Here is a 57,671-nt window from a genome sequence, read left to right as displayed (position 1 = left end):
AATGAGAGCCGACCAGATTCTTCAAGAAAAATTGGCAAAGGCGGAAAAGGTGGAAAAGATAATCGGCTTTTCCCCAAAAGAGATTAAGGGGAGAGAAAGGGTGGAGGGGATATTGCTCAGACGAGTGGAAAACGGCGAGGAGATGGAATTAAAAGTAGATGGGGTTTTCGTGGAGATTGGTCTTATCCCTAATACCGATTTCTTAAAGGATATGGTTAAAGTGAATGAGTTAGGGGAGATAATTATAAATTGTAACTGCGAGACTTCGGTAGAGGGGATTTTTGCCTGTGGGGATGTGACAAATGTGGTGGGGAAACAGATAATCATTGCCTGCGGTGATGGGGCTAAAGCCGCCTTATCTGCTTACCATTATTTATTAAGAAAATAGGAGGGGTTATGGGATTAATTTTAACACCCGAAGTAGAAAATGAAGTTAGGGAAGTTTTTAAGGAGTTAAAAGAACCGGTGGAACTGATTGTCTTCACCCAGGAATTGGAATGTCAATTCTGCCGGGAGAATCGCCAGTTAGCCGAGGAAATAACTAACCTTTCCCCTTTATTAAAACTTTCGGTCTATAATTTTATTACCGATAAGGATAAGGCTTTGGAATACTGGGTGGATATGGTGCCGGCGATTGTTGTAAAAGGAGAGAAGGATTACGGATTAAAATTCTATGGTATCCCAGGGGGTTATGAGTTTAACTCGCTAATTGAGACGATAAAGATGGTCTCATTGAGGGATTCAGGACTGAGCGAAAAGACAAAAGAAGTTTTAAGAAGTTTAAATAAGCCAGTAGATATTAAAGTCTTTGTCACACTTACCTGTCCCTATTGCCCTTCCGCCGTGAAATTGGCTCAGCAATTCGCCTTTGAAAGTTCTTTCATTCAGGCTTGCATGATTGATGCGGCGGAGTTTCCCCATTTGGCTCACAAATATGATGTCTATGCAGTTCCCAAGACAGTTCTTAACGACACAATTTCCTTTGAGGGTGCTTTACCCGAAGAGTTATTTTTAGCCGAAATCTTAAAGACTCAGGCATCGGGTTTATAGGAGACGGTCATTTTCTCCCTCCTTTTTTGGAGTTTAATTTTCACCCAGCCTTTGCAAAATCGGCTCTTGATTGCCATTTCATCGGACGGTTTGCACTGGCAGAGGTTAAATCTGATAATGAGTGATTCCGCAGATGTGCCCGATGCCTTAGTCGGTCCGGATAGAAATGTTTATGTTTATTTTCAGGGTCTTTGGACCCACACCCGAGATGGAATTATGGTCGGTATCTCCGCGAATGGGATTGACAATTGGCGGTTTTACCAAGTGGTCATTCCTGGGACCCAAACTTGGCCTGGGCATCCTTGTGACCCGGATATTATTTTCCGTAATGATACCTTTCGCCTCTACTTTACCGGTGACCCAATTGGTGATCGGAATCCAGAGACTTACTCGGCAATCTCTCTTGACGGTTTGAACTTCACCTTGGAAGAAGGGGTTCGCTTTCAAATTCCTGGAAGTCTAGTTTTAGACCCTTCGCTCCTCTGGACTGGTGATACCTTACAATATTTTGCCGGTGGTGCTCCACCGGGTGAGAACTGGCACGCCCATTCTTCTGATGGCTTATTATTTTTCCCAAGGCCAAATTTTTCTATAGAGAGCCTTATGATGGCTAATGGAATTTCTCTCCCCCAGGGTGGTTATCGGTTTTATGGTTTTAATAATAATCCCAATAGTTCTGGCATCCGCTCCATCTTTTCGTTGGATGGGGAAAATTGGGTTTTAGAACCTGGCTATCGTCTGCAGATTGATTCTACCAATGGTTTAGAAAGTCGGTATGTGAAAGACCCCGCGGTTATTTTAAAGGATAGTATTTTTATTATGTATTATGTAACAAGAAAACCGATGGGCGGGATAGAAGGGAGTGGACAATTACCAACTTATTCTTCAATAAAAATTTTTCCCAATCCCGCGAATTCTATTGTGCAATTTTGGGTGCTTTCATTTTTGGTCAAGAAGGTAAATATCTACAATTCAGAAGGGAGATTAATTCGCACCTTTTCGCATAAAAGGGAAATCATTTGGGATGGAAAAGATGAAAATGGGCAGAAGGTAAGATCGGGCCTTTATTGGTTAATCGGACAGAATGATAAAACTATAATAAAGAAAAAGTTTATATTTTTAATAAATTAAATCTTTTTTAGAATGATAAATCCGTTCTCCGGTTTAGCAAAATCTGACCAAGCGTTTTTCAAACTAACATATTCTTCCGGTAGGTAACGCCTTTTGGGAAATTTTATTTCTTTATTCAACTGGAAGGTTGGGATATCTTTCCGGGAAGAAATTGTTAATCCGATTAGGGAATCAGCAAAGGCAAAATCCTTTGGTGAGTAATATATAGCACACCCTTCGGGAATAGTAAGTTGTAAATAGTACTTATAGGAAGTGGGGATTTTGATATCTAATGGGTATTTTCTTTCTGGCAGGGTAAAATAAGAAGAAAGGTTAGGGAAGAAGAGATAGGGGGGAAGGTGGAAATTAATCCTTTTGCCTTCTCGGATGCCGTATCTTTCAGCAGCGAAGCGGAGAGAAATTTGAACCGGCTTTTGAGGTTCGCGCAGATTTTCTATACTCCAATTCAAGAGTTTGGCACCCGTCTTAATTTGTGAGATAATTCCTTTTAAGGCAATCTCTTTTTCCTTTTCCGTTTTATCTTTATAATTCGCCCTTAATTCAATTGCTGAAATTCCATTGAGGGTGGCTTTTATTTCGCCTTCTAAGTTGCCAAGGGAATCAAGGGAAAGGGTATAAAAAAATTCCGAAGTAATCTCTTCGGGTTCGGGATAGGGAATAGAAAGGAAGAAAAAAGTATCGGGTTTAACCCAAAAGACCTCCCGGCCAATTAAATCAGGAAGGATAGGAAATCCTTCATTATAATTGGCAAGGATACTTGGGAAAGAGAGGCTCAAAGAGACTTTTTCCGGAAATGTCGGGTCTAAAAATAGATAACGGTTGCCCATTTCTAAGACTAAAATTAAGTAAAAGAAATAAGTGGGAGATGGGATATCTTTTATTATCTCTTGGGCAACATAACCGGGGTAAGCATCAATTCCCACCGCTTTGAGCATTGAGAGGAGAAGAAGGCATTTGTCTTTATTATCGGCATATTTTTGATTATAAACATCGTAAGCCTTTGTTGGCTTTAATCCGGCATCCTGGATAGTTAGGGGGATATCCCGCCAATTTTTCGTCACATAATTATAAATTTCCCGAAGCGCTTCTATTTTCCCTTTTCCTTCTGCTAATTCCTTGGCTTTTCTCTCTATCTCTCCCTTGATCACCACACTGGGGTAGAAATCCTTTTTCAATAAATCCCATACTTCTTGCCAATCCTTGAGATTTGTCCAATAGACCCGGGGTGAGATTTCACTGATTGCTACCCGGTTTGGTTCAAACTTAACTCGGGGAAGGGATTCGCAAAAGAACTGGTAAAAGAAATAATCGCCCTCCCTTTTTTCTTTTACTTTTACCTCGCCAATCGTTTGATATTTTATCGGGAAGGGGGTTTTTAAGAGAAGTTCGCTGTAAAGTACTGGTTCCTCTTTTTGGAAAATTTTGCTGCCAAAAAATTCCTTCTTCTTTTCTTTATTGATTTTTTCGGAGCGATAAATTAACCGCGCGCTCTCTTCCACCGCGGAGAAAGCGACACTTTTTATTCGACTGTTAGCGTATTTGGGAGCAAGAAACTTCTCAACAGTACTTAAATCACCAATCGCCTTTTCCTCGGGGACGATTTCCTCCCCGGTCTTTTTTTTAGTTTTTGCTTCCAGAATTTTTAGTTCTTCAATTCCTTTGTTATATTTTTCCAAGAGATTGCCAAAGACTTCCCTTCCGCGGTAGGTGAGGATGAAGATGGAAATTTCCTTTTCTTCCTTATGGGAGAAATCTTTTCCCACCTGAAGGTGTGTGATCTCTTTCTCTATTACCGCGGAGGCATCGGTGAGAAAATCGTTACTAATGATGGTGAGGAGAAATAAGAGGTTAATCATTTCTCCTCCAAAATTATCTTTTCCCGGCTGAACTGTTCTAACTCTTCCATCATTTTTTTATTCTCTTTATACCTTTCGGGAGGGATGAGCCGAGAAGTAATCGCCGAAATAGTAGTAGAGGTGATAGTATTTCTTTCTACTTTCAAAGTCATCTTTGCCTCCATATCTTCCGTTCTCTTTTCGTAGTTTTTAGGAAGATATTTCACTTTTAAGTTTTTCGGAAAGGTGATTTTAGTTTTCGCCTCGGAGAGGTTTTTTAAATTAAAGTAGATGGGATATTTTCGCTCCTCAGTGCTAAACGGATTGCCGTCCCAAAATTGAAAACTACTCATTCCCCCACCGATGTGCCATTCCTTATTGATCTTTGTTGCGTATTCCGGAATGGTTAAGAATAGATTTAGAGTGATTGGGCTTTTGTAATCCTCAGGGTCCGATGTCTTTATGGAATCACAATGCGCTTGGGGATAATTTGCCTTAAAAGACTGTAAGAAGACTTCGGAAAGCCTTTCTCGAGGAAGCATTTTGATGAGATTGCGTAATGCCATATCAATTACCCCCCTCCCGACAATTTGGAGAGAAATTCGGCCGGTGCGATCAGAGAGAATGTTAACTTCTGAATTAACCTGGATAAAATTTACCGAACCGGGTCTTTCTGGAGTTTTCTCTAAATCTCTCCCTTCGGGGGTGCAGATAAGAACTTCTCTCTCATCTTCAATCGGGGAAAGGAATTCAACCGACCATTCTACGGTTGGGTCAAAGAAGATAAATTCTTCACCTTCTTTTAAGGCGACAATGGCGTGGTTAAATTGACTGGGGGCGGGAATTTCCTTTTCCACCCGATTGCTGGGATTGGTTAAGACCATATAAGAGTTTTTAAACCCGGCTTCTCTTAATAACCCGACCAGAAGCGCGGCTTTATCCCGACAGACGCCGTAACGAGTTTTATGGGTAAAGGTGATGGGTGCTGGTTCGTAGCCGCCTTTTCTACCGGTCAACCTCGTTTCCACATAACGAATTTCCCTTTTCACAAATTCAAAAAGAAAACGGAGAGAATCTTCTCTTGAGCGAGCATCTTTTAAGAGATTCTTTACCTCCTCTTTTATCTCCTCATCCGGGAGAAGTTTTGGTTCGCAGAGTTGATAATACCAGCGGGAGATTGCTTCCCAGGAGTTGGCCGTAGAGAGAACCAATTTAGTGGCGATATCCTCTAAGGGCGGCATTGCCGGTTCTTCAATAATCCTTGGAACATCGTTGGCAGAGAAGATATATTCAATCTCATTTTTCTTTTCTCTCTTTTCCTCAGTAATTGTGCCATTTTTTACTACCCATTTCGGTTTGAGATTAGTTGGAAAGTGAATTTTTAGCACTTTAATTTTAATCGGCTCAAAACCTTCAAATAGGGTCCAGTAGTCAAAAACTGAATCATAAGGTGGATTGCGGGTTATTCTTTCTAATAAGAATTCAACCGCGCAACCTTCTTCTACTTCGGGGAAGGTAATTTTAACAATCCGCAGGTTCGGGATGAGAAATTTTGAACCAGGCCAAGCGGGCATTGGCAGATCTTCAATATCTTCTTTTCTTACTTTGATTATTTTCCCATCTGGTTTTATGACAACCGCTTTTTTCACCACCACGGTATCATAAAGGGTGATATAAGGGAAAGAGGCAGAAGAGAATTTTTTCGCCCCGGTCGGGGTAAGAATCTTTATTAAACAATGGTTAATTTCTTTGCCAGAAGCATCGGGTTTGAGAAAGATTTCGGTAGAGTCAAAGAGATAAAGGGCATTATCCTCACCTTCCTGAGCCAATGCTCTATTAAAGATAAATAATAATGTGAAAATTAAGAAAAGTTTTTTCATATCTTCTCCTTCACTTAATGGTATAGGTTAAGGTTATTTTTAGGAGTTCTTCGTTATTCTCTTGGGGGATGATTTCTTCTTTCATTCCCACTATTCCTCCTAAACTGATCCCTAATTCTTTTGCCCTTTTTTCTGCTTTTGCTCTCACCTTAGAGATAAGAAGGGAACGGGTTTCTTCCCTTAATTTTTCAATATCTTCCAAGAGAAATTTAACTTCGGAAGTTAAGACTCCCCCTCTTTCTTCAATTTTTTTTATCATTTCCGGAATCTTATTTATCTCCTTAATCTTTACTTCATACTCTTTTGTTATCTGAAATTTTTGCACCCGCATCCCCTGAGCGGTGTCCGGAACCATTGCGATATTATATTTTATCTCTTTAATTTCTTCTTTTGGCAGTTCAAAAAGGGAGAGGGCGTTAAAAATGGTATCCCGTTTTTCTTCATTAATCCTTTGCGCTTCCTCCATTTTTAATCCCCGGCTGATAACGGCAAAGTTGAGAAGGGCAAACTCTGGTTTAGGAATTATCTTTGCCTCTCCGGAAAAGGAAATTTCTCTATTTTCGGTCCGACTTTTTAATGTTTGGAATTGGTAAATGACGGAGAGGAAGAGATAGGTAAGAAGTCCAGCGATAAATATCGCCAAAAGATAAAAGAGGCGATTTCGGATATCAAACCTTTTATCTTCTTCAAACATTTTCCCTCCCTACTTAAAATATTCTTCCAAGATTTCTTCTCGGATTCTTTTCAATTCACTCCTCGGGAAGATTTTTAATAGTTCCCAACCAATCGCGAGACTCTCTTCAATGGCACGGTTTTCCTCTTCGCCTTGGGCAACAAATTTTTCTTCAAACTGATTGGCAAATTCTAGATAAACTTTATCCATTTCCGAAAGCGCTTCCTCTCCCAAGATGGTCTTTATCTCCTCAACCTCTTTGCCTCGGGCATAACAGGCAAAGAGTTGATTGGCTAAGTCCGGATGGTCTTTCCTTGTTTTCCCTTCCCCAATCCCCCGGTCGCGAAGGCGCGAAAGAGAGGGAAGGACATCAATTGGTGGGTAAATCTTTTTTTTCAAAAGGGCCCTTGATAAGATTATCTGCCCCTCGGTAATATAACCCGTTAAATCCGGAATCGGATGGGTCTTATCATCTTCCGGCATAGTTAAAATTGGCATCAAAGTGATGGAACCTTTTCTTCCCTTTATCCGTCCGCATCGCTCATAGATACTCGCCAAATCGGAATAGAGATAACCTGGATATCCGCGCCGACCTGGTATCTCTTTCCGGGCTGCAGAAATTTCCCTTAAGGCCTCGCAATAATTGGTCATATCGGTGAGAATCACCAGGACATGCATTCCGCAATCAAAGGCTAAGTATTCCGCTGCGGTTAAGGCACAGCGGGGAGTAGCTAATCTTTCAATCGCTGGCTCATCCGCCAAGTTTAAGTAAACGACACTTCTCTCTAAAGCACCTTCTTCTTTAAAGGAAGAGAGGAAAAATTCTCCTTCTTCAAATGTAATACCCATTGCCCCGAAGACAATGGCAAATTCCTCTTCTTTACCTAAGACCTTTGCCTGCTTCACGATCTGGGCCGCTAAACGATTATGGGGAAGACCGGAACCAGAGAAAATTGGTAGTTTCTGCCCCCGGACTAAGGTATTTAAAACATCAATGGTGGAGATACCGGTTTGTATGAATTCAATTGGATATTCTCGCGAATAAGGATTGATTGGCGCTCCGTTAATATCCCGGAATTCTTCTGGAATCACTTCTTCTCCTCCGTCCCGGGGTTTACCCAATCCGGTAAAGACCCGGCCGAGAATCTCCCGGGATAGGGGAATGGTTATACCCCGGCCCAAAAATTTAATCTTTGATTGAGCAAGTTCTAACCCCTGGGTTCCTTCAAAGGCTTGAACTAAGGCTTTGTCCTTATCCACTTCCAAAACTTGTCCTTGTCTTTTCTCACCGGTGGGTAAAAGGATTTCTACCAGTTCTAAATATTTTACCCCTTCTACCCCTTCGGCGAGAAGGAGAGGACCTTGGATTTGACTTATTTTCCGATGAGTGACGATTGCCATAAATTTTTCTCCTCCTATTCAGAAAAGATCTGGTTCATCTCCTCTTTCAATTTAGAAAATTCCTCCTCCGAAAAGTAGCGCATCCGGGCAATCTTTTCCCTTAGGGGATGGCGCTCAATCTCTTCTACGGTAATTTTGCCGCTTGCTATCTTAGCCAAGGAGAGACGATAAAAATTGATAATGGTGGAAAGCATCAAGAACTGTTTCCGGAAGGAAGAAAAACTGTCAATAGGGTCAAAGGCGGATTGGTGGAGGAAATCTTCCCGGATCATTCGGGCGATTTCCAAAAGTAAGCGGTCCTCCGGGATGAGGACATCCTTACCAATAAGTCGGACAATCTCCTCCAATTCGGCTTCTTTCTCCAAAATCGCCATCGCTTCTCTTGATAATTCAAAGAATTCGGAAGATACCCCATCAAAAGTATCCCTCACATCATCCAAGTAAAGAGAATAGGAATTTAGCCAGTTAATAGCCGGGAAGTGTCTTTTGAATGCCAATTTATCTTCCAGGCTCCAGAAAACTTTGACCACTCTCAATGTCGCCTGAACCACCGGGTCAGAAAGGTCACCCCCAGGGGGTGAGACAGAACCGATAATCGAAAGGTACCCCAGCCGGTTATCTTTACCCAAGCAGATTACCTTTCCCGCCCTTTCGTAAAATTCCGCGATTTTGGCGGCAAGGTAAGCGGGATAACCCTCTTCCCCTGGCATCTCTTCCAGGCGACCCGAGATTTCCCGCATCGCCTCTGCCCATCTTGATGTGGAATCCGCTTGTAAGGCAACCGAGTATCCCATATCCCGAAAATATTCCCCAATTGCCACTCCGGTATAGACGGATGCTTCTCGGGCGGCAACCGGCATATTGGAAGTATTGGCAATGAGACAGGTTCGCTTCATTAAAGGCTCTCCGGATTTTGGGTCTTTCAGTTCTGGAAATTCTAAAAGTACCGATGCCATCTCATTTCCCCTTTCTCCACAACCGACAAAGATGATAATTTCTGCATCCGCCCATTTAGAAAATTGGTGTTGCATTACTGTTTTGCCTGAGCCGAATGGTCCAGGGATACAGGCGGTTCCTCCCTTAGCGATAGGGAAGAAGGTATCACATATCCTCTGTCCGGTGAGGAGACTTTCTTTTGGTGGCAGTTTTCTCTTTACCGGCCGGGGGATTCGCACCGGCCACCTTTGCATCAGAGTGAGTTTGATCTCTTTTCCTTCCGGATTTTTTAGGAGGCAAACGGTCTCTTCCACATTAAATTCCCCCTCCTTAATCTCAATTACCTTTCCTTTAATCCCCGGGGGAACCATTATTTTATGGAGGACAAGACTTGTTTCCGGAACTTCTCCAATAATATCACCACCTTCTACCTCTTCCCCCTCTCTTACTACTGGTTTGAAATACCACTTTCTTTCCCGATTTAAGGCCGGGACCGAAATTCCCCTTTCAATGAAATCTCCCTTCTTCTCTTTTAAGAGAGAGAGAGGTCTTTGAATCCCATCAAATATGGCTTCAATTAATCCCGGTCCTAACTCAACAGTTAAGGGTTGGTGGGTAGGGAAGACCGGGTCATTCGGTCCTAAGCCGCCGGTTTCTTCGTAGACTTGAATAAAGACAGAATCTCCCCTTAAACCGATAATCTCCCCCACCAATTTGTACTCCCCAACCAGACAGATATCATACATTCGGGCATTTGGGATATCCCGAGCGACCACTAAAGGCCCAGAGACTTTAACAATCTTCCCTACTTCCATAGCAATTTCTCCAATATTCCCTTACCTCTTCTTGGATAAAGGGCGAAGAGGAGAGGGAAGGTTTTTCCTCTTTTTACGATTTCTTCCAGTTCTGGAATCTCCTCATCTAAAATTATAAGTTTCTCTTCACCTTCAATCAGTTCCTGCTTTTCTTCTTTTACCCAGTGAATCGTTTTGAAACCGAAAAGAGAAAAGAAGGCGATCTTATTTCTTTCCCCGATAACTTTAATCATACTATTATCAATTCCTTAAGGATTGTTAAATTGGTGATCTGATAGAAAAAGCGAGAAAGGTAAATGCGACGGAGGTTTTCAATCTCTTGTCTCTTTAAGAGATAATAGGCAGAAAGAACCTCATAACCAAATAAAGATTGACCGGCTGTTCGGAGAAAAGAGAGGAGGAGATGGTAGAGCCTTTTTTCTAAACGCAAAAAACCAAAATCGCCTTCGCTGATAAAGGGGATTGCCTCCTTTAAGATCTCAGAAATTGGAGAGGGGAATCTCTCCGGAAGTTCCCTTAAAGGAAGGGGAGTGAGGGAAGAAAGAAATTTTTCGGTGAAATAACCATGAGGGAGAAATTGAAAGGGAGAGAGTGCGAACCTCATCACCCTTAATAGAGTTAAGAGATTACTCACATCGGCGAGAAGGGAGAGGTATTGAGCCAGAAAGGGAAATTTTTGGGCGAGGGAATAAATTCGGGAAAAGAGTTCCACCTCCAACTGATCGTCGGAGAGGGAGGGATTTTGGGCTAATTGGGCAATCTCTGAAGGGAAATTAGGATAGGAAAAATAACCGAAGGGGGAAGAAAATAAAGAGAGGTCCTTTCTCAATTTTAACCCCTTACGATAGATTTTCAGATTGTGGAGGTCAAAGGGGAAGAGGAGGATTTTTAATAGGTCTAGTGAGTGGGCATATTCCTTCAAGAAGAGGTGATTTTCCCATTCCGCCGCTTGGATTACCCCCAAGGGGTCTTTTCCCTTAAACTGGGCATAAGGGGTATTAGAGAGGAGGGAAAGGAAATCTTTTTCCGAAGTGGCTTGGATGAGCCCTTCGTAATCCCTCTCTCTCAATAAAAATTTCTCCCGAAACCGGATTCTTCCCGAAACAAACCCATAATTCGGGTCTTCTGTTAGAGGTGTCTTTATTTCCCTATAAGTAGTTTCCAACATCATTTCATTATATGCTTAAAAAATCAATCGTCAAGCGTAAGCGTTAAAAGTGATTATGACCACTCTTTGCCAAAATAAACCTATCACCTTCTTCCATTAAAATAAGGATGGTATGAGACCGGAAGGGGATCTTAGGTTAATATAGAACTTTCCGACTTTTGGGGTGGCGACAATATCTGTAAACAAGAGACCTTCCCCAAAAATTCTAAATCACCATTTTCCAAAATAGATAAGTTATTGTGAGTTAAAGACTTATAAAAAGGGAAATTTAGTGTCAGAAAATGGGGGGTATTTCCGTATTTATTATAGAGGGCTATGAAGAAGTTAATTATTAATGGATTTTGCCTTTTTGGGTGTTATAGATAAGAAGGGTTTCTTAAGTTATTGGGTTCTAATCCCAGCCCTTGTATCAAAAAAGAGATTAGGGAGGCATTATCGGGTAATTAGCACTTAACGAAAATGGCATTAAATCGCGAGATTTTTATCAAACAGGAGGGGTTTATCTTTATAAAAAGGGGTGTAGCATACAGGGGATGGTATCGGGGATTTAATGGAAGAGATAATAGAAGTTTTAATAAGAGGCGTAATTTTGGACTCAATCGGAGATTTAATAGATTGTTTAATTGAGAATTTAATAGATAGTCTAACAGAGGTTATAGCCAGAGGTATAATTGAAAGCCTAATTGAGATTTTAATAGAAGGGATAATAAAGGATTTAATCTTGTGTCTAATTAGGGGTTTAATCCGAAGGGAAAATGAGAGCCTAATAAAGGAAGAAGATGGAAGCGTTAATAAGTGATTATGACCACTATTAGAGGAAAGGGAGAGTCATCCCGCCCCAGAGAAATTATCTGACGAAATCATTAGAGGGAAATTACCCTAAACTTTTAATTTTCAATAATTTAAAGCCATTTTGCCGAAAAGATAGGGCCATTTCCTTCTCCGGAATCCCTAAGGAGTAAAAAGGGATATTCCTTAGCCAATCTCACCCTTAATCCTTCTCCTTGACAAATACCATTTTCCAACTAAAATTTAATCAGAAAATGCTTGCGGTAATTAAGAAGATATTCGGTGGCACGAAGAACGAGCGGGAGCTGAAAAGGCTTTGGCCCTTGGTGGAAAAGATAAACGAAGTCTGGGAATCTTTTAAAAATCTGAGAGACGAAGACTTTCCAAAAAAGACTGAGGATTTTATCAAAAGAGTGAAGGATGGGGAAAGCCTTGATGGCTTAATGATTGAAGCCTATGCCTTAGTGAAAGAAGCCTGCCGGCGCCTTTTGGGGAAGAAATGGCTTGTTTGTGATATTGAGATAACTTGGGATATGGTCCCATTTGATTGCCAACTTTTGGGGGCAATCGTTCTCCATGAAGGGAAGATTGCGGAGATGAAGACCGGAGAGGGAAAAACCCTGGTGGCGACAATGCCTCTCTACCTTAATGCCTTAACAAAAAGAGGTGTCCATTTAGTAACGGTTAACGATTATCTGGCGAGAAGGGATAGGGAGTGGATGGGCCCGGTCTACGAGTTTTTAGGAGTTTCTGTCGGTTGTATTCAAATGGGGATGAGCCCTGAGGAGAGAAAGGTTCAATACGGTTGTGACATTACTTATGGGACGAATAACGAATTTGGGTTTGATTATTTAAGGGATAATATGGTTTTGCGCTGGGAGGATAAGGTCCAAAGAGGACATTACTACGCCATCATTGATGAGGTTGATAGTATTCTAATTGATGAAGCCCGGACCCCTTTAATCATCTCCGGTCCGGTGGCGGCTAGTGAGAGGCGTTTTGACAATTTGACCCCGGCGGTGCGGGAATTGTATAATCGCCAGACGGTTTTGGTTAATCGGTTGGTAGAGGAGGCGAAAAGATTATTAAAGGAGGGAAAGGAGAAAGAGGCGGGGATAAAATTTCTCCAGGCAAAGAGAGGTTCCCCAAAGAATACCCAACTATTAAAAGCGGAGCGGGAAACGGAAATTAAAAGGTTAATTGAGAAAACAGAATTGGAATTTCTCCGGGATAAGAAGTTCCCCCTTATTGACGAAGAGTTATATTATGTGACTGACGAAAAGGACCATACGATTCGTTTAACGGAGATTGGGGAGAAATTTATTTGTGAGCGACTTAAAGACCCAAACTTCTTCCTCCTCCCCGATTTGGATACGGAACTGAAAAAAGTTGATCGTAACGAGAAGTTATCCCCACGGGAGAAAATTTTTGAGAAGGAAAAGGTCTTTGAGAATTACGCTAAAAAGAATGAAAAATTAGAAGCCCTCCGGGCTTTATTGAAAGCCTTTGACCACTTCAAGAAAGACGTTGATTATATCGTCCAGGAGGGGAAGGTAGTGATCGTTGACGAGTTTACCGGCCGGTTGATGCCCGGTCGGCGGTTTTCGGATGGTATCCACCAGGCTTTGGAAGCAAAGGAAGGGGTTCGGGTTCAGGAGGAGACCCAAACTTTTGCCACCATCACTTTACAGAACTATTTCCGGATGTATGAGAAATTAGCCGGGATGACCGGAACCGCGATGACCGAAGCCACCGAATTTATGCACATTTATAAGTTAGATGTTATTGAAATTCCCACCAATAAGCCGGTGAGGAGAATTGATTATCCCGATATCATTTATAAAACAAAGAACGAGAAATTTAAGGCAATTATTGACGAGATTGAAAAGTGGCATAAAGTAGGGAGACCGATTTTGGTGGGAACGACTTCGGTTGAGACCTCAGAGGTTTTATCTCGCCTTCTTCGGCGCCGGGGTATTAACCACGAAGTCTTAAATGCTCGTCACCACCAAAGGGAGGCGGAGATTGTTGCCAAAGCGGGGCGGAAGTATGCAGTAACGATTGCCACCAATATGGCGGGTCGGGGTACGGATATCAAATTAGAGCCGGGTGTGGTGAAAGGAGAAAGATGCTATATCAATAGCCCGGAGGGCGGGAAATGTTCTTATTGGGAAGAGGAGCCAGGGAGATGCTTAAAAGAATGTCCTTGCGGTCTTTATATCATCGGCACGGAGAGGCATGAGGCGCGAAGGATTGATAACCAACTCCGGGGTCGGAGTGGCCGCCAGGGTGATCCCGGCTCTTCCCGTTTCTTCCTTTCCTTAGAAGACGACCTAATGCGGCTTTTCGGGTCGGACCGGATGGTCGAGATTATGGAGAGATTTGGCCAGAAGGAGATGGAACCTCTTCAACACCCATTGGTGACGAAGGCAATCGCTAATGCCCAAAAAAGGGTGGAGATGCGGAACTTTGAAATTCGGAAGCACCTCTTAGAGTTTGACGATGTGATGAATAAGCAAAGGGAGGTGATTTATCATCTCCGTGATCAGTATTTAAAAGGGGAGGATTTGAAAAACGCCTTCCTGGAATCAGCCAGTTTTGTGATTGATGAACTTTTGGCCAAATATACTTCGGAAAAAGACCCGACGGAATGGTCTTGGAATGAACTGAGGGGTGAGTTTGGTTTAATCTTCTTTGTTGATTTTTCAATTCCGGAGGAAGAAATTCCGAAGATGAAGAGGGAGATCCTAAAGGAGAAATTACTCCAGATCGCGGAAACGAGGTTTGAGCAGAGGCGAGAAGAGTTGCAAGAGAAGTTTACCGATTTTTTCCGTTTCGTCTTCCTCCGCACCATTGACAACCGTTGGCGCGACCATCTTTACAGCATTGATTTGCTTCGGGAAGGGATCAATTGGGTTGCCTACGGTCAGAAAGACCCGCTTTTGGAATATAAACAGGAGTCCTTCAATCTCTTTCAGGAGACCCTTGCCTCCTTTCACCGAGAGAGTTTAACCCTTTTCTTCCGAGCCGAAATTGAAACGGAAGAAAAGGGAAGACCAAAGGTACCACTTCGGGCTTATAAACCAGTTTTAACTGCCACTCCAGGGGAGCAACCGGTTCCGGAAAAGGTGCCGGTAAAGGTTTCTCCCCGGGTTGGGCGAAATGAACCTTGCCCTTGTGGTTCGGGCAAGAAATATAAAAAATGCTGTGGAAAAAATATATAAAATGAGGAGGAGGAAATGAAGACACGAACCATCGTTTGGACAATCGTTGGCATTTTAGTTGTGGCGACGATCATCTTCACTATTGTCGCCCGCCGTGGTTCCGCGGTATTGGAAGGAAAACGGACAATGACGGAAGAAGACTACCGAAATTACAAAATCCGGGAAGAGAAAAGACTTGCCAAATTTGAGGAGCGCTTCCAAAGGAGATTAGGAGAGATTCCCAATCCCACCGAAGAGCAAAAGGCGAAGATTGACGAGGTGAACGGGAAAATTGCCCAGTTAAAAACCTATTTAGCAGAATATGATGGCTTAACTACTGATGAAGCGAGAAAGGAGTGGTACGCAAAATGTCGCGCCACAGACAAAGAGATGAAGAAGGCTTTTCGGGAAATTTTCCAGATGGGTGAGGAAGAAGGAGAGGAATAGTTTCTTCTCTATTGATCTATTGAGGGAGATATAATAATTCGGGAAGAGATAGGCGATTTAAGTAGTTAAGAATTAAGCGAAAAGGGAAAAATCTTTTCTCTTTAAGAATTTTGGGTTCCTTTTTAATTTGGGCGAGGGCAGAGGCAATTTTGATGGCGGTTTCTAAACCGCCTAAGGTATCAACTAACCCAATCTCTTTCGCTTGTCTTCCGGAGAATATTCGGCCGTCAGCAAACTTTTTAATATCTTTTAGGGAGATTTTTCTCTCTTCGGCGATTTTTTCTAAAAAGTCTTGGTAAACATCATCAACTACTTCTTTTAATAATTCCCTTTCCTCTTTTTTCATCATTCGGAAGGGGGAGCCAATATCTTTATACTCTTCAGACTTTATCGTCTCAAAACTAATTCCTAATTTTTGGAGTAACTTTTCCAGAATAGGAAAATTCATAATCACACCGATAGAACCGGTTATAGTTCCGGGGTTGGCAACAATTTTATCACAAGGCAAAGCGATGTAGAAACCACCGGAGGTAGCGATTGAGCCCATTGAGGCAACTACCTTTTTCCCCTTTCTTTTCGCCTCCTTTATCTCTTCAAAGATCTCTTGGGTTGGGGCTACCAGCCCGCCGGGACTTTCAATCCGAATTATGATTGCCTTCACATTAGGTTCTTTACTAAAATTTTTAATTTCCCTTACCACCTCCCGTGCATCTCGGATTATCCCCGAAACTTCAACAATTGCTACTGTTTCTGATGGAGGGCGAAATCTTCCTGGGATTAAAATACCGATAAGAAAAATTAGAAGGAGGAAGGCGATTACTAAGATTACCGCAGTGATGGTTAAGGGTTTATTCCCCATAGAAAGGAGTATGGGCCTAAGAGGAATCGAACCTCTGACCTTCCCGTTATCAGCGGGATGCTCTGCCAACTGAGCTATAGGCCCTTTATAAGATAATTATAGTAACTTTTTAGAAAAAGTCAACCATAATTTTCTTTTAATGCGAAGAGAATTAGAAAATGAAAGTGAAAGAGAAAAAGAGCGGGATAGGATAAGATTTGAAAAGCCTATATGCCAAGGCAAAATTAATGGCAATGACCCAGCCTTCGTTGTGAATATTTCCGTTGACAAAAATTAGAAAAGGATTTATACTCCATGATGAGAAAGATTAATTGGCGGGAAAGATTGGTGAGTCCAGAAGAAGCGGTTCGGGCAATAAAATCGGGTTACCGGGTTTTTATTGGTTCGGCTTGCGCCACACCCCAGAGTTTGGTACGGGCGCTAGCCCAAGCACCGGCAGAAGATGTGGAGATTGCTCACATCTTGACCTTAGGGGTTGCCCCTTATGCTGAGGAGACATTATCAAGTAAATTTCGTGCGAATGCCTTTTTCATCAGTGGTAATGTGCGAAAGGCGGTTTGGGAGGGGAGGGCGGATTACACACCCATCTTCCTTTCCGAAATTCCTCAACTTTTTCGAAGCGGCCGTCTACCGATTGATTGTGCCTTAGTTCAACTTTCTCCGCCGGATGAGTACGGGTATTGCAGTTTTGGGATTTCGGTTGATATTACCAAGCCCGCGTGTGAAGTGGCGAAGTTAGTAATTGCGGAGATCAATCCCAATATGCCCCGAACTTTGGGTGATTCTTTTATTCATATTGATGATATTGATATATTGGTCTATTCCGAAGAGCCGTTAATCGAATATACGGTAAAAGCGAGCCCAGAGGTTGTAAGGAGGATTGCTAAGAATGTGGCGGATCTGGTAGAAGATGGTTCAACCTTACAGGTCGGTTACGGCGGAGTGCCCAATGTTCTTTTGGAGTTTCTGACAAATAAGAAGGATTTGGGGGTTCACACCGAAGTCTTCTCGGACAGTCTCATTGATTTGATTGAGAGTGGGGTAATTACCAATAAGAAGAAAACCCTCCATCCGGGAAAGGTGATCGCCTCTTTTGCGATGGGCACGAAAAGGCTCTACGATTATCTTCACAATAATCCATTCTTTGAATTCCACCCTGTAGATTATACTAACGACCCGATAATTATCGCTCAGAACGAAAAGATGGTGGCGATAAATTCTGCATTGGAGATTGATTTAACGGGTCAGGTCTGTGCCGATTCCTTGGGTTATCAGTTCTATTCGGGAATTGGTGGACAATTGGATTTCATCCGGGGCGCCGCGCGGGCTAAGGGAGGAAAGCCAATCATCGTTCTTCCTTCAACCCGAAAGGGTGAAACCATTTCCCGGATTGTCCCATCCCTTTCCGAAGGCGCGGGGGTTGTCACAACCCGAGGGGATGTCCATTATGTAGTAACCGAATGGGGGATTGCTTATCTGCACGGTAAAACAATTCGGGAGAGAGCACTTTCTCTGATCGCTATTGCCCATCCTAAATTTCGTTCGGAACTTTTAAGAAAGGCAAAGGAATTAAATTACGTTTATAAGGACCAACCCGAGATTTTAGCGGAAGCCCGCTATCCGGAGGAGTTGGAATTCTGGGCGGAGACGAAAAGGGGAGAGAGGATATTCTTCCGGCCGATAAAACCAACCGATGAACCGTTGATGCGGGAGCTTTTCTATTCCTTCTCCCAAGAGACGATCTATTATCGTTTCTTCTCTTATCTCACGGCTATGCCTCACGAAAAATTGAAAAAATTTGTGAATGTTGATTATGAGGATGAAATGGCGATTGTGGCGGTGCTGAAGAAGCCGGAAGGGGAGAAGATAATCGGTGTGGCGCGGTATAGTAAGGATAAAGCCACTGGATTTGCGGAATTTGCAGTAGTCATTGCTGATGAATGGCAGAATAAAGGAATCGGAAGAGAGTTATTTCATTATTTGATTAAAGTCGCCAAGATGAAAGGAATAAAGGGATTCATCGGGTATGTGTTGGATACCAATGTTCGGGCTTATCGGCTTTTTTCCAAAAACCCGATGAATTATCCCGTGCGGACGCAGTGGGAAGATGGGGTTTATACCCTAATGATGGAGTTCACAGAAAAGAAATAGAGATTGACTTTTTCTCTTTGCTTATTAAAATTAAAGTTTTATATCTTCAAAAAAGAAAAAATAAGGGGGATTAAAATATGGCCGAAGAGAAGAAATTCTACTATCCACCGAAGGAGATAGTAGAGAATAGCAATATCAAAAAGTTTATGGACCGTTTCGGAATAAGGGACCTTGACGAACTCCTGAAACGCGCGGAAGATCAAGAATGGTATTGGGGCGAAATGGCAAAGGAATTGGAATGGTTTAAACCTTGGGAGCGAGTTCTGGAATGGAATCTGCCATTTGCCAAATGGTTCGTGGGAGGAAAGATAAATATCGCTCATAATGCTTTGGATCGCCACATTAAGACCGAGCGGAAGGATAAGGTCGCTTACATTTTTGAGGGGGAACCCGGAGAGGTAGAAAGGTGGACCTATCTTGACCTTTATAAAGAAGTTAACCGGCTGGCTAATACCTTAAAAAGATTTGGTGTGAAAAAGGGTGACCGGGTGACAATCTATTTACCGATGATTCCCCAATTACCGATTGCGATGCTGGCTTGTGCTAAAATCGGTGCTATCCACTCGGTTGTCTTTTCCGGATTTTCTGCTACTTCCCTAAAGGATAGGATTATTGACTCCGAGTCAAAGGTTTTGATCACCGCGGATGGTGGTTTCCGGAGAGGAAAATTTGTCCCCTTAAAGGAGAATGCGGATGAGGCATTGAAAGATTGTCCATCCGTAGAAAAGGTTATTGTCTTTGAGCGGGCGAAGAGAAAAGTGCCGATGCATTCCGGTAGGGATGTCTTCTGGTCAGAAGTTGTCGCTTCGGAATCGGATGAGTGCCCAACAGAGGTGATGGACTCAGAGGATATTCTTTATCTCCTTTACACCTCAGGCACAACGGGTAAACCTAAGGGTGTGGTTCATGTCCATGGTGGTTATGCGGTTGGCACCTATACCACTTTAAAATATGTCTTTGATATAAAAGATTCCGATATTTGGTGGTGCGCTGCAGATATCGGCTGGGTCACCGGTCATAGTTATATTGTGTATGCGCCACTAATGCTTGGCGCTACCTCCATTTTGTACGAAGGTGCTCCCGACTATCCGGATCCGGGAAGATGGTGGAAAATGATTGAAAGGGAAAAGGTGACAATTCTTTATACCTCGCCCACCGCGATAAGAATGCATATGCGCTATGGAGAGGAATGGGCAAAGAAATATAATTTATCAAGTTTAAGACTTTTAGGTTCGGTTGGTGAACCGATCAATCCGGAAGCCTGGCGTTGGTATTATAAGAATATCGGTAATGAGCGCTGTCCAATTATGGATACCTGGTGGCAAACTGAGACTGGGACCTTTGTTATCTCCCCATTACCAATTACCCCATTAAAACCGGGCTCGGCAACAAAGCCCCTGCCGGGATTTGGGGCAACCGTTTATAATTCAGAAGGCAAACCGATAAAACCAAATGAGAACGGTTTGGCGGTTTTGACCAAACCCTGGCCCGCAATGCTCAGAACCCTTTATAAAGACCCGGAAAGGTATAAACAGGTTTATTGGTCTCGTTTTCCCAATGTCTATCTCACCGGTGATTCTGCCACAATTGATGAGGATGGGTATTTCTGGTTCCGGGGACGAGCGGATGAGGTCTTAAATGTCGCTGGCCATCGCTTGGGAACCGCAGAGGTGGAAAGTGCCCTAGTGGCTCATCCCGCGGTCGCGGAGGCTGCGGTGATTGGGATTCCTCACGAAGTGAAGGGGGATGTGCCCAAGGCTTATGTCGTATTAAAGGTCGGTTTTACCCCTTCTGAAGAATTGAGTAAAGAGTTAAAGGAATGGGTGGCAAAAGAGATCGGACCAATCGCCCGTCCAGAAGAGATTGAATTTCGCGATAAACTGCCAAAAACTCGTTCCGGCAAGATAATGCGCCGCCTCCTAAAAGCGCAAGCGTTGGGTTTGCCGATTGGCGATACCTCAACTTTGGAGGAGTAAGAGACGCAGAGGTTAGAGAAGGAGATAGGAGGGATGACAAGCAGAAGTTATCCTTTCTATCTCCTTTTTATTTTTAAGGAGGGAAGATGAGCAATAAAGGGTTTAACCGCTGGTTGATAATGGTTGGGGCAATTATCATCCAACTCTGCCTCGGGGCAATTTATGCTTGGTCGGTATTTAGAAAACCGTTACAGGGCGAACCTTTGAAATTAACACCAACCCAAGCCACTTTACCTTTCGCCTTAGTTCTAATTTCTTTTGCCATTGCCACCATCATCGGCGGAAGATGGCAGGATAAGAAAGGACCGAGATTGGTAGCGACAGTTGGTGGCATCCTTTTGGGTTTAGGGCTTATTCTCTCCGGTCTTCTGAAAACCTTTCCCGGAATTGTTGTCTCCTACGGCATAATCTCTGGTATCGGTATTGGCCTCGCTTATGTCTGCCCAATTTCCACCGGTGTGAAATGGTTTCCGGATATGCGCGGTTTAATTACCGGCATTTCCGTGGCTGGATTTGGTGCTGGGGCTTTAATCGTTGCCCCAGTTGCCCGGGCTTTAATTGATAGCGTCAATGTTTTTAATACCTTCGTAATTTTAGGGATTATTTTCCTTATTTTAGTAATAATTGGTGCCCAGATTTTAAGGAATCCCCCAGAAGGTTATAAACCAGAGGGTTGGACTCCTCCACCATCTTCCACCGCCACTGCTTATGGCTATACCCCAGGGGAGATGCTTGCCACTGGCTCTTTCTATCTAATTTGGCTCATTTATTTCTTTGGCTGTGCTACTGGTCTAATGATAATTGGACAGACTTCACCAATCGGGCAGGAACTGGCAAAGGTTTCCAAAGAGACTGCTGCCTTAGCGGTGAGCACATTAGCGATCTTCAATGCCTTAGGAAGGATCCTGTGGGGGAAAATCTCTGATAGTTTGGGCCGGATGAAAACCTTACTTCTCATCTTTCTCATCTGTGGGGTTGCGGTCTTATTATACAACATAATTCCTCTCTTTCCCTCCTACTACTGGATTGGCATCTCTTTGGTCGGTCTCTGCTTTGGTGGTTATCTGGCAGTCTTTCCGGCGGTCACTGCGGATTTCTACGGAACAAAAAATGTGGGAGTGAACTACGGTTTAGTATTTACTGCCTACGGGATTGGTGGGCTTTTGGGAAATATCTTTGCCCCCCAGGTCTTGGAAAAGACCAAGAGTTATAATTTAGCCTTTTGGGTCGCCGGTCTTCTCTGTTTAATCGGAATGGTACTCACCTTGATAATTAAACAACCAAAAAGTAAGGAGGGAAGATGAAAAAGATAAAAAAGAAAAAGGCGGTTAGGGCTTTAAAGACAAAAAAGAAGATAGTGAGAAAACGAAAAGAAGAGAAGCCCTTAACCAAGGAAGAACTTTTAGCCAAGGCGAAGAAGCCCGGGGAAGATGCCTTGCGGCTCCATCCCTTTTACAAGGGGAAAGTTAAAATCACTGCCAAATGCGCCATAAGGAATTTTGATGATTTTGCCATCTGGTATACCCCAGGGGTTGCCGAACCCTGTAAAGATATTTTCAAAAACCCGGAGAAGGTTTGGGAACATACCAATCGGGCTAATCTGATTGCGGTCTTAACTGATGGCACAAGGGTATTGGGTTTGGGAGATATTGGACCGGAAGCATCTTTACCGGTAATGGAAGGAAAGTCTTTACTCTTTAAGTATCTCGGGGGAGTTGATGCGGTACCAATTGCGGTAAGGACCAAAGATCCGGATAAGTTTATTGAGGTGGCTAAACTTTTAGAACCTTCTTTTGGCGGCTATAACTTAGAGGATATTGCCCAGCCCAAGTGTTTCTATATCTTAGATACTCTACGAAAGGAATGCGATATTCCAGTTTGGCACGATGACCAACAGGGGACAGCAGCGGTCACTCTGGCGGGACTAATCAATGCCTTAAAGATTGTCGGTAAGGATGTGAAAAAGGTTAGGGTGGGAATGATCGGGGCTGGTGCCGCAGGAATCGCCTGCCTACGAGTGATGGTTGCCTATGGTTTTGACCCAGCAAAGATTGTGATGTGCGATGTTTACGGCATTGTTCATAAGGACCGACCGGATTTTGATAAACAATTTGCATATACTAAGGATTTAATCCTAAAAACTAATGCCGAAGGGAGAAAGTCCGAAAAGATTGAAGATGCCATTCCAATGACAATGGAAGGGATGGATATTGTTATCGGTTACTCCAAACCTGGTCCGGATACCATAAAGAAGGAATGGATTCAAAGAATGGCAAAAGACCCGATCCTTTTTGTCTGTGCCAATCCCATTCCGGAAATCTGGCCCTGGGAAGCAAAAGAAGCGGGAGCAAAGATTGTGGCTACCGGGAGAAGCGATTTTCCCAATCAGGTGAATAATTCTCTTGGTTTCCCGGGAATTTTCCGTGGAACTCTGGATGTCAATGCCAAGACAATTACCGATGAGATGTGCATTGCCGCGGCATTAGAACTGGCAAAGGTAGCCGAAGACCGGGGATTAAGAGAAGATTATCTAATTCCGACAATGGACGATTGGGAAGTATTTCCTCGGGAGGCTTGCGCGGTTGGGATGAAGGCGATTGAACAGGGGGTAGCGAGGAAGATTATGAGTCGGGATGAGTTATATAAGAAAGCAGAGGCAACAATTAAAGAGGCAAGAGAAGAGATTCAGTTTTTAATGAAGAAGGGCTTTATCCCGAAACCGAAAGAATAAATTTTACCTAATAGAGAGATAGAGAGATAGAGAGATAGGATTTTAGTACCCCACCTCTTTAGAATCTTTACGAGACCGAGAAGGGGATAAAAAGGGGCTCTTTTTCTTGTGAGAGGTAGGGAAGAGAGGAGAGGGGATTTTAGAAGAGAAAAGAGGAGAAGAAAAAGGGATAGGAAGGTGGGAGAGGTAAAGATTAAGAAAAAAGGAGAGGAAATTAGGGGGAAAAAGGGTATTTTTATCCCCTAAGGATACCGTAGGGGGAACTGACCCCCTATCTTTTTTGAAAAATTGCTCTAAGTTATTGGAGATGAAAAACTTAAAATAATTTTGCCCTTCATGAAAAGTTATCTCATCAGATATTTTTTCATCTCCGGAAAACGCTTTATCCCCAAAATTTTTGCCGGCATTTATATTTTCAACTTAATATCTTTTTTCACTTGACTATTGCTAATTTTCTAGTAAGTTTATTCTATGAATTTTTTCCCTTGTCTTTTATTATTTTGCGGTTTAGAATTTGGTGGCTATTTGGGTGAATTGACACCTTTTGGTTCTCTGGCAAATAACCACGCCCCTTCACCTTATATCTCTCTTTACCTCTCTTACCCAAAACCTCCTTCTCTTGAAATATCTTTCTCTTTTTCTCGCATCTCAGGTAAATTCTCTTCTTCCTATTTCTTAAAGGAAAAGGGAGGAAGGTTACTCCTTTTTCTCCCGGTTTTTTATCGGAGGGAGATGCGTGATGTTGGTTTAATTCCCGGAGCCGGAATTCTTCTTTTGGAGAGAAGACTTTCTTTTAGTAAGGAAAGCCGCTATTATCCCGATTTTTATTTGGGGGTTGGTTATCGGGAGAAGATGGGGAAAATGCGTTTTCGGATAAATCTTTTACCGAATTTGATTTTAGAAACTGGAAAAAAGAATAATCGGACTTTAACTAACCTCTACCTTTTCTTCAAGGCGGAATTGGGGGTGGGCTATGAGATATAAAATTTTATCCTATCTCTTAATATTTCTATTTTTCCTCTCCTGTTCTGATGATTTCCTCCTCCAGCGGGCTGGTTCCGATTATTTTCCCTTGGAGAAAGGGATGTTATGGACCTACGGTGTAAACGGGGAATCAATCTATGTGGAAGTTTTTGGCGACAGTAATGTCTATGGTTATTTTGCCACAGTGGTGAATCGGAATTTTACTGAGGAATACTGGATTAAAGGGAAGGATGAGGTGAAAAAATTTATCGCCTTTTGCGATACTTTAATCTATTTTACCGGAGATACCATTGAGATGGGTTATAAGTTAATCTATAAGTTTCCCTTAGTAAATAATGCGACCTGGGAAGAGAAAGAGATAGATACTGTGGTTGTCGCTGGCGATTCCTTCCAACATCTTTATACCCTAAAAGGAATTTGCTCTTATGTCGGAACAACCAATTCCTATTTTGATTGCTATAAGATAGAATTCTTTGAAGAGAGGGAGTTAATTAATCTTCTTGATACCACGGAAAGGTATTCATTCCCTCGTTGTTGGGTAGAGTTTTTGGCACCGGATATCGGGGTGGTGAAGAAGGAGGAAGGTGAGAGGATAGAACTTCTCGTTTCCTTTAAGAAATAGGAATTATTTGGTATGGATATCTTTAGGAATAAGGAGAGCAAATGAACAAATATACCAAAACCATAATCTACTTTATCTGGGTCCTTTGTCTTACCTTTGTAACCTGCAAAAAAGATGAAGGCACGGGATCCCGGGAGATTAAGTGGCAATTTACTGGCGTCAGTTTCCTGAATTCACCCGCGCTCGGTTCAGACGGAACAATCTATGCCTTCGGTGATAATGATACACTTTATGCATTAAATCCGGATGGCAGTGTAAAATGGCGTTATGGTATTCCTGATACAATCTGGTACCATCCCTCAAATATATTTGTTTCACCGGTGATTGCCCCGGATGGAACTATCTATCTTTTTGCCGTGGATGGAAATCTATATTCATTAGGTAACAATGGGAATTTAAAATGGAAAAAGGCGATCGGAACTTCCTTTCCCACTATTTATGGCACACCGGCATTGAGCGCTACCGGTATAATCTATGTTTATGCCCCTGAATCATTATTAGCTATATCTCCCTTAGGGAGTACGGAGTGGGCGGCGTATGTTGGCGGCGGATCTTGTATTACCTTTCCTGTGGTAGGTAAAGATGGCACGATTTATATTGGGGCAGACTGTGATTTGGTAGCGTTAAACCAAGAGGGAAGTCTCAAATGGTTAGTGGATATGTCACCTGCTATCTATACTGCCGACCGTTTGGCAATAGGAGGAGATAACACAGTCTATGTCTTCGGAACCGGCAATAATGATGCCGGTAACCTTCTTGCCTATGATAAAGACGGAAATTTCCAATGGATGTGCACCCTTATTGATAGCGATTGTGTTAGTATTGGAACGCCGGTCATCGGGACCGATGGAACCATATATGTAGGTGTTGCCACAAGTTCAACGGAAGGATGGTTATGCGCTGTGGGTCCTGGTGGCGAATTGAGATGGAAAAAAGAGAGTGCAGGACTCCTCCAGCAGGCGTACGACCTTGCGATTGACGATAAAGGAATAATTTACACTGTTGATGGTGCGTATAAATCTGACGGTACCCTTGACTGGAGGTATCCCGTTTCACCGGTGCCGATAATCGCAACCGGTTCTCCGGCAATCGGTTCTGACGGAACAATCTACCTCTGTAGTACCACCGGTCTATTTGCCCTTAAAGGAACATCATCGGGACTCGCAAATTCACCTTGGCCCAGGTCCAGACACGACCGTCGCAATTCTGGTAATGCATCTGTATCAGATTAATTTCGCAGGGTAAAAAATATTCTAAAGAGAAAGACGGAAAGAAAGGGAAGTGGGGAACCGCACCCCTCAAGATGCGAAAGCGCATTTATAAGTAGGCTAAAACTTGCCCCTACCATTTTAGAGGTTAACAAAACCTCTCCTTAAAAACAAAAATTGATTTTGGTTGACGAACCTTAAATTTTGAGTATAATTTCGCGATGAAAACCAATAAGGTTGGAGTTCTGGAAAAAACTAAACGAACACTCCTAATTAAAGATATTAGCCAGTTATTGACAATTAGGGGAAAAACCTTAGGAATAATTGAGGATGCCTTTCTTTTGATTAAAGATGGTAAGATATTCTCTTATGGGAGAAAAGAGAAACTTCCCAGAGCCAAAAAGATGAAAACGATCTCCGCGCAAAATTCCGTAGTTCTTCCAGGTTTTGTTGACTGCCACACCCATCTCGTCTTTGCCGGCACCAGGGAGAAAGAATTAGAGGCGAGGTTTTTGGGGAAAAGTTATAAAGAGATTACCGAGAAGAAGGAAGGGGGAATTCTCTACACCGTAGAGAAGACCAGAAGTAGTTCCTCTGCCGAACTTTTGGCAAAAGCAAAAGAGCGGATAAAAGAATGTATCAAATGGGGAACAACCACTGTGGAGATAAAATCCGGCTACGGATTGGATACGGAGAATGAGTTGAAGATTTTAAGATTGATTAAACATTTACAAAAGGAAGAGGATATCACAATTATTCCCACTTTTTTGGGAGCCCATTTTATCCCACCGGAGAAAAAGAAGGAAGATTATATTAAAGAGATCTTAGAAGAGATGCTGCCGAAGGTAGCAAAAGAGAAATTGGCGGTCTTTTGCGATGTCTTTTGTGAGAAGGCAGTCTTTAATCCTCAGGAGGCGGAGAGGATACTGCAGGCGGGAAAGAGATATGGACTTTTACCTAAAATCCATGCCGATGAGTTAGAAAGATCCGGAGGGACCGAAGTTGGGGTGAAAGTGGGTGCGATCTCCTGTGAGCATCTTATTTACCCTTCAAAAAATGGTTTAGAAGGGATGGCAAAAAAGAAGATAGTGGCGGTCTTATTACCAAGCACTTCTTTATTTTTAGGAACAGAGGCGAAACCACCAATCAAAGAGATGAGGAGATTGGGCATTCCTTTGGCTTTGGGAAGTGATTTCAATCCGGGGACCTCGCCCTTGAATAAGATGCCCATCGTTATCGCCTTAGCCACCTTCTTATATCACCTAACGATGGAGGAGGCGATAATCGGCGCGACCTTAAATTCCGCTAAGGCGCTAAAAATGGAAAAAAGGGTTGGCTCCATTGAAAAAGGTAAGGATGGGGATGTTCTGATTCTCAATGTTCCGGATTATCGGTTTTTATTTTATAATTTTGGTGCTAATCCAGTAAAGGTGGTGATAAAAAGGGGTAAGATTATAAATGGGTAAGCGGATTCTCTTTCTCATTTCGGACACCGGTGGTACCCATCGGAGTGCGGCTCAGGCTCTAAGTGAGGTATTTGAAGAAAAGTATGGTTTTGAGTGTCTCCTTCCAGATTTCTTTAAGGAAGGGACAAAACCACCTTTTAGGAAATTCCCGGAATTTTATGCCGATATGACCAAGAAGAATGATTATTTTTACGCCCTTCTCTGGTACGGAATTTATCCCGAATTCTTTTACCGATTTTTGAATCGGATTGTTGAATTTTTTTCGCCGCAGGGATTGCATGATTTTTACGAGAAGTATAGCCCTTTTCACTGCGTCATTTCTTGCCATGCCCTTTTTAATCATTTTCCCTTACTGGCATTAAGGAGATATGATTCTCACATCCCATTCTACATTGTGGTGGTTGATTTACTTTCCTTACATACTGGCTGGTTTGCCAAAGAAGCGGATTTTATCTTCCTTCCCCTTCCGGAATGCGAACCGCTTTTCTTAAAGAGGGGTTTTCCGAGGAATAGGTTGAAGGTTTGTGGTTTTCCCATCCGGAGAGAGTTTCTTCAAACGGTTAACCGGGAAGAGGTGAGGAAAAAATTGAGAATTGGTAAGAGGAAGGTGATTCTAATTATCGGTGGAGGAGAGGGGGTCGGTCGGATTGGTGAGGTTGCCGAGTTTTTGATAAAGAATACTGACTACGAGATTCTCATTGTCACCGGTCGGAATCGGTTTTTATGGGAAAGTTTAAATAAAAGATACGACGGGGAGAGGGTTAAGGTATTCGGTTTTGTTGATAATATGCCGGAGATACTTTCTCTTGCTGACCTCTGCATCACGAAGGCTGGTCCTGCCATAATTATGGAAGCGATCGCCAAAAGGGTTCCTTTAATTTTAATGGACTACACTTATGGTCAGGAGGCGAAGAATATCCAATGGGTAGAAAATAGAGAGATTGGTTTCTACGAGATAAAACCGAAAGATATTCTCAATCGGGCAAAAATGATTTTGGAGACTGAGTTAGGAGAAAGGATAAAAGAAAGGATGGGAAAGATTAAATACTTTAATGGGGCGGAGAGGATCTGCGCTAAAATTAAGGAGTTGCTCGGTTAATGGGAAGAAGATTTGCTAAGGGACAGAGAGAACATTTTGGTCTCTTCTGACAATAGGTCTTACCCAATTTTACTAACAAGGCATGGAATTCGTTATAGATTTTAACCCTTTTTGGTAAATTTTCCTGAAAGAGTTTCTGGATTTCATCGTAAGTCATCTTCTCATTGATTAGGTTGTGGCGGAGAAGGATTCTTTTCGTGTAGGCATCAACCACGAAGAATGGTTTATTCAGGGCATAGAGTAAGATAGAATCCGCGGTCTCCTTGCCAATCCCTTTCACCCTCAGGAGTTCTTCCCTTAAAACCTCTCCTTTCTCTTTTGCCATCTTTTCTAAGTTTCCATTGTACCTTTGACATAAGAATTTAACCAGTTCTTTTAGTCTTTTCGTTTTGAGATTATAATAACCAGCCGGTTTAATCAATTTGCTTAAAAAATTTTCTCTTATTTTATAAAGTTTCTTTATCTCTAAGAGGTTTTTCTTTTTTAGGTTTTTTATCGCCTTCTCCACGTTTTGCCAAGCAGTATTCTGAGTTAAAACCGCCCCCACGACAATTTCCAATTTCGTCTCACCGGGCCACCAGTGCTGCGGTCCGAAGTGGGAGTAAAGGATTTGGTAGATTTTATAAATGGTATGCTCTTTGGTAAGAGACACTCAATGTTTATCGCAGACGGGCGGTTCTTTACCCAAGATAAAATACTCTTCTCTCGTTTCTGGACACCGGGGGTTGGCTAAAAGACCGGTCGCCTCGCAGATCCTTCTTTGGACGATGCTCTCCGGGGGGGTGAATTCTTCTTCGGGATAGTCCTTTAATGCCCTTTTCATAAATTCCGCCCAGATGGGACAGGCAACAACCCCACCCGTTGCTCCTTGGAAAATGGTCTTCTTTTGGTCATAACCAACCCAGACGCCGCAACAGAGTTGGGGGGTAAAGCCGATAAACCAGGCATCAGTGAAGTCATCGGTCGTTCCGGTTTTTCCTGCCGCTTTTCTTTCAAAACCAAACCGGCGGGCAAGATAACCAGTCCCTTCGTCAAGAACGCTTTCCATCATTTTGGTGACAAGAAAGGCGGTCTGCGGAGAGATAACTTCTTGAACGGTTGGTAAATTTTCTTCAATGATCCCCTCATCGGTTTCAATTCTTTTAATCAAAATCGGTTTTACCCTTTTCCCGTAATTGGCGAGGGTGGCAAAACTAAAAGTCATATCCCAAAGAGAAACTTCCGAGGAACCTAAGGCGATAGAGAGGTAAGCCCGGAGTGGACTTTTTATCCCCAAACGGTAGGCGTAATCCCGCACCACTGTTGGTTTTAGCCTCTCGGTTAACTTCACCGCAATCACATTCCGGGAAAGGGCTAATGCCTTTCTTAAACTTATTGGGCCAATATAATTCCGGTCGTAATTTTTCGGCTCGTAGGGTTCTTGGAGACCAGCGATTGGTATGCTAATCGGACCGTCAACTTCAATCTGGGATGGATAATAGCCATTATCAATCGCCGCCGTGAAGACAAATACCTTAAAGGCCGAACCGGCTTGGCGCACCATTTGGGTTACTCGGTTGAATTGGCTATGGCGGAAGTCTCTCCCTCCCACCAATGCCCGGACATAACCAGTTTTCGGCTCCACTGCTAAAAGGGCACCTTGGAGATAAGAGGGCTTTCCTTCGCCGATTTTATAATCCGCCCTTTTTACCTTTAATTTATAATTCTCCTCAATTTCCCTCAATTTCGTCTCTAAGGCGATGTTGGCTTCCCTCTGCATTCTTAAATTTAGGGTGGTGTAGATTTTCGCTCCGCGCCGGTATAGAAAATCTTCACCGTATTTGTCTTCAATATAGAGCCGGATCATCTCCATGGCATAGGGTGCTTCGTTGGCGATTCTCCGTCCGACCAAATCGGAGAGGGGCGAGCTTACCGCTCGGTCGTATTCTTCTTTTTTAATCTTTTTTTGCTTTAATAAAACCTTTAAGAAGAGGTTCCTCCTCTCCAATGCCTTATCCGGATTTTTCAAGGGGGAATAAGTTTCGGGCCTCTTCACTAAGGAAGCTAGAAGTGCCCCTTCACTCAAAGTTAACTCCTTTGCCTTCTTCCCGAAATAGAAATTGGCTGCTGCTTCAATGCCGTAGACTCCGTGGCCAAAACAGACCTGGTTGAGATACCTTTCTAAGATCTCTTCCTTCGTTTCTGTGATTTCTAATCTTATAGCCAAGATTGCCTCTTTTATCTTCCTTTTTAGACTCTTTTCCGGGGTTAAGAACATATTCCGGGCTAATTGCTGAGTGATAGTTGATGCCCCCTGGCGAAAGGATAGACTTTTTAGATTGTAAAATAGGGCACCAAAGAGCCGGATTAAATCAATTCCCCAATGGGAGTAAAACCTTTTATCCTCAACCGCGATAAAACATTCCCGGACGATTGGGGGGATCTCTTCTAAGGGGATAAATACCCTCCTCTCTCCGCCGAATTCGTAAATCAATTTTCCCTCCTCATCAAATACCTTGCTCGTAAGAATGGGTTTATACCGTCTAATATCCTCCCCTGTTGGCAGGTCCTTACCTAAGGTGAAAAAGAGGAGGAAGATAGCGGAAAAAGAGAAAAGAAGACCAATAAAAAGTCCCCAAAGGAAGGGGCGTTTCATTTCAAATTTTGGGCGAGGAATTCCGTAATATCCATGACGCCAATTTTTTCTTCCACCCCCTTTACCTTTGCTGCATCCTCTAAGGTAGAGAGGCAGAAGGGGCAGGCAACAAAAATTTTCTCTATCCCAAGACGCAACGCCTCCTCAATTCTCTTTTCCGCCAAACGTTCTTTACTTTCCGATTCTATCCACATCCTCCCGCCACCCCCTTCGCAACAGAGAGAGTTTTCCCTTGCCCGGTCAAATTCCTTCAATTCCTTTAGGATACTTTTTAATAATTGCCGTGGTTGGTCATAAACCTTATTCATCTTTCCTAAGAAACAGGGGTCGTGAAAAAGGCCAATCTCCTCGGTTCTATTTATGCGGTTTTGCCATCTTTCCTTTTCTTGAAGAAGAAGGGTTGTGTAATGGTAGACGGGAAGATTTAACTCATATTCATTTTTTAGGACATTATAGCAATGGGGGGAGATGGTAATAATTCCTTTTACTTTTATCCCTTCTATCGCCTGGGAATTTTTCTCTTTCAATTCCGTAAACAACCCAACCTCACCCATTCTCTTTATCTCACTGCCACAGCAATTCTCTTCCTCTCCTAAAATTCCGAAATCAATTTTTATTCCCGAGAGGATTTTCACTACACTTCTCGCCACTTCCTGCAATCTCGGGTCGTAGGCATTGCTACAGCAGACAAAAAGGAGATAGTCAGCAGTTTCCCCTTTCTGTAAAATTCTTACTGGAGAATCTATCTTTTTTAACCAGTCGGTTCGCTTCTCTTTTGGTTTCCCAAAGGGGTTGCCATGGAGGAGGGTATTTTCTAAGGCTTTAATAACCGAGGCGGAAATCCTCCCTCTTTCTACAAAATTTGCCCGGGCGGATAGGATAATCTCCAGTGGTTCGCAAGATTTGGGGCATCTTTGGTTACAAGTAGAGCAGGTTGTGCATTCCCAAACTCCACTTTTATTTCCGTCGGTTGGTAGGGTATTATTGATTAAAAAGGAGTAGAGGATTTTCCGGACATTTAAGTTTGACTTCATCGCCACCGGGCAACCACCCGAACATCTTCCGCACTGGACACAATTTGATAAGATTTTGGTGTTCATAATACTTTCTTCAACTCCTCGGTTAAGAGGGGAACGATGGTGAATAAATCACCGACGATTCCATAATCACAGACCTTAAAGATATTCGCCTCCGGGTCTTTATTGATGGCAACAATTACTTTTGAGTTTATCATCCCCACCAGATGTTGGATCGCTCCGGAGATACCGCAGGCGATGTAAAGGGTGGGGGAGACGGTTTTCCCAGTTTGACCAACTTGGGCGGAATGGTCACGCCACCCCGCATCAACCGCGGCCCTTGATGCTCCAACTGCTCCTTTTAGAACCTTGGCGAGTTCTTCCAATAAAGCAAAGTTCTCCGGTCCTTTCATTCCCCTGCCGCCGGAGACGATCACCTCAGCTTCGGTTAAATCAATAAGGTCCCTCACCCCAGTTAGAATCTCGCGGACCTTAATCCGAAGGTCTGGTTCGGAATTTGGCATTGTAATAATTTTTGGCTCCGTCCTTGCGCATTCCGTAACCGTAATTGCCTTAGGGCGAATTGAGAAGAATAAAGGGCTTTTATTGGTAATCTCCAAATCTTGATTCACCTTACCGGCAAAGATTGGTTTTTTTGCCAAAATCTTTCCTTCCTTTATCTCCAAGGAGACGATGTCCGTAAGGCAGGGTGATAAATACCGGGCGGCAAGATAAGGAGCCAAATCCCAACCTTGGGAACTATGGGAAAAGAGAATGAGGAAAGGTCTTTTCTCGTCAATGAGGGAGGAGAGGATTTTACCGTAAGCGGTTAAAGAATAGTTTGCTAATTCTTCATCTCGGTAGAGATAGATTTCGGAAACACCAAAATTTTTTAAGTGAGAAAAATCTTCCCCCTCTTCGCCGGAAATGATGGAGGCGGCAACTTCTTCTTTCAATTCTTGGCTTAATTGATAGGCTAAACAACTCAATTCGTAGGCACTTTTCTTTAACCTACCTTCTTTTTTCTCGCAAAAGATTAGAATCATTTTCTATTTTAATAAATTTTCGGATGGTGTCAACCTACCGTTTTCCATTCATCTGGCTAAAAGAGATTAGGCAAATTTTCAGAAGAATTTTTAAGGCTTATCACCCGACTATTAGGTTCTCATTTTCCTTTCGGATTAAACCCCTAATTAGGCTCCGAATTAGAATATTCATTATCCCTTCTATTAAACTCTGGATTAGGCTTCTATTTATCCTTCTCTTTATACCCTCTTTTAGACTATTTATTAAATTTTTAATTAAACCCTTTATTAAATCTCCAGTTAAATCCAAAATTAAGCCTTTTCTTAGAACTTCTATTAAATCCCCGATACCATCCCCTGTATGCTACACCCCTTTTTATAAAGATAAAACCCTCCTGTTTGATAAAAATCTCGCGATTTAATGCCATTTTCGTTAAGTGCTAATTACCCGATAATGCCTCCCTAATCTCTCTTCTGATACAAGGGCTGGGATTAGAACCCAATAACTTAAGAAACCCTTCTTATCTATAACACCCAAAAAGGCAAAATCATTAATAATTAACCTCTTCATAGCCCTCTATAATAAATACGGAAATACCCCCCATTTTCTGACACTAAATTTCCCTTTTTATAAGTCTTTAACTCACAATAACTTATCTATTTTGGAAAATGGTGATTTAGAATTTTTGGGGAAGGTCTCTTGCTTACAGATATTGTCGCCACCCCAAAAGTCGGAAAGTTCTATATTAATCCAAGATCCTCCTCCGGTCTCATAGGTGGAAAAAGGCAAAACTCTCTCTTCCATTGGTATTTGATCCGATGGTATTCTCGTCGCACGCGCCTTTTGGCACGAACTAACCCTTCCTTTTTAATATCTTACAGTGGTACTTTCTGGAATTAAGAGACCTTTTTGTCGGGCGTATTGGGGGTCTGTTTTTTGAGGTAAAGATAAGATGGAGAGAGGATGATTGCCATAACTACCTTACTTTAATTTGAGCGAACAACCTTTTCTCTTTCTTAACATAAACTTTAATTGTGTCCATAATGCCTTTATTTTACCCAAAATCTTCTTCCGATTTAACATTATAGCCAAGTGAAAAAAGCATTTGACAATTCCTTTCTTTTTTTGTATTTTTGAAGGTTATGATCGGGCAAAAATCTCGTTGGAGGTTTTATGGAGTTTAAGAATTTAGTTCTGAAAGTAGAAGAGGGAATTGCTCTTCTCCAGATCAATCGTCCCCAAGTTCTTAATGCTTTAAATACCGAAACCTTAAAGGAATTGGAAGCGGCGATTGACGATATTGGAAAAAATCCGGAAATTAAAGTTTTAATCATCACCGGCACCGGTCGGGCATTTGTGGCGGGAGCAGATATCTCAGAGATGGTCAATTTCTCTCCCTTCCAGGCAAAGGAGTTTGCCGAAAGGGGGCATCGGATTTTAGGGAAGTTGGAGAGCCTGCCGAAAGTGGTGATTGCCGCAATTAACGGTTTCGCTCTGGGAGGTGGTTGCGAATTAGCCTTAGCCTGTGACATCCGGATTATGGCGGAAGGGGCAAAAATTGGCCAACCGGAGGTGAATATTGGAATTATGCCCGGCTTCGGCGGTTGCCTGCGTCTGCCGCGGATTGTCGGTAAAGGAATTGCCGCGGAATTGATTTTCACGGGCGATATGATTGAGGCAGCCGAGGCTTTAAGAATTGGTTTGGTAAATCGGGTTGTGCCAGGGGATAAACTCTTAGACACCTGCCAAGAGATGGCTAAAAAGATTGCGGGGAAGGTTTTTGAAACCGTTGGTTTGGCGAAGAGGACGATAAATTTGGGCTTAGAGACAGACCTGGAAACAGCCAAGGAGGTAGAAATCAAAAATTTCTCTTTACTTTTTTCCCTCTCGGAACCAAAAGAGAGGATGAAAGCCTTTTTGCATAAAGGGAAGAAATAGGAGGAGATATGGTCGGTTTAGTTAAAGAATGCGTGATCGTTGGTGCCAAGAGAACACCAGTGGGAAGATATTTGGGTGCTCTCGCTTCTTTACAGGCACCAGATTTGGGTGCCATCGCAATCAAGGGTGCGGTGGAACAGGCAGGAATTGACCCTAAGGAGGTTGAAGGGGTGATCATGGGGCATGTCTGTCCCGCGGGTTTGGGTCAGGCACCAGCCCGACAGGCTCAGATTAAAGCCGGAATTCCCCCTGATGTGCCAGCACTGACGGTGAATAAGGTCTGCGGTTCCGGTCTTATTTCTGTGGTTTTGGCTTGCCAGGCGATTAAGGCGGGCGATTGTAAAATTATGGTGGCCGGGGGACAGGAGTCAATGTCCAATGTTCCTTATTACCTCCATAAACTCCGGCAAGGGGCGAAGATGGGAAATGTGGAATTGGTTGACGGAATGATTTATGACGGCATCTGGTGTGCCTTTGAAAATGTCCATATGGGGGTATTGGGTGAGTTCACCGCTGAGAATTCCAAAATTAGTAGGGAGGAGCAGGACCGCTACGCCCTAAATAGCCATATGAAAGCGGTAAAGGCGATAAGGGAAGGAAAATTTAAGGAAGAGATTGTCCCGGTAAAAATCCCTCAGAAGAAGGGAGAGCCGATAATTGTTGATACCGACGAGGGACCAAGGCCGGATACGACTTATGAAAAATTAGCCTCCCTGCCACCGGCATTTCAAAAAGGGGGAACGATTACCGCAGGTAATGCCTCTTCAATCAATGATGGCGCTTCTGCCTTAGTGGTGATGGAGAAGAAAGAGGCGGCGAGACGTGGTCTAAAACCTCTGGCGGAGATTACAGGTTATGCGACAGGAAGTGTGGAACCAAAGTATCTTTTTTACGCTCCCGTGAAGGCGATTAAGAAACTATTAAGTGCCTTGAATGTTGACCTCTCTTATTTTGACCTGATTGAGATTAATGAGGCATTTTCCGCCCAGGTTTTAGCGGATGGCAAGGAATTGGGTTGGGATTGGGAGCGAGTGAATGTGCATGGAGGGGCGGTTGCCTTAGGACACCCGATTGGTGCCTCCGGGGCAAGGATTCTCACAACTTTGATTTATGCCTTAAAGGACCGAAATTTAAAGAAAGGTTTAGCCGCCATTTGCCTCGGTGGCGGCGAGGCGGTGGCAATGAGTATTAACCTAATATAGAAAATAAAGGGTGAGGATTTTTCACAGCCAAAGTCCGGAGGAGACGGTAAAACTTGGGGAAGAATTGGGAAGGAATTTAAAGGGGAATGAGGTGATTGCCCTTTTTGGTGAATTGGGAGCGGGGAAGACAACGCTCATTAAGGGAATTGTTTCTGGATTCGGAATTAAAAGAGAAGTGCGCAGCCCCAGTTTTGTGATGATTACGGAATACGAGGAAGGGGAAAAGAAGGTTTACCATATTGACCTTTACCGAATCCGAGATACGAAAGAGGCAACGGAGATTGGACTCTTTGATTATTTTTCCTTTTCGGGAGTTAAATTGATTGAATGGGCGGAGAAGGTTGAGGAGAGTCTGCCCAAAGAGACAATAAGGGTTATTCTAAGAATCGTTTCCGAGAGAGAAAGGGAGGTAGTAGTTAATTAGAGAAGATTGATGGTCTGCCAAATTTGTGGAAGGAAAAAAGGGAAGAGAAATTGTTTAGCCCTCGGCGGCTTAATTTGTAATGAGTGCTGCGGAAAGAAGCGAAGAAAATTTATTCCTTGCCCCAGTCATTGCCGGTATCTCCAAAAGAGTCAGGGCTATCTCCAAGAGAAAGAATTGACGGAATTGGAGGTTAAATTAAGGAGGGCATTTCCGGGATTCTTTCACAATTTGGAAGGAAAGATAATTGAATTTCGGAAAAACCGGTTTACCGATTTGACCGATTTTGAGGTGAAAGAGGCTCTGGAACAGAATTTAGCCAATCTCAACTTGCAAAAGAAGGTGATAATCTATGAGTACAAATCGGTTAATCCAAAAGTGCAGATGCTTTCCGATATAATTAGGGAGGTTATCAATTTTTTACAAAAACCACCTTCTGGACCTCGGCAATTAGGGGAGGCAGAGGATAGTTTTTATGATTTAGACACCTTAATCTTTCTTCTGAGAGGGGAGATTGAATTTTTGAAAAGGTTGATGGAAGAAGGGAAAGGGAATACTTACTACCTTGACTTAATAAATACCCTTTATTAAACTAAATCCAAAATCAAGTTTCTATTGACCAAACTTAGGGTCTGATAGTAATGAGTGACATTTCCATCGTCAAGGAGAAGAGGGTTTCTTTTTTAGAGTCTAATCCTGAGAGGATTCGGTTTTTGATGGTAAGGAAAATTTTGGCATTGGTTTAAATTATTGCCATAGAAGATGAAGACGAGAACTTGACGGGAGAAAGGAGGTGAGTATAATTTAGGTTAGATAAAAAGAGGATTTTGGAGGAGTTTATGAATAAGAAAAATCCCTTTCTTTTCATTTTACCAATAGGAGTGGTTTTTGCCTTTTTTCTCGGCTTTTTTCTGGCGGCGAACTTAAATTATGCCCAAAAGACCTCCCCGTCTTTATCAAAGGAGGGAGGTTTTTCCAATCCAATACCCCAAAAGGGGAATTTTCCAATTACTCCCACTGGGGAAAGCCCTTTCGTAAAGGTAGCAGAGATGGTAATCCCTGCCGTCGTTAATATCTCGGCGAAAAAGGAGATAAGGATTAGAAGCCCAGAATTTGATTTCTTCTGGCCCTTTGAGGATTTCTTCAAGGACTTTTTCCGAGATTTTCCTCGTCTACCCCAGAAACAGACGATTCAATCTTTGGGTTCGGGGGTAATAATTTCACCTGATGGTTATGTGGTCACTAATAACCATGTGGTTAGTGGTTACGATGACATCATCATTAAGTTGTCCGACGGTACCGAATACAAGGGAAAGGATGTGAAAATAATTGGTAAGGACCCAAAGACTGATGTCGCCATCTTAAAAATTGAGAAGAAGAGGGAGTTTCCTTACGCCGTTTTAGGAAATTCCGATTCCATCCGGATTGGTGATTGGGTGATGGCGATTGGTAATCCGTTCGGTTTGGAAGGCACAGTAACAGTTGGCGTCATCTCCGCAAAAGGCCGGCACGGAGTTGACCTACCCGGTGGCCCAATTTATCAAAACTTTATTCAGACCGATGCGGCAATCAATCCCGGAAATTCCGGCGGCCCATTAGTCAACTTAAAAGGAGAGGTAATTGGGATAAATACCGCGATCAAGACGACCGCCGGTGGTAATATCGGAATTGGTTTTGCCATCCCTTCTAATATGGTTAAGAATGTGAAAGACCAGTTAATCACAAAAGGGAAGGTGATCCGTGGTTATTTAGGAATTAGACCTCAGGAGATTACGGAAGATATAAAAGAGGCATTGGAGTTAGAGACCAAAGAAGGGGTTCTCTGCGCTGAGGTTTTGGAAAATACACCAGCCGAAAAGGCGGGATTAAAGGAAGGTGATGTGATTATTGAATTTGATGGTAAGAAGTTTAAGGATGTGGAAGAGTTCCGAGAGATTGTTGCCCAAACCCCTCCGGGAAAAAGGGTTTTAATTAAATATATCCGAAAGAAAAAAGTTGAGACGACCTATGCGGTCTTAGAAGAATTTCCGGAAGAAAGTTCGGAGGCGCCGAAAGAAGAAAATAAAATTGGTGTCCAAGTCCGAAATTTGACCGCGGATGAGAAAAGGGAACTGAAAGTAAAAAATGGAGTTTATGTCACCGAAGTTACCCAAGATAGCCCAGCGGAAAGGAGCGGGATTAGAAGAGGGGATGTGATCGTGGGCATTGGGGATAACGAGATAGAAGATGTTAACTCCTTTACAAAAGTTCTGAGGGAGGAGATTAAGAAAGGAAAGAAGAGGATCCTCTTCCGCTTAAAGAGGGAGGGGAGGACAGCTTTTATTACGGTGGAATTGGCAGGATGATTTTAACGGTGAAAGAAGCCGATTATTATGCGGCCACTAATTGAAAAGAGTTTTCTTCCTTATCTCAAGGAAGTGGCGAAGTGGGAAATGCTTACCCCCGAAGAGGAAGAAAAACTTCTAATGAAGGCGAAGGACGGAGACATTAAGGCCCGGGAGAAACTAATTCTTGCCTACCAGAGATTGGTGGTAAGCATCAGTAAGAAATATTTGAGGTCGGATATCAGTTTAGCCGATTTGGTGAACGAGGGGAACATCGCTTTGATGGAGGCGATAAGAGATTTTAATCCGAAGAAGAAGATGAGTTTTTCCCTTTTTGCCCGCTTTCGGATCAACTACCGCCTCCTCCGGGTCTTAGAGGATAGAGGGATTGTTCGGATCCCCCCGATGAAGAAGTTTCAGATAAAAAAGATGCTGAACCTCTTTCCCAAAATTGCGACGAAGTTGGGTCGAACACCAACCCGAGAGGAATTGGCTCAGGCCTTAGGAGTTTCGCCCTTAGAATTGGAGGAGTTACTTGTCCTTTCGGAAAATCCCTTTATCTCCTTAGACCAGAGAGAAGACCGCTCCTCCCAGGAGGGTCGGGAATTGTCGGAAGTTTTATTGAATCCCTCTTTTCCTTCGCCCGAAGAAATTTTCTGGAAAAAAGAAATTCGGGAAGAACTCCAATCCGCCTTAAATACCCTTCAGCCGCGGGAGAGGGAAGTGATTGAGAGATACTTTGGTCTTTTGGATTGCAAAACTCAGAGTTTACAAAAGATCGGCAAAGATTTAGGACTTTCTCGGGAATCAGTCCGTCAGATTAAAAAACGCGCCTTAAAGAAGTTACGAGAGAAGATCAGAAGTGAAGATATCCGTTTGATCTTGGGATTGGTATAAAGAGATGCGATCCCAAGGAGAAGTTTCAGTTCTTAGGCATTTCTTTATTGATATTTTAATCGCTTCCGGTGAAAGAAGGCGATGAGATTTTTATTATTTCTTTCTTTTCTTCCTTTTGCCCTTTGGGCCAAAGGTGATGTCTACATCTTAACTTTGAAAGGAGCAATTGGACCGGCAAGTAGAGATTATATTGGTCGTGCCCTCAAAGAGGCAAAAGAGGATTCGGCTTCTCTCCTCCTTTTGAAATTGGATACCCCGGGAGGATTGGATTTGGCGATGCGGGAAATTTGCCAGGGGATCCTCCAATCCCCGGTTCCTTTTTTAACTTTTGTCTATCCACCCGGGGCGAGAGCCGCTTCCGCGGGCACATTTATTGTGATGGCGAGTCACTTTGCGGCGATGGCTAAAGGAACTTCAATCGGTGCTGCCCATCCCGTAGCGATTGGGGGAAAGGAGATTTCGGAAGAGATGAAAGAAAAAGTAGAAAACGATGCGGTCGCTTATCTCATCTCCTTAGCCAAAGTGAGAGGGCGTGATACGACTTTTGCCGAGCAGGCGGTACGGAAGAGCGTTACTTTAACCGCTGAACAAGCCTTAGAGAAAGGGGTGATTGACTTTTTAGCAAATTCCGAAGAAGAACTTTTAGAAAAGGTAAAAACTAAAGGGATGGTAATTGAAAGAAAAAAGAATTTTCCGATGAATCCGCGCGAGACCTTCCTCCATTACTTGACAGACCCCAATTTAGCCTATATTTTATTAGTTTTAGGTATGTACGGCATAATCTTTGAACTACAATCACCTGGGGCAATTTTCCCCGGAGTGTTAGGAGGGTTCCTTTTAATTTTGGCGCTTTATTCCTTCCAGATTATTCCTGTCAACTATGCGGGTTTGGCTTTGATTGCCCTCTCTTTCATCTTACTCATTTTAGAAATAAAAATTACTTCCTACGGTCTTCTCACTATTGGGGCGGCACTCTCTTTTCTTTTAGGTTCTTTTCTCCTTTTTCCGAAGGCTAATTTTCCCCTTTCGCCACCCCTGGTGGTAATCGTTAGTATTTTTACCATTTTCTTTTTCATTTTAGTAATATCTTTGGGAATTAAAGCCCACCGGCAAAAAGTAGTTACTGGGAGGGAAGGGATGGTTAATCTCATTGGTGAGGCGGCAGAAGATTTTTCGGAGCGGGGGCGAGTCTTTGTGCGAGGGGAATATTGGGATAGTATTTCTTTATCCGGTTTTCTAAAGAGAGGGGAGAAAGTGAGGATAGTAGATGTTACGGGTATGGTCTTAAAGGTGGAGAGATTAAAAGAAGCAAATAACGGTTGAATGAGGAGGATTATGGCAACTTAATGTTTGATGTCCGCGGAATTACTTGATGGCCGAGTTGTTTCGGAAAGAATAAGGGAAGATTTAATAAAAGAGATCCTTTCCTTAAAGGAAAAGGGAATTTCTCCTTTTCTCAAAGTCCTTTTAGTCGGTTCCTTTCCCCCTTCTCTCATCTATGTTAGGAATAAAGAGAATGCCTGCGCCCGGGTGGGAATTAGAACTTATACCGAGAGACTACCGGCGGATGTGCCCGAGGAGAAGGTTTTGGCACTAATTAGGGAGTGGAATCAGGAAGAAAAGACCTCCGGAATTTTAATCCAACTTCCTTTACCGGAAGGAATAAGAAAACGTGAGGTTTTTGCCATTCTTGACCCCAAAAAGGATGTGGACGGTCTTACGCCCACCAATTTGGGTCTTTTGCTTTCTGGTGAGCCGTACTTCTTCCCTTGCACCCCTTTAGGTGTCTTAGAACTTCTCCAGTATTATGGAGTAGAAATAAAAGGAAAGAATGTGGTGATTGTGGGAAGAGGAGAATTGGTGGGGAAACCCTTAGCCAATCTCCTTTTACGAAAAGGGATTGATGCCACAGTAACAGTTTGTCACACTCTAACGCCGGACATAACCTCTTACACCTCTCGTGCGGATATCGTCATTTTAGGGATGGGTAAGGCAAAATTTTTAAAAGGGGAGATGATTAAAGAAGGGGCGGTGGTTGTTGATTGTGGTATTTCTAAGGTGAAAGAGAAAGGTGAAGAGAAGATAGTTGGTGATTGTGATTTTGAGAGTTGTGCCGAAAAGGCAAGATTCATTTCGCCGGTTCCCGGTGGGGTTGGTCCGATGACGGTGACGATGCTTTTGAAAAATACAGTACTGGCGGCAAAAAGGCAGGGAGGATTATTAGATGAAGATTGAGCGCTGCCGGTCAATGTTTGAATCTTATTTAAGGGGGGTAATTAAAAACTTAAAGAATTGCCCTAAGGAATTGCAACGGGGCGTAGAATATGCTCTCTTTCCGGGTGGTAAACGGCTCCGACCGGTACTCTGTCTTCTTTCCTATTTTGCTGCTGGTGGTAAATCAACGAGGAAAATTTTACCTTTCGCTGCTGCCTTGGAGATGATACATTCCTTCTCACTTGTTCATGATGACCTACCGGCGATTGATGACGATGAGATGCGAAGAGGTAAACCAACTCTCCATCGCGTATTTGGGGAAGGGGTAGCGATTTTAGTAGGTGATTATCTATTAACTTTGGCTTTTGAACTTCTCTTTCGCTCCCTAAAGACAAAGGGAGAGAAAAATTGGCAGAAGGCGATTGAGGAGATCTTAAAAGCCTGCGGGGCTGAGGGGATGGTTGCTGGACAAATTATGGAGTTGGTAACTCCACCCACTCCGAATGGTGGAGCCGCTTTCCGCTACTATCAGAAGGTGTGCGAAAGGAAGACCGCGGCTTTAATTACCGCCTCGCTTATGGTAGGAGCGATCCTGGGGGGATTGAAAAGAGAGAGGCTCCGTTTTTTGAGAGAGGGGGCTTCTGCCTTTGGGTTCGCTTTTCAACTGGCGGATGATTTGAAGGATAATGACGGTCTGGTGCGGATTTGGGGAAGGGGGAAGACAGCCCAATTAAAAGAGCGGTATCGTCAGAAGGCGATTTCTTCTTTTAAGAAGTTAGGAAAGAAATTTGCTCCCGTCTTAAAAATTGTCAACGAGATGTTGGAAAATGGATAAAATTCTTCCTCGGATTAATTCGGTCGCCGATTTGAAAAAACTTTCGTTAAAAGAACTTACTAGTTTAGCGGAAGAAATTAGGGAAGAGATTATCCAAGTGGTCTCTCAAAATGGGGGCCATTTAGCTCCTAACTTAGGGGTTGTGGAATTGACTTTGGCTTTACACTATGTTTTTAATGCTCCGGAGGATAAGATAATTTGGGATGTTGGACATCAGTGCTACACCCATAAAATAGTTACTGGCCGAAGGCCTCTTTTCCCAACCTTGCGTCGCTATCAGGGGCTTTCCGGTTTTCCGAAGAGGAAAGAAAGTCCTTTTGATATTTTTGACAGCGGTCATTCGGGGGATGCGATTGCGGTCGGTTTAGGGATTGCTACGGCATTGGAGAAGAAGGGTCTGGCTAATAAACAGAGAGTGATTGTTGTTATTGGGGATGGCTCTCTCTCTTCGGGGGTCGGGTTTGAGGGTTTGAATCTTTCTGGCTCCCTGAAAAAGGATATCATTATTGTTTTGAACGATAACGAAATGTCAATCGCCAAAAGTGATGGGGCACTGGCTACCTATCTCAATCGGGTAATAACCGGGCAGGTTTACAATCGACTAAAAAGCGATGTCTGGAACCTTTTGGGGCATTTGCCCAAGAACCTCACCACCCGGGCAAGGAAGTGGGCGAAGAAATTGGAGGAGGGTTTGAAAAATCTATTTGTCCCCTCATTAATCTTTGAAGAATTAGGTTTTCGCTATTTTGGTCCTTTGGATGGTCATAATCTTAAAATTTTGATTGATGCTTTTAGCCGAATTAAAAATTTTTCGGGCCCAATTTTAGTCCATGTCGTGACAAAAAAAGGCAAAGGATTTCCGCCAGCGGAAAGAAACCCGGAATTTTTTCACGGGGTTGGTCCGTTAAAGGAGATAAAAAAAATAGATTTTGGAAACTTAAACCCAAAGGGTTTTTCGGAAATTTTGGGCAAGACCCTTTTGACATTAGCGGAAAAGGATGAGAAATTGGTGGTCATCACTCCCGGAATGTGCTTAGGCAGTGGCCTTATGGAATTTCGGGAGAAATTTCCGGAGCGTTTTTTTGACTGTGGAATTTGCGAGCAATTTTCCTTAAATTTCGCGAGCGGTCTCGCCCTTTCTGGTTTAAAGCCGGTTGTGGCAATCTATTCCCCTTTTTTACCCCGGGCGTATGATCAATTGATTTATAATATTTGCCTCCAAAACCTTCCGGTTCTTTTTGCTATTGACCGAGGAGGGATTGTTGGGGAAGATGGTGAAACCCACCAAGGAATATTTGATTTCTCTTATCTCCGTTTTCTTCCGAACCTTGTCGTTATGGCACCGAAGGATGAGACCGAGATGAGATTGATGTTAATCTGGGCGGTAGAGAACCTTTCTTTCCCAATTGCCTTGCGCTATCCAAAGGGAGGAGGAAAAAATACTCTTCATCATAATTTTCCTCCTCCGGTGGAGTTGGGCAAAGGGGTAATAGAGAAGGAAGGTTCAGATTTTGCTCTCATCGGGATTGGTTATGCGGTAAATATTGCGGAGATGGTTTCGCAGAGATTGGCTGAGGAAGGATTGTCAATAGGTGTGATTAATGCCCGATTTGTGAAGCCTTTAGCCGAAGATTTTTTTGGCCATTTGGCAAGGAAATATAAAAAACTTTTTACATTAGAGGAAAATGTGCTTCCCGGTGGATTTGGCTCGGCACTTTTAGAGTTCTATCAAGAACGGGGTTATCGGATAGAAATTACTCGTTTTGGGCTCCCTCCATTATTCATAGAACACGGCGAGCGAGAAATTCTCCTTAAAAAATTTGGCTTAGGGGTAGAAGAATTGGTCAAGGAGATAAGAAAGCACTTATTCTTATGAAGGGTTTGAAATTCTTTTTACTTTTTCTTCTCTTTATAACTTTCTTTTACTTCCTCGGGAAAATCTTTCTTAGAAAGCCAAAACCAACTCCTTCGGCGAAAGAAAGGACAAGATTAGAGTCGGTACCGAAAATAGAAAAACCACTATTGGAAACTATTGTCCCAACCCCGGAGACCGAGAAGTTCGCCCCGAGAAAGGAGTCAATAGTCTATCCGGAGATAGGATTGGCACCCAAACAGGAAGAATCTGGGCGAGGGGCAAAAACTTTTCCTTCAGAAAAGAAGCCGGAGATAATTTCCAAGGAAGAATCAAAATTAGACACTATCCCTTTTAAGGCAGAAAGGGAAAGTAGGGAGAATATCCTCTTGGAGGAAGTTCCCAGTACTTTTTCTGAGACCCTATTTCCATTCCCTTGGGAACTTCGGAAAAGGGAGACGATTTTGGAAAGAGTTGATTATAATTTGGGTTGGGTATTTTTTGACCGTTACTTAGATACTATCTATTTGGGAACGGTGAAGGTGATGACCATTTCTGAATATCTGGCATATAAAATGACGAAAGATCTCCGGAGTGGTCTGATGCAGGAGGGTGAGACAAAGAGAATTCAAGAGAGGGGGAGGGTTGGCGTCGCGGGTTTAATTCCGGAGATTGAGATTCCTAAAGTTCCATTAATTGGCGAATCCCGAATTAATATCTCGGGTGACAACCGAATTACTATTGGGGGGCGGTCCACTGTTTTAAGCGGGGCGACAGAAACGGGTCGCAGAACGCCCCTCTTTCCGGAGTTGAAAATGGAGCAGATTTTGAACTTAAATCTTCAAGGGAGTATTGGGGAAAGGACGAAGATTTTTATTGACCACAGTTCGCAAAGAGAATTAGAAGCCAAAAATAAGGTGAAATTGGAGTATACCGGAGGAGAAGATGATATTATCCAGAAGGTGGAATTAGGAGAGACGCAACTTTCCATTCCCCGAACTGCCTTTACCGGCGATATTCCAACGCGCAAGGGTCTTTTTGGTGTTTCTAGCCAGGCAAAAGTCGGAGGGATTGACCTATGGGCTATTGCCTCTCGGGAACAATCTCAACCTCAGACCAAAGAGTTTAAGGGGAAGGCATCTTTTTACGCTGATACCATTTATGATTATGATTTTGTTAAGGGCCGCTTCTTTCTTTTAGGTGATAGTGTAGGAATTAAAGAGTTATATCTTTATTACGATGACAATCAGCCTTACGGAACGGGGAAAATTCGGGCGATTGCCACGATCAACCCAGAGAATCCTGAGGATACTCTACCCAATCCCGATTTCCGGAACGATTATCGAAAAGGAAGTTTCACCCTTTTGGAGGGTAATAAGGATTACCGTTTACACACTTTTCGGGAAGGAGAAGTCATTTTAGAAATGCTCCGAGATGTGAGCGGTGGATGGTTAGCCTGTACTTACATCACTGGAAATGATGATACGGTTGGTGGGTATAGATTTCAAGATTCCCTAATTGTCTTAAAACTTTTGAAGGCGTTTCGTTATACCCCTCAGAGCAAAACTTGGGATTTAACTTTAAGAAATATCTATCAATTAAGGGAGAGTAAAGTAAAGTTAGAGGAGGTGAAGATATTCCGTGATGAGCCCGATATTGATATTGAAGGAGAACCGAGAACGGGAAAGACCTTTCTCCAGATTACTGGTTTAGATCCGGATGGTGACGGGCAAATTGGTTATCCCCAATTTTTACCAACTCTTGGACTTTTAGTCTTTCCATATCCAAAACCTTTTGCCCTTTCAGAACTTTCGGTTCGCGATACAGTGATTTACACCACTGATGTCTTACAGCCGGGTCAGGGTGGTAAATATTACATTTTGGTAAAATATACAACCCTGACGAAGACAATTTCTATCGGTCCGGATGTAGAGGAGGGAACAGTAAAAGTTTATGTGAACGGGACGGAACAAGAGCCGGGCGTGGATTATCGGGTTGATTACGAGAAAGGGGAAATTACTTTTTTGAAACCATTACCTCCCGATGCGGAAATAAAGGTGACTTATGAGTATTTGCCGTTATTTATGGCGGTCTCCCGTTCGGTACTTGGCCTGCGGGCAGAAGGAAAGTTTTTGGAGAACGGCAAGATTGGTACGAGCCTTTTTTATCGCTCGGAGATGAGTCCCCAGGAGAGACCAACATTAGGTTCCGAACCTTTCCAAAGGATGATTTGGGAGGGGGATTTGAGTTACAGTTATAAAAATGAAGGTTTTACCGATTTCCTTAACCGACTTCCCTTAGTCCGCGCCCAAGCACCAACTGAGGTTTCTTTCTCTGGGGAAATTGCGACATCACTTCCTAACCCTAATACCTTTGGTGTGGCTTATGTTGATGATTTTGAAGGGGTAGTAATTTCAGAAAAGATTGACTTAAATGCGGTAAATTGGTTTTTCGCTTCAGTTCCCGTGGATATGGATACCGCAAAATTTGCTAAAAACCCCCTCCTTTGGACGAATCGTAGGATCCGGAAGGATTCCATCTTTGGTCCGAGGGTAAAAGAAGAAAGAGAGGAGATGGTTGACTTTTTAAGAGTTATCTTTCAACCTGACAACTCTTCTTCTTGGGCGGGGTTTATGACCGGAATTCGGGGTGGAGTTGATATCCGAAATTTGGAATACTTGGAAGGAATCTTCCGTTCCTCTTCCGGTTTGGGAAAACTGAAAATTGCAATCGCCACCACTGTGGAAGAGGATATCCCAAGAAGGACAAAGGATGGAAGAATTGTTGGTTACAACAACTACTTTGATACCGAAGACCGAAATCGAAATGGGATTTTAGATGTTCTCCTCGGTGAAGATAGTGGACTTGACACTGTTTCCGGAGTTGATGGTCAAGGGATTCCGGGGGATGATGGTAATGATGACTACGATCCAAACTATAACCCCCAAGGGACCGAAGGGAACCGAAGACTTGATTCCGAAGATATTGATGGCAATGGGTATTCCCCCCGCGGCGATAATCATTATTACGAATACGAAATTTCTCTTTCCGATACTATCTATTTCACTAGTCTCGTAAATAATTGGCGCATTTTCCGCATCCCCCTCCGGCAGTGGACAAAGAAGGTAGGCAGTCCCCAAGATCAAGATATTAGGGTTGTTCGGTTGGTTTTTACAGATTTTGCCAAAGGCGAGACGATTGACTTTTACCAATTGGAATTAACCGGGAATAAGTGGCGGGGGTTTAAGATAGAAGGTCCGATTCGGGGTCGCCAACCAAATAATGAAGGTCCGGGTTGGGATACCTTAGGGCCGGAGATCTCTCCGGATACCCAAGAAGTAATTAAGGTTTATCAAATTAGTGTGGAAAATGACACATCTTATAATTCGCCATTTGAATTAAAGAGAGACGCCTTCGGCAAAAAGGAGAAAGAGGCATCCTTGGCTCTATTTTTCCAAAATCTCCGGGTTCAGGGGAGGATTATTGTCCCTCAGGTTTTTTACGCCAAAGAGGATTGGCGGGATTATAAAAAGTTAAAGATTTATTTACATAAAGACCCCAATATTAATCCGGTATTTTTCATTCGGATGGGGCAAGACTCAAATAATTATTATGAATTCCGCTCCTTTATTGACCGTGGGAGGAGAGTACCTGGGACGGATGGTCTCTGGTACGAATTTGAGATTTCCTTTGATACCCTCCAATTGGTGAGGAGCGGGGAAATAAAAGGAGATTATAACTTCTTTGGCAATCCCACTCTGGCAGAGGTTAAATATATCGCCTTAGGAGTAGAAAATCCCTATCCGGAAAGAATTTCTGGGTGTATCTGGTTTGATGATATCCGGCTCGTATCCCCTTATGCCGAAAGAGGTTTAGGATATCAGTCCTATTTCCGGTTTTCCCTTTCCGACCTCGCTAATTTTTCTCTTTCCTTATCCTATCTTGACCCGAACTTTGTTCGCCTCTCAGAGGGGGGAGGGGTGAAAACGGGCAATTATACTTTTAATCAGGGATATTCTTTTAATGCCAATTTGGACCGATTCTTGCCTCCTTCCTGGCAGGTTTCTTTACCCTTAACCTATAGCCGAAATGTTTCTTCTTTAATTCCCAAATTTCATCCGGTCTCTCCGGATCGGCGGCTGACCAAAGAATCACCCGCGGCGGAAAGTGCCAAAGGGAAAGGATTTTCTGAATCCTGGGGCACAAGTATTCGGAAAGGAAAGTCGGGAAACAAGTTTTTGAATTATACCTTAGAAGCCCTTTCTTTTGTCTGGTCAAGGAGTAAAAGTTTTAGTCAGCAAATGCTCTCCACAGATACTTCTTTCCGCACCAGTTCGGGAATTAATTATGCGATAAGTCCTAACCTCACTTTTGAATTGGGGAAGACGGAAATTTCCTTTTTCCCCCAGAATATCTCGTTTGGAATTGGTTACGCCTCTTCTCGCACCAGAAGAGAGACAAAAATTCCTCGCTTAGAAGGAAAGGTTGATACCCTTAGGGATTCAAGTCGGACTAAAAACGGTGCCTTTTCTTTCAGTACCGGTTATTCCCCGATTGAGGATTTAAACTTTGAGTACAGTGAGAATCAGGGTCGCGATTTTTATGGTGTCTCCGAGGAGGGAAAGACAAAACGGTTTGGCTTGGAAACCGACCGGGAAAGAAATTTTGGTGTTTCTTACTCTTTAGAACTCTGGGATATCCTAAACCCCAATTTTGATTATAATGGTGGTTATAATGAATCCCGGATGCGTAAGAGGGATACAATCTTAACAAGACGCACTTTTGATAACGAAGGTGAATTCCGGATTGATACTGACCTAAATCTTTCGGAATTATTTAATAAGTTGCTGGGAGAAGAGGGCAAATCTGGCTCGTCTCGGAGCGAAACCACGGGAAGGGAAAAAGAGGGATTTTTTAGAAAGTTCGCCTCTTTCTTTAAGCGGCTTGAACCGTTTGACCTATCTTATTCTATCGGTCGCAGCAGTGAATTTCCCAGTGCCTATTCTTCCCCACCGCTCCTTTACCAATTGGGGTTTATTGATCAATTCAAAGCGGGTGAGACTTTAAAAACTCCTCTTAATCGGGAAATTGATAATCGTTTTTCTCTATCATCAAAGTTAAATTTAGGCGATTTGGGAATTAACTATTCTTATGAGAATAGTAGAGAAAGAAGTTATACTAGTGGCACCGGTCAAGGTAGTTACGGAGTAATTTGGCCCTCATTAAGTATCACCTTAAGTAAGGTGGAAAGGTTTTTAAAGAAATGGGCAACCAGTTCCAACTTATCATTTGGCTATCAAAAGAGCCGGGATAAAAGTGGTCAGTTATTGCCTTCGGGCAAACTTTCGGAAAGGGGATTAAGACTTGGAGAAAGAAATAGTTTTTCTCCCTTAATCGGCTGGCAGACAACTTGGAAAAAAAGGATAAATACCAATTTCAACCTGAATTATTCTCTCACCGCGGATAATGTCTATCTCACCGGACCCGAAAATATCAGCCGAACCGAGACCAAAGAAGGCGGTTTTGACTTTTCTATTAGTCATGCCTTTTCCGCTCCGCGCGGGATTAAAATCTTATTTTTACCTAAGATAAAATTGACCCAGGAGATGACCCTTTCTTGGGATGTCCGCTATTCCCGAAGAAAGAGCGAAAAGGTTGAAGTCGGGATACGAACTCCCATCGGCTCGGACGAAAATATCTCCACCCGACTTTCTGCTTCCTATCGGGTCTCTTCAGCCCTTGATGCCGGAGCTAATATCGGTTATTCCTCTTTCCATAATCTCGTGACCCGTCTTCGCTCGCAGAGTGTAGAAATAAACTTTTGGATACTTTTCCGCTTCTAAAATTCTTACGGATTAACCCATTGACAAGTTACTTTTTTTTCATTAGATTGAAAGACAATTTATTTTGGAGGTGGTTATGAAGCGAGTTTTTCTTATCCTCTTTTTTCTTGCCTTCTCCCTCTTCGGTGCCCGGCGGGTGATGGTCTGTGAGGACTTCACCGCTACTTGGTGTACCTATTGTCCGGGCGCGGCTCGGGGTTTAGAGGAATTGGAGAAGGTTGCCTTTGATTCGGTGGTCGTGATTGCCTATCACTCTTCTTCTTCTGACCCGTTTTATAATCAATATTCCGCCGCGAGAATGAGTTATTATGGCGTTAGCGGTTATCCGACCGTCTGTCTTGATGGTAATTATCGGATTGTGGGTGGTCTCCATACGGGAACGATGTATCCGTCATATCGGGTCTATTTTGACAGTAGGCGCAATTACGAAAGTCCCGCTCGTATTTCCCTTGCCCTTAACTATGATTCAACCACGAGGAACGGTAATTTGACAATCAAAATTAAAAATGAGTTATCTTCCTCTCTTTCTGTCCAACTTCAGGTCGCCTTGACCGAGAGTCATATCTATTATCCCTGGCAGGGGATGGATTCTTTACACTCAGTCCTTAGAATGATGCTGCCAGACGCTTCGGGGGAGCCAGTGACAATCCCTGGGATGGATTCTATTACCCGGACCCGAAATTTTACTTTACCCGGAGGGATTGTTGCCCGAAATTGCGAAATTATCGTCTTCCTCCAAGATAATTCTACACGGGAGATTTTAGCTGCTTCCCGGGTTGCTTTAATTGGAAAGGGAAAGATTGAATTTCTCAGTTTTATCCCTTCTTCTATTCCGGAATTGGGCGACACGGTTAATTTGACAATTTCGCTTGGCAACTACGGGAGCAAAGATTTGGCAAATGTAAGCGGTCGGTTATCCTCCTCTACTCCTTACCTTCAAGTTTTAAGAGATGAGTCAAATTTTGGAGTGATACCAATCGGAGAAATTCGCCAATCCGAGAGTCCTTATACGATTACTATTTCGGCTACTGCTCCGGAGACTTTAGTCAACTTAAAACTGAGAATTTCCGGAGAAGATTTTTATACTGATTCCATCCTTTTCCCTTTTCTCATCTCCCGACGTTTAGGTTTTTCTGATGATATTGAATCCGGACAGGGAAGGTGGACCCATTATGGGATAAATGACTATTGGCAGATTACCACCCAGAGGAGTCATTCGCCAACCCACTCCTGGTTTTCTAATTATGTGAACGAATCGGATGGCTATTTGGTTTCCCCCTACTTCATTTTGGGAAGTCCGGAGATAAGTTTCTGGCATTATTACGCGACAGAACCAAGTTATGATTATGTCTTCTTTGATGTGAGCACGGGCAATCGCTGGCAGAATTTGGGATATTGGACCGGTAGTAGCGGTGGTTGGGTCAATCAAATCTATTCCCTTCCCGTATTAATTGGGACAACAATGCGCATCCGCTTCCGGTTTGTTTCGGATTATAGCGTCACGGATGAAGGTTGGTTCGTTGACGATGTTACTTGTGGTTTGACGGGATTAGAGGAAGTAAAGAGGGGGGAGAAATTTTACTCGGAAAACAGAAGAGTAGTCAATTTAGAAAAAGCGGTAGAAATTTTCACTGTGGATGGCAGAAGGATAAACTTTCCAAAAAGAGTTTCTCCAGGAATTTATTTCCTTCGCTTCCCAAAAGATAAGAAGATGAGGAAGGTGGTTGTCTATTAAAATTTAGGCTGAGAGGGAATAGAAACCAAGAGCGAGAAGGGATAATTAGAGTTTAATCAGAGGTTTTGGCACAGATGAAATAAAAAAGGAGGGTGATAATTTTTAGGAAAATGACGATGGTTGACAAAAGGTTATTTAATTCCTATTATATCTAATGATTACGAAAAAGGGAAAACTTCTTCTCTTTTCTCCTCTTCTCTCTCTCTTTTTCTCTTGCTCGGAAGCGCCGAAACTTGAAATTACCCCCTACGAGAGGATAGTGCTCTGTGAATTTTTCACCCATATCCGCTGTACCTATTGCCCCTATGCGGCAAATACTCTTGATAGTTTAGAAAAAGAGTTTCACGATTCTCTAGCCATTATCGCCTATCATCGGCGAAGGTTGGGTGATACTTTAAGTCCAAATTATGTAGAAAACCGCGCTACCTTCTATTATCAGGATAATATTGAACCGACTACCTTTTTTGATGGTGAAGGACCAGTGCGTACCGAAGATCCGGTTCTAAACTATCAGGTCTTTAAGGGGATGGTAGAAAGGAAAAGAGGGATTAAACCAAAGGTGCAACTTTTTCTTGCCGAATCGCTTTTTACCAATATCCTAAAACTGAAGGCAATCTTAATCAGGGTAGATACGACAAGGTTTGATTCCCTGAGGTTCTTTTTTGTTTTCACTGAAGATTCGGTTCGGTGTTATATACCCGGTGGCTCAGATTCCATCTTTAATAAAGTGATGAGGATGATCTGGCCGGATGAGAATGGGATGCCGATTTTTCTAAATCAAGATACAATAAAGGTTGAATATACCATTCCTTGGAAAGAGATTTGGCGGAAGGAGAGAATGCAGATTGTGGCTTTTATTCAGGATAAATTAAGTAAGGAGGTGTTAGTTTGTGTGAAGCGGAGGTTTTTATGAAAAGATATATTTTCTTTCTCTCTTTATTTATTTTTCCCACACTCTTTGCCCAGTACAGTTTTGAGTTAAGGTGTATTGACGACACCTTCCGCTATCTTTTTCCGAACAGTTTTGCTTCCTACCGCTTTCAAATGAAAAATAACGGAACACTGCCCGATTCCTATCGCTTAAAGATTGAGGTGATAGAGAGTGTGCCGGGTTGGGAATACGAGATTTGCGCCCGGGGGAGATGCGTTCCACCAGGAGCGGCTTTGGTCTTTTCCCTTTCCCCAGGAGAAGTTGATACGACAATCGTTGCCCACATCTTCACTAGTAACACCCAAGGTCGGGCAAAAATCACCGTTTCCTGTCGCTCCTTTGGTGACACCACCTTGGAAAGAAGACAAAATCTTTATGCCCAGGTTGGCTCGGCAATTGGTGAGGTTTCCAAAGTAATTTTCTCTTCTTTTTCTTCCTCTCCCAGGTACTATTCCCTTGATGGTCGGATATATTTTAGATCTTCCAAAGGGTGGGGTATCTACTTTTTACCCAAAGAAAGGAGAAAGGTATTGATGATTGGTGAATAAAGATGGATAAAGTCAAAAAAAGGGACGGTCGGGTTGTTGACTACGACCGGACTAAAATTGAGAATGCTATTTATAAGGCATTATTCGCCACCGGTCTTGATAATCGGGAGATTGCCAAAAGACTTTCTTTACAGGTAGAAGAGAACCTCAAAGGGAAGTTTAAGGAACGCATCCCTTCGGTGGAGGAGATTCAGGATATTGTAGAAAAGGTTTTAATTAACGAGGGATTTTCGGATACTGCCAAGGCTTATATCTTATACCGGAAGACGAGAGAGGAGTTGAGAGAGACAAAGTATCTTTTAGGGGTGAAGGATGACTTAAAGTTAAGTCTCAATGCCATTACCGTTTTAAGAAACCGCTACCTTCTTCGTGATGACCAGGGAGAGATTATTGAGACGCCAAAGGATATGTTCAAAAGGGTGGCAAAGGCGATTGCCGAAGGGGATAAGTTCTATCAAGAGGATTGGGAGAAATCCTTTCGAGAGTTTTATGAGATGATGGTCAATTTGGAATTTTTGCCCAATTCCCCAACTTTGATGAATGCCGCCACCCCAATCGGTCAACTTTCCGCCTGTTTCGTGCTACCAGTTCCGGATTCTATCCCCGGAATTTTTGATACCCTAAAATATACCGCTCTAATCCACCAATCGGGTGGGGGAACCGGTTTTTCCTTTTCCCAAATTAGACCCGAAGGGGATATTGTGAAATCAACCAAGGGGATTGCCTCCGGTCCAGTCTCTTTTATGCGCATCTATGATATGGCGACCGAAGTGGTGAAGCAGGGTGGGAGGAGAAGAGGTGCGAATATGGGGATTTTACACGTGACGCATCCGGATATTTTAGAGTTTATCACCGCCAAGAGCAAAAAGGGAATTCTTAACAATTTTAATATCTCAGTCGCGGTAACCGATGATTTTATGGCGAAAGTGGAAAAAGGTGAGGATTACGAATTGGTGAATCCCAGAAACGGGAAGGTTGTGAGGAAGATGAATGCCAAAGAGGTCTTTGACCTGATTTGCTATAACGCCTGGGCTTATGGCGATCCGGGTTTGATTTTCCTTGACGAGATCAACCGGAAAAACCCCACGCCCGAGATAGGGATGATTGAGTCAACTAACCCTTGTGGTGAGCAACCACTCTTGCCTTATGAATCTTGTAATTTGGGGTCAATTAACTTAGTGAAGATGGTAAGAGATGGGGAGTTTGATTGGGAGAAGTTTGGTGAGACGATAAAGAAGGCGGTCCATTTTTTAGATAATGTAATTGATGTGAATAAATTCCCTTTGGCCAAAATTGAAGAGACGACAAAGGCAAATAGGAAGATTGGTCTGGGAATAATGGGCTTTGCCGATTGCCTATTGAGATTAAATATCCCTTATGATTCCGAGGAGGCTTTAAGATTTGGAGAAAAAATTGCCCAATTTTTAACCGAAAAGGCAAGGGAAGCATCAAAAGACTTAGCCAAAAGGCGCGGTCCTTTCCCCAATTTCCCCAAAAGTATCTATAAGAATGGGGAACCCTTAAGGAACGCCACGGTCACGACCATTGCTCCAACCGGTACCATCAGTATTATCGCGGGCGTCTCTTCGGGTATTGAACCACTCTTTGCCCTCTCTTATGTCCGAGTGGCTCTGGGGGGCCATCGACTCTTAGAGACCAACGAGTATTTTGAAGAGGTTTTAAAGAAGAAGGGTTTATACTCTTCCTTTTTAGTTCGGGAGGTGGCGGAAAGGGGTAGTATCCGAAATATCTCGGGACTTCCGGAAGAGATGAAACGGCTTTTCGTTACCGCCTTAGATATCTCTTATGAGTGGCACATTAAGATGCAGGCGGCTTTCCAAAGGTACATTGACAATGGGGTCTCAAAGACCATTAATCTGCCTTATGAAGCATCCCCGGAGACCGTACGCCAAGCATACCTCTTGGCTTGGCGTTTGCAATGTAAGGGGATTACGATTTATCGTTATGGTTCCAAAGAAGAGCAAGTCTTATACATTAAAGCGCCTACTAAGGACTTCTTAACAGTAAATGGCGAGTTTTCCGGTGGTTGTCCCGAGGGGGTTTGTATTACCTAACCAAGAATTTTTTTCAGTTCGTCCCATTTTTTCCGCCATTGTTGGTGGGCAGGGATATCTGAGACATTAATGGTGATAAGAAATATATTTTTCTCCAGAAAGGGAAGAAACCATTTTTCCCGATAATCAAAGAGAGCTAAATAATAGCCCCGGGCATTACTAGCCCAGGTATTTATTATCTCTTTCAATTCTTTAAGACCCGTTTCTATCTTTTCCGGAGATAAATAGTTGTCATTATTTAAGATGAGAAATGATTCTGTGTAAAGAAAAAACTTCGGAAGATTTTGCTGGAAGATTACCAGATGGGGAGTTTTATTACCAAAATTTGGTTTTACCCTTATATACCACTCGGGAAGAGAGCCGATAAATTTTAATAGGTAGAGATAGGTGATTGCCAATAAGTCATCGGAGGAGAAGATGCGCATATTTTCCACCTCTTTCTTTAACTTAACGACCAAAGTGGTTTTTAAAAAATTATGAAGTGCTTCCTCAAATGGATTCATAAGGGCTTTATCTTTTGGTAAAATATCTTTGCCTCCTCTTCGTTGCGGGCTAAATGGTTTATCATTCGGTTGATACCTTCCTTCTTTAATAGGTAATTGCCATTGCCGATTATGATCATACCATTAGAGAGCCAAACCTGAGCGACATCCGGGGTGATGACGCTTTTATAGATGGGGTTGAGTTCGTCAAAGGGATGGGAGGTTTTGGGGTCGCATAAAAAAGAGACCAAAACTAAAGGGTAGGAGCGGAGGACAATCCGGTAGGCCGGAGGCATATCCTCAAAAGCGGGCAGGGGAGTGATTTCCACGATATTCTTCTGGGCGAAAAGTTGGGAGAGGTTGTATTCCGGTGAGAAACCCAACTTTTTAGCAATCACCCCAATCCCCACATTCTGGACCCTGATATCTTTATCCGAAGGTTTGATTAACCGCACCATCCGGATAAAGAAAGAAGCCTGATTATGAAGGCGGAGAAGTTCCCGAAAGGCGATAAAAGTGAGAAGAGAAGCGAGACCCTTATGGCGAAGGGGTTTTTCCACAACGATATTCCAGAGGACGATAGTTGCTTCCGGGGCATTCCTCTCTAAATCTACCTTGCCAACAATTTTGCCTTCCCATTCTAAGAAGAAATGGGCTTCTTTCGGACCGATTTCGGAAAGAACGCGGAAGACTTTATTTTGGAAAAAGCCTTCTAAGATGTGGATCCGGTCCTGAGAAATCCATTCAAATTTTGGTCCTAAGGGTTGGGGTGAAAAATAAAAGTCTTTAGGAAGAACGGGAGAAGGAGCAAATAAGGAACGCCAAAGTTTAGAAAGAAACCTAATCATTCTCTTTTAAGTATAGAATAAAAAATCTTTTTGTCAATATCCCTTTCCTAAGTTTCTCCGCAATCGGTTATAATTTCCCTTAAAACTTTTTTTGTACTTGGTTAAGACATCGTTACCAGCCATAAGGTGGCAATAATCAGGAGAATAATAATCTAAAATAATAACCGGAAAATTAGCAAAATTCTCATTTAAATGAGTTAATCCTAAGGATTTGAGTTTTTCTAAAGGAGTTAAATTATTCATACCATAGCCAAAATGTGGTCTTTTGGTATTATAATATATCTGCCATTTTTGTGCTTCTTTTAGAAAATGGGAGCAATTTTTAAAAGTGGGTATCAAAGGAATATAAAACTCTTCATCGTCGGTTTTGTGTGACCTTTCTACTCTACCTTGATATCCCTTTCTTCCTTTGGGAGCTCTTCCCA

The 57,671-nt window shown here is 42.9% G+C and carries 46 protein-coding genes and 1 tRNA gene (1 of these 47 running past the window's edge); 30 read left to right on the top strand and 17 right to left on the bottom strand.

Annotated features, from left to right (window positions below; all coding sequences use genetic code 11):
- The 3 genes in view from ABIL00_02175 to ABIL00_02165 are tightly spaced (at most 51 nt apart) and all read left to right on the top strand, a layout consistent with a single transcriptional unit that may run on beyond the window.
- A protein-coding gene (locus ABIL00_02175) for an FAD-dependent oxidoreductase (protein MEO0109577.1) crosses the window boundary here: on the top strand, nt 1–388 show its end. It extends 533 nt beyond the left edge of the window; the window shows 388 of its 921 coding nt (coding positions 534–921); its start codon lies beyond the left edge, outside the window; the stop codon is at nt 386–388.
- Between the two features lie 8 nt (nt 389–396).
- Nucleotides 397–1,050, top strand: a complete 654-nt coding sequence (locus ABIL00_02170; protein MEO0109576.1) for a thioredoxin family protein — start codon at nt 397–399, stop codon at nt 1,048–1,050.
- A 51-nt stretch (nt 1,051–1,101) separates the two neighbouring features.
- Nucleotides 1,102–2,181 carry a T9SS type A sorting domain-containing protein gene (locus tag ABIL00_02165; GenBank protein ID MEO0109575.1) on the top strand — a complete coding sequence of 360 codons (1,080 nt, stop codon included), beginning with the start codon at nt 1,102–1,104 and terminating at the stop codon, nt 2,179–2,181.
- Here ABIL00_02165 and ABIL00_02160 read toward each other — a convergent pair.
- The 7 genes from ABIL00_02160 to ABIL00_02130 are packed head-to-tail and all read right to left on the bottom strand — an operon-like array spanning nt 2,178 to nt 10,889.
- Entirely contained in the window at nt 2,178–4,037 is a 1,860-nt protein-coding gene (locus tag ABIL00_02160; protein ID MEO0109574.1) for a DUF3857 domain-containing protein, read from the bottom strand. The two genes, ABIL00_02165 and ABIL00_02160, sit on opposite strands and share 4 nt — an antisense overlap.
- Nucleotides 4,034–5,896 carry a DUF3857 domain-containing transglutaminase family protein gene (locus tag ABIL00_02155; protein ID MEO0109573.1) on the bottom strand — a complete coding sequence of 621 codons (1,863 nt, stop codon included), beginning with the start codon at nt 5,894–5,896 and terminating at the stop codon, nt 4,034–4,036. Before ABIL00_02155 ends, ABIL00_02160 begins: the two co-directional genes overlap by 4 nt.
- Nucleotides 5,897–5,906: 10 nt before the next feature.
- Complete coding sequence (locus ABIL00_02150; protein ID MEO0109572.1) at nt 5,907–6,590, bottom strand: SIMPL domain-containing protein; 684 nt, start codon at nt 6,588–6,590, stop codon at nt 5,907–5,909.
- A 9-nt stretch (nt 6,591–6,599) separates the two neighbouring features.
- Nucleotides 6,600–7,970: a V-type ATP synthase subunit B gene (locus ABIL00_02145; GenBank protein ID MEO0109571.1), complete on the bottom strand. Its 1,371-nt coding sequence runs from the start codon at nt 7,968–7,970 to the stop codon at nt 6,600–6,602.
- 14 nt (nt 7,971–7,984) lie between these two features.
- Entirely contained in the window at nt 7,985–9,721 is a 1,737-nt protein-coding gene (locus tag ABIL00_02140) for a V-type ATP synthase subunit A (protein ID MEO0109570.1), read from the bottom strand.
- The gene (locus tag ABIL00_02135; GenBank protein MEO0109569.1) at nt 9,712–9,954 is read right to left on the bottom strand and encodes a hypothetical protein; all 243 of its coding nucleotides are present in this window, start codon (nt 9,952–9,954) and stop codon (nt 9,712–9,714) included. Before ABIL00_02135 ends, ABIL00_02140 begins: the two co-directional genes overlap by 10 nt.
- The gene (locus tag ABIL00_02130; protein ID MEO0109568.1) at nt 9,951–10,889 is read right to left on the bottom strand and encodes a V-type ATPase subunit; all 939 of its coding nucleotides are present in this window, start codon (nt 10,887–10,889) and stop codon (nt 9,951–9,953) included. The genes ABIL00_02135 and ABIL00_02130 overlap by 4 nt, the downstream gene beginning before the upstream one ends.
- 550 nt (nt 10,890–11,439) lie before the next feature.
- Between ABIL00_02130 and ABIL00_02125 the strand changes: the two genes are divergently transcribed.
- The 3 genes from ABIL00_02125 (at nt 11,440) to ABIL00_02115 (ending at nt 15,328) form a co-directional block, all read left to right on the top strand.
- A complete protein-coding gene (locus ABIL00_02125; protein ID MEO0109567.1) occupies nt 11,440–11,688 on the top strand; it encodes a hypothetical protein in 249 nt (82 codons plus the stop codon).
- 244 nt (nt 11,689–11,932) lie between these two features.
- Nucleotides 11,933–14,902, top strand: coding sequence for a preprotein translocase subunit SecA (gene secA, locus ABIL00_02120; GenBank protein MEO0109566.1), 2,970 nt, complete (start codon nt 11,933–11,935; stop codon nt 14,900–14,902).
- 15 nt (nt 14,903–14,917) lie between these two features.
- Nucleotides 14,918–15,328 (top strand): hypothetical protein, encoded by a 411-nt coding sequence (locus tag ABIL00_02115; protein ID MEO0109565.1) that lies wholly within the window; start codon nt 14,918–14,920, stop codon nt 15,326–15,328.
- Between the two features lie 16 nt (nt 15,329–15,344).
- Here ABIL00_02115 and sppA read toward each other — a convergent pair whose 3' ends face one another.
- Entirely contained in the window at nt 15,345–16,187 is an 843-nt protein-coding gene (gene sppA, locus ABIL00_02110; GenBank protein ID MEO0109564.1) for a signal peptide peptidase SppA, read from the bottom strand.
- Nucleotides 16,188–16,198: 11 nt separating this feature from the next.
- Nucleotides 16,199–16,271: transfer RNA gene (locus ABIL00_02105), tRNA-Ile, on the bottom strand.
- A 213-nt stretch (nt 16,272–16,484) separates the two neighbouring features.
- Here ABIL00_02105 and ABIL00_02100 point away from each other — a divergent pair.
- The 9 genes from ABIL00_02100 to ABIL00_02060 all read left to right on the top strand — a co-directional run bounded on the left by ABIL00_02100 (nt 16,485) and on the right by ABIL00_02060 (nt 28,424).
- Nucleotides 16,485–18,338 (top strand): GNAT family N-acetyltransferase, encoded by a 1,854-nt coding sequence (locus ABIL00_02100; GenBank protein MEO0109563.1) that lies wholly within the window; start codon nt 16,485–16,487, stop codon nt 18,336–18,338.
- Between the two features lie 77 nt (nt 18,339–18,415).
- On the top strand, nt 18,416–20,314 hold the full coding sequence (gene acs, locus ABIL00_02095; protein ID MEO0109562.1) for an acetate--CoA ligase: 1,899 nt from the start codon (nt 18,416–18,418) through the stop codon (nt 20,312–20,314).
- Between the two features lie 86 nt (nt 20,315–20,400).
- Nucleotides 20,401–21,618 (top strand): OFA family MFS transporter, encoded by a 1,218-nt coding sequence (locus ABIL00_02090; protein MEO0109561.1) that lies wholly within the window; start codon nt 20,401–20,403, stop codon nt 21,616–21,618.
- Nucleotides 21,615–23,045, top strand: coding sequence for an NADP-dependent malic enzyme (locus tag ABIL00_02085; protein MEO0109560.1), 1,431 nt, complete (start codon nt 21,615–21,617; stop codon nt 23,043–23,045). The genes ABIL00_02090 and ABIL00_02085 overlap by 4 nt, the downstream gene beginning before the upstream one ends.
- Nucleotides 23,046–23,516: 471 nt before the next feature.
- A complete protein-coding gene (locus ABIL00_02080; GenBank protein ID MEO0109559.1) occupies nt 23,517–24,029 on the top strand; it encodes a hypothetical protein in 513 nt (170 codons plus the stop codon).
- Nucleotides 24,019–24,651, top strand: a complete 633-nt coding sequence (locus ABIL00_02075; protein ID MEO0109558.1) for a hypothetical protein — start codon at nt 24,019–24,021, stop codon at nt 24,649–24,651. Before ABIL00_02080 ends, ABIL00_02075 begins: the two co-directional genes overlap by 11 nt.
- 41 nt (nt 24,652–24,692) lie before the next feature.
- Nucleotides 24,693–25,883, top strand: coding sequence for a PQQ-binding-like beta-propeller repeat protein (locus ABIL00_02070; protein ID MEO0109557.1), 1,191 nt, complete (start codon nt 24,693–24,695; stop codon nt 25,881–25,883).
- A 197-nt stretch (nt 25,884–26,080) separates the two neighbouring features.
- On the top strand, nt 26,081–27,325 hold the full coding sequence (gene hutI, locus ABIL00_02065; protein ID MEO0109556.1) for an imidazolonepropionase: 1,245 nt from the start codon (nt 26,081–26,083) through the stop codon (nt 27,323–27,325).
- Nucleotides 27,318–28,424, top strand: a complete 1,107-nt coding sequence (locus ABIL00_02060; protein ID MEO0109555.1) for a glycosyltransferase — start codon at nt 27,318–27,320, stop codon at nt 28,422–28,424. Before hutI ends, ABIL00_02060 begins: the two co-directional genes overlap by 8 nt.
- On the opposite strand, the gene ABIL00_02055 is transcribed toward ABIL00_02060, so the two are convergent.
- From ABIL00_02055 to ABIL00_02035, 5 genes are all read right to left on the bottom strand, one after another.
- Nucleotides 28,405–29,076: an endonuclease III domain-containing protein gene (locus ABIL00_02055; GenBank protein MEO0109554.1), complete on the bottom strand. Its 672-nt coding sequence runs from the start codon at nt 29,074–29,076 to the stop codon at nt 28,405–28,407. The two genes, ABIL00_02060 and ABIL00_02055, sit on opposite strands and share 20 nt — an antisense overlap.
- Nucleotides 29,077–31,059, bottom strand: coding sequence for a PBP1A family penicillin-binding protein (locus tag ABIL00_02050; GenBank protein MEO0109553.1), 1,983 nt, complete (start codon nt 31,057–31,059; stop codon nt 29,077–29,079).
- On the bottom strand, nt 31,056–32,159 hold the full coding sequence (locus ABIL00_02045) for a (Fe-S)-binding protein (GenBank protein ID MEO0109552.1): 1,104 nt from the start codon (nt 32,157–32,159) through the stop codon (nt 31,056–31,058). The genes ABIL00_02050 and ABIL00_02045 overlap by 4 nt, the downstream gene beginning before the upstream one ends.
- The gene (locus ABIL00_02040; GenBank protein ID MEO0109551.1) at nt 32,156–33,121 is read right to left on the bottom strand and encodes an electron transfer flavoprotein subunit alpha/FixB family protein; all 966 of its coding nucleotides are present in this window, start codon (nt 33,119–33,121) and stop codon (nt 32,156–32,158) included. The genes ABIL00_02045 and ABIL00_02040 overlap by 4 nt, the downstream gene beginning before the upstream one ends.
- Nucleotides 33,122–33,533: 412 nt before the next feature.
- A complete protein-coding gene (locus ABIL00_02035; protein ID MEO0109550.1) occupies nt 33,534–33,671 on the bottom strand; it encodes a hypothetical protein in 138 nt (45 codons plus the stop codon).
- Between the two features lie 603 nt (nt 33,672–34,274).
- Between ABIL00_02035 and ABIL00_02030 the strand changes: the two genes are divergently transcribed.
- The 15 genes from ABIL00_02030 to ABIL00_01960 all read left to right on the top strand — a co-directional run bounded on the left by ABIL00_02030 (nt 34,275) and on the right by ABIL00_01960 (nt 55,916).
- The gene (locus tag ABIL00_02030; protein MEO0109549.1) at nt 34,275–35,039 is read left to right on the top strand and encodes an enoyl-CoA hydratase-related protein; all 765 of its coding nucleotides are present in this window, start codon (nt 34,275–34,277) and stop codon (nt 35,037–35,039) included.
- An 8-nt stretch (nt 35,040–35,047) separates the two neighbouring features.
- Complete coding sequence (locus ABIL00_02025; GenBank protein ID MEO0109548.1) at nt 35,048–36,241, top strand: acetyl-CoA C-acetyltransferase; 1,194 nt, start codon at nt 35,048–35,050, stop codon at nt 36,239–36,241.
- Nucleotides 36,242–36,251: 10 nt separating this feature from the next.
- Nucleotides 36,252–36,665 carry a tRNA (adenosine(37)-N6)-threonylcarbamoyltransferase complex ATPase subunit type 1 TsaE gene (gene tsaE / locus ABIL00_02020; GenBank protein ID MEO0109547.1) on the top strand — a complete coding sequence of 138 codons (414 nt, stop codon included), beginning with the start codon at nt 36,252–36,254 and terminating at the stop codon, nt 36,663–36,665.
- A 9-nt stretch (nt 36,666–36,674) separates the two neighbouring features.
- On the top strand, nt 36,675–37,253 hold the full coding sequence (locus ABIL00_02015; GenBank protein ID MEO0109546.1) for a hypothetical protein: 579 nt from the start codon (nt 36,675–36,677) through the stop codon (nt 37,251–37,253).
- 248 nt (nt 37,254–37,501) lie between these two features.
- Nucleotides 37,502–39,007, top strand: a complete 1,506-nt coding sequence (locus ABIL00_02010; GenBank protein ID MEO0109545.1) for a DegQ family serine endoprotease — start codon at nt 37,502–37,504, stop codon at nt 39,005–39,007.
- A gap of 27 nt (nt 39,008–39,034) precedes the next feature.
- On the top strand, nt 39,035–39,883 hold the full coding sequence (locus ABIL00_02005; protein ID MEO0109544.1) for a sigma-70 family RNA polymerase sigma factor: 849 nt from the start codon (nt 39,035–39,037) through the stop codon (nt 39,881–39,883).
- An 81-nt stretch (nt 39,884–39,964) separates the two neighbouring features.
- Nucleotides 39,965–41,206: a nodulation protein NfeD gene (locus tag ABIL00_02000; protein ID MEO0109543.1), complete on the top strand. Its 1,242-nt coding sequence runs from the start codon at nt 39,965–39,967 to the stop codon at nt 41,204–41,206.
- A 30-nt stretch (nt 41,207–41,236) separates the two neighbouring features.
- On the top strand, nt 41,237–42,118 hold the full coding sequence (locus tag ABIL00_01995; GenBank protein ID MEO0109542.1) for a tetrahydrofolate dehydrogenase/cyclohydrolase catalytic domain-containing protein: 882 nt from the start codon (nt 41,237–41,239) through the stop codon (nt 42,116–42,118).
- Complete coding sequence (locus ABIL00_01990; protein MEO0109541.1) at nt 42,108–42,932, top strand: polyprenyl synthetase family protein; 825 nt, start codon at nt 42,108–42,110, stop codon at nt 42,930–42,932. Before ABIL00_01995 ends, ABIL00_01990 begins: the two co-directional genes overlap by 11 nt.
- A complete protein-coding gene (gene dxs, locus ABIL00_01985) occupies nt 42,925–44,808 on the top strand; it encodes a 1-deoxy-D-xylulose-5-phosphate synthase (GenBank protein ID MEO0109540.1) in 1,884 nt (627 codons plus the stop codon). The genes ABIL00_01990 and dxs overlap by 8 nt, the downstream gene beginning before the upstream one ends.
- 5 nt (nt 44,809–44,813) lie before the next feature.
- On the top strand, nt 44,814–50,627 hold the full coding sequence (locus ABIL00_01980) for a hypothetical protein (GenBank protein ID MEO0109539.1): 5,814 nt from the start codon (nt 44,814–44,816) through the stop codon (nt 50,625–50,627).
- Between the two features lie 76 nt (nt 50,628–50,703).
- On the top strand, nt 50,704–52,362 hold the full coding sequence (locus ABIL00_01975) for an Omp28-related outer membrane protein (protein MEO0109538.1): 1,659 nt from the start codon (nt 50,704–50,706) through the stop codon (nt 52,360–52,362).
- Nucleotides 52,363–52,516: 154 nt separating this feature from the next.
- Nucleotides 52,517–53,275, top strand: a complete 759-nt coding sequence (locus ABIL00_01970; protein ID MEO0109537.1) for a hypothetical protein — start codon at nt 52,517–52,519, stop codon at nt 53,273–53,275.
- Complete coding sequence (locus ABIL00_01965; GenBank protein ID MEO0109536.1) at nt 53,272–53,841, top strand: hypothetical protein; 570 nt, start codon at nt 53,272–53,274, stop codon at nt 53,839–53,841. Before ABIL00_01970 ends, ABIL00_01965 begins: the two co-directional genes overlap by 4 nt.
- 2 nt (nt 53,842–53,843) lie before the next feature.
- Nucleotides 53,844–55,916, top strand: coding sequence for an adenosylcobalamin-dependent ribonucleoside-diphosphate reductase (locus ABIL00_01960; protein ID MEO0109535.1), 2,073 nt, complete (start codon nt 53,844–53,846; stop codon nt 55,914–55,916).
- Here ABIL00_01960 and ABIL00_01955 read toward each other — a convergent pair.
- The 3 genes from ABIL00_01955 to ABIL00_01945 form a co-directional block, all read right to left on the bottom strand.
- Nucleotides 55,913–56,419 (bottom strand): hypothetical protein, encoded by a 507-nt coding sequence (locus tag ABIL00_01955; GenBank protein MEO0109534.1) that lies wholly within the window; start codon nt 56,417–56,419, stop codon nt 55,913–55,915. The two genes, ABIL00_01960 and ABIL00_01955, sit on opposite strands and share 4 nt — an antisense overlap.
- Complete coding sequence (locus ABIL00_01950; protein MEO0109533.1) at nt 56,416–57,246, bottom strand: GNAT family N-acetyltransferase; 831 nt, start codon at nt 57,244–57,246, stop codon at nt 56,416–56,418. The genes ABIL00_01955 and ABIL00_01950 overlap by 4 nt, the downstream gene beginning before the upstream one ends.
- Nucleotides 57,247–57,279: 33 nt before the next feature.
- On the bottom strand, nt 57,280–57,671 hold a 392-nt coding region (locus ABIL00_01945), incomplete at its 5' end, for an integrase core domain-containing protein (GenBank protein ID MEO0109532.1).

The organism is candidate division WOR-3 bacterium (assembly GCA_039801905.1).
Classification (GTDB): domain Bacteria; phylum Hydrothermota; class Tepidihabitantia; order Tepidihabitantales; family JBDRVQ01; genus JBDRVQ01.
This window is presented reverse-complemented; position numbering and strand designations above follow the sequence as displayed.

Excerpts from the sequence above, each read along its gene's own strand:
- ABIL00_02170 (MEO0109576.1), top strand. The coding sequence starts at position 397 with ATGGGATTAATTTTAACACCCGAAGTAGAAAATGAAGTTAGGGAAGTT.
- ABIL00_02160 (MEO0109574.1), bottom strand. The coding sequence starts at position 4,037 with ATGATTAACCTCTTATTTCTCCTCACCATCATTAGTAACGATTTTCTC.
- ABIL00_02155 (MEO0109573.1), bottom strand. The coding sequence starts at position 5,896 with ATGAAAAAACTTTTCTTAATTTTCACATTATTATTTATCTTTAATAGA.
- ABIL00_02150 (MEO0109572.1), bottom strand. The coding sequence starts at position 6,590 with ATGTTTGAAGAAGATAAAAGGTTTGATATCCGAAATCGCCTCTTTTAT.
- ABIL00_02145 (MEO0109571.1), bottom strand. The coding sequence starts at position 7,970 with ATGGCAATCGTCACTCATCGGAAAATAAGTCAAATCCAAGGTCCTCTC.
- ABIL00_02140 (MEO0109570.1), bottom strand. The coding sequence starts at position 9,721 with ATGGAAGTAGGGAAGATTGTTAAAGTCTCTGGGCCTTTAGTGGTCGCT.
- ABIL00_02135 (MEO0109569.1), bottom strand. The coding sequence starts at position 9,954 with ATGATTAAAGTTATCGGGGAAAGAAATAAGATCGCCTTCTTTTCTCTT.
- ABIL00_02130 (MEO0109568.1), bottom strand. The coding sequence starts at position 10,889 with ATGTTGGAAACTACTTATAGGGAAATAAAGACACCTCTAACAGAAGAC.
- ABIL00_02125 (MEO0109567.1), top strand. The coding sequence starts at position 11,440 with ATGGAAGAGATAATAGAAGTTTTAATAAGAGGCGTAATTTTGGACTCA.
- secA (MEO0109566.1), top strand. The coding sequence starts at position 11,933 with ATGCTTGCGGTAATTAAGAAGATATTCGGTGGCACGAAGAACGAGCGG.
- ABIL00_02115 (MEO0109565.1), top strand. The coding sequence starts at position 14,918 with ATGAAGACACGAACCATCGTTTGGACAATCGTTGGCATTTTAGTTGTG.
- sppA (MEO0109564.1), bottom strand. The coding sequence starts at position 16,187 with ATGGGGAATAAACCCTTAACCATCACTGCGGTAATCTTAGTAATCGCC.
- ABIL00_02100 (MEO0109563.1), top strand. The coding sequence starts at position 16,485 with ATGAGAAAGATTAATTGGCGGGAAAGATTGGTGAGTCCAGAAGAAGCG.
- acs (MEO0109562.1), top strand. The coding sequence starts at position 18,416 with ATGGCCGAAGAGAAGAAATTCTACTATCCACCGAAGGAGATAGTAGAG.
- ABIL00_02090 (MEO0109561.1), top strand. The coding sequence starts at position 20,401 with ATGAGCAATAAAGGGTTTAACCGCTGGTTGATAATGGTTGGGGCAATT.
- ABIL00_02085 (MEO0109560.1), top strand. The coding sequence starts at position 21,615 with ATGAAAAAGATAAAAAAGAAAAAGGCGGTTAGGGCTTTAAAGACAAAA.
- ABIL00_02080 (MEO0109559.1), top strand. The coding sequence starts at position 23,517 with ATGAATTTTTTCCCTTGTCTTTTATTATTTTGCGGTTTAGAATTTGGT.
- ABIL00_02075 (MEO0109558.1), top strand. The coding sequence starts at position 24,019 with ATGAGATATAAAATTTTATCCTATCTCTTAATATTTCTATTTTTCCTC.
- ABIL00_02070 (MEO0109557.1), top strand. The coding sequence starts at position 24,693 with ATGAACAAATATACCAAAACCATAATCTACTTTATCTGGGTCCTTTGT.
- hutI (MEO0109556.1), top strand. The coding sequence starts at position 26,081 with ATGAAAACCAATAAGGTTGGAGTTCTGGAAAAAACTAAACGAACACTC.
- ABIL00_02060 (MEO0109555.1), top strand. The coding sequence starts at position 27,318 with ATGGGTAAGCGGATTCTCTTTCTCATTTCGGACACCGGTGGTACCCAT.
- ABIL00_02050 (MEO0109553.1), bottom strand. The coding sequence starts at position 31,059 with ATGAAACGCCCCTTCCTTTGGGGACTTTTTATTGGTCTTCTTTTCTCT.
- ABIL00_02045 (MEO0109552.1), bottom strand. The coding sequence starts at position 32,159 with ATGAACACCAAAATCTTATCAAATTGTGTCCAGTGCGGAAGATGTTCG.
- ABIL00_02040 (MEO0109551.1), bottom strand. The coding sequence starts at position 33,121 with ATGATTCTAATCTTTTGCGAGAAAAAAGAAGGTAGGTTAAAGAAAAGT.
- ABIL00_02035 (MEO0109550.1), bottom strand. The coding sequence starts at position 33,671 with ATGAAGAGGTTAATTATTAATGATTTTGCCTTTTTGGGTGTTATAGAT.
- ABIL00_02030 (MEO0109549.1), top strand. The coding sequence starts at position 34,275 with ATGGAGTTTAAGAATTTAGTTCTGAAAGTAGAAGAGGGAATTGCTCTT.
- ABIL00_02025 (MEO0109548.1), top strand. The coding sequence starts at position 35,048 with ATGGTCGGTTTAGTTAAAGAATGCGTGATCGTTGGTGCCAAGAGAACA.
- ABIL00_02015 (MEO0109546.1), top strand. The coding sequence starts at position 36,675 with ATGGTCTGCCAAATTTGTGGAAGGAAAAAAGGGAAGAGAAATTGTTTA.
- ABIL00_02010 (MEO0109545.1), top strand. The coding sequence starts at position 37,502 with ATGAATAAGAAAAATCCCTTTCTTTTCATTTTACCAATAGGAGTGGTT.
- ABIL00_02005 (MEO0109544.1), top strand. The coding sequence starts at position 39,035 with ATGCGGCCACTAATTGAAAAGAGTTTTCTTCCTTATCTCAAGGAAGTG.
- ABIL00_02000 (MEO0109543.1), top strand. The coding sequence starts at position 39,965 with ATGAGATTTTTATTATTTCTTTCTTTTCTTCCTTTTGCCCTTTGGGCC.
- ABIL00_01995 (MEO0109542.1), top strand. The coding sequence starts at position 41,237 with ATGTCCGCGGAATTACTTGATGGCCGAGTTGTTTCGGAAAGAATAAGG.
- ABIL00_01990 (MEO0109541.1), top strand. The coding sequence starts at position 42,108 with ATGAAGATTGAGCGCTGCCGGTCAATGTTTGAATCTTATTTAAGGGGG.
- dxs (MEO0109540.1), top strand. The coding sequence starts at position 42,925 with ATGGATAAAATTCTTCCTCGGATTAATTCGGTCGCCGATTTGAAAAAA.
- ABIL00_01975 (MEO0109538.1), top strand. The coding sequence starts at position 50,704 with ATGAAGCGAGTTTTTCTTATCCTCTTTTTTCTTGCCTTCTCCCTCTTC.
- ABIL00_01970 (MEO0109537.1), top strand. The coding sequence starts at position 52,517 with ATGATTACGAAAAAGGGAAAACTTCTTCTCTTTTCTCCTCTTCTCTCT.
- ABIL00_01965 (MEO0109536.1), top strand. The coding sequence starts at position 53,272 with ATGAAAAGATATATTTTCTTTCTCTCTTTATTTATTTTTCCCACACTC.
- ABIL00_01960 (MEO0109535.1), top strand. The coding sequence starts at position 53,844 with ATGGATAAAGTCAAAAAAAGGGACGGTCGGGTTGTTGACTACGACCGG.
- ABIL00_01955 (MEO0109534.1), bottom strand. The coding sequence starts at position 56,419 with ATGAATCCATTTGAGGAAGCACTTCATAATTTTTTAAAAACCACTTTG.
- ABIL00_01950 (MEO0109533.1), bottom strand. The coding sequence starts at position 57,246 with ATGATTAGGTTTCTTTCTAAACTTTGGCGTTCCTTATTTGCTCCTTCT.